Origin of the sequence: Cohnella thailandensis, from assembly GCF_014212135.1 — a bacterium.
Lineage (GTDB): Bacteria > Bacillota > Bacilli > Paenibacillales > Paenibacillaceae > Cohnella > Cohnella thailandensis.
The window spans coordinates 346029-402788 of the sequence record NZ_JACJVQ010000017.1; the positions used below are offsets into that span (position 1 = coordinate 346029).

General features: G+C 57.0%; 58 protein-coding genes and 2 tRNA genes (2 of these 60 running past the window's edge). 42 read left to right on the plus strand and 18 right to left on the minus strand.

What is annotated here, in order from left to right; genetic code table 11:
- On the minus strand, nt 1-968 hold the 5' portion of the coding sequence (locus tag H7B67_RS19770; RefSeq protein WP_185121575.1) for a sensor histidine kinase. 826 nt of this gene lie to the left of the window's left edge; 968 of the gene's 1794 nt are visible here — the first part of the coding sequence; the start codon lies at nt 966-968; its stop codon lies beyond the left edge, outside the window.
- 249 nt (nt 969-1217) lie between these two features.
- On the opposite strand from H7B67_RS19770, the gene H7B67_RS19775 reads away from it, so the two are divergent.
- From H7B67_RS19775 to H7B67_RS19795, 5 genes are all read left to right on the plus strand, one after another.
- Nucleotides 1218-2294, plus strand: a complete 1077-nt coding sequence (locus H7B67_RS19775; RefSeq protein WP_185121576.1) for an ABC transporter substrate-binding protein — start codon at nt 1218-1220, stop codon at nt 2292-2294.
- Between the two features lie 123 nt (nt 2295-2417).
- On the plus strand, nt 2418-3929 hold the full coding sequence (locus H7B67_RS19780) for a sugar ABC transporter ATP-binding protein (protein WP_185121577.1): 1512 nt from the start codon (nt 2418-2420) through the stop codon (nt 3927-3929).
- A 3-nt stretch (nt 3930-3932) separates the two neighbouring features.
- Nucleotides 3933-4976, plus strand: a complete 1044-nt coding sequence (locus H7B67_RS19785; protein ID WP_185121578.1) for an ABC transporter permease — start codon at nt 3933-3935, stop codon at nt 4974-4976.
- The gene (gene yjfF, locus H7B67_RS19790; protein ID WP_185121579.1) at nt 4966-5931 is read left to right on the plus strand and encodes a galactofuranose ABC transporter, permease protein YjfF; all 966 of its coding nucleotides are present in this window, start codon (nt 4966-4968) and stop codon (nt 5929-5931) included. The genes H7B67_RS19785 and yjfF overlap by 11 nt, the downstream gene beginning before the upstream one ends.
- Nucleotides 5932-6066: 135 nt before the next feature.
- Nucleotides 6067-7122, plus strand: a complete 1056-nt coding sequence (locus H7B67_RS19795; RefSeq protein WP_342592458.1) for an ABC transporter substrate-binding protein — start codon at nt 6067-6069, stop codon at nt 7120-7122.
- 9 nt (nt 7123-7131) lie between these two features.
- Here the strand turns inward: H7B67_RS19795 and H7B67_RS19800 are convergent, their stop codons facing one another.
- A complete protein-coding gene (locus tag H7B67_RS19800) occupies nt 7132-8484 on the minus strand; it encodes an MATE family efflux transporter (RefSeq protein ID WP_185121580.1) in 1353 nt (450 codons plus the stop codon).
- 128 nt (nt 8485-8612) lie between these two features.
- On the opposite strand from H7B67_RS19800, the gene H7B67_RS19805 reads away from it, so the two are divergent.
- On the plus strand, nt 8613-9299 hold the full coding sequence (locus tag H7B67_RS19805) for a TetR/AcrR family transcriptional regulator (RefSeq protein ID WP_185121581.1): 687 nt from the start codon (nt 8613-8615) through the stop codon (nt 9297-9299).
- 83 nt (nt 9300-9382) lie between these two features.
- Here the strand turns inward: H7B67_RS19805 and H7B67_RS19810 are convergent, their stop codons facing one another.
- A complete protein-coding gene (locus H7B67_RS19810; protein WP_185121582.1) occupies nt 9383-9952 on the minus strand; it encodes a GerMN domain-containing protein in 570 nt (189 codons plus the stop codon).
- 15 nt (nt 9953-9967) lie between these two features.
- Nucleotides 9968-11446: an N-acetylmuramoyl-L-alanine amidase family protein gene (locus tag H7B67_RS19815; RefSeq protein ID WP_185121583.1), complete on the minus strand. Its 1479-nt coding sequence runs from the start codon at nt 11444-11446 to the stop codon at nt 9968-9970.
- Between the two features lie 234 nt (nt 11447-11680).
- Between H7B67_RS19815 and H7B67_RS19820 the strand changes: the two genes are divergently transcribed.
- The 4 genes from H7B67_RS19820 (at nt 11681) to H7B67_RS19835 (ending at nt 15894) form a co-directional block, all read left to right on the plus strand.
- A complete protein-coding gene (locus H7B67_RS19820) occupies nt 11681-12982 on the plus strand; it encodes an SIR2 family protein (protein WP_185121584.1) in 1302 nt (433 codons plus the stop codon).
- Nucleotides 12979-15105, plus strand: a complete 2127-nt coding sequence (locus H7B67_RS19825) for an ATP-binding protein (protein ID WP_185121585.1) — start codon at nt 12979-12981, stop codon at nt 15103-15105. The genes H7B67_RS19820 and H7B67_RS19825 overlap by 4 nt, the downstream gene beginning before the upstream one ends.
- Before the next feature lie 78 nt (nt 15106-15183).
- Entirely contained in the window at nt 15184-15474 is a 291-nt protein-coding gene (locus tag H7B67_RS19830; RefSeq protein WP_185121586.1) for a MazG nucleotide pyrophosphohydrolase domain-containing protein, read from the plus strand.
- Nucleotides 15475-15723: 249 nt separating this feature from the next.
- On the plus strand, nt 15724-15894 hold the full coding sequence (locus tag H7B67_RS19835) for a hypothetical protein (protein WP_185121587.1): 171 nt from the start codon (nt 15724-15726) through the stop codon (nt 15892-15894).
- A gap of 74 nt (nt 15895-15968) precedes the next feature.
- Here the strand turns inward: H7B67_RS19835 and dat are convergent, their stop codons facing one another.
- Both dat and H7B67_RS19845 read right to left on the minus strand, forming a co-directional pair.
- Nucleotides 15969-16808 (minus strand): D-amino-acid transaminase, encoded by an 840-nt coding sequence (dat, locus tag H7B67_RS19840; protein ID WP_185121588.1) that lies wholly within the window; start codon nt 16806-16808, stop codon nt 15969-15971.
- A gap of 156 nt (nt 16809-16964) precedes the next feature.
- Nucleotides 16965-18089: a mandelate racemase/muconate lactonizing enzyme family protein gene (locus tag H7B67_RS19845; protein ID WP_185121589.1), complete on the minus strand. Its 1125-nt coding sequence runs from the start codon at nt 18087-18089 to the stop codon at nt 16965-16967.
- Nucleotides 18090-18406: 317 nt separating this feature from the next.
- Between H7B67_RS19845 and H7B67_RS19850 the strand changes: the two genes are divergently transcribed.
- The 11 genes from H7B67_RS19850 (at nt 18407) to H7B67_RS19900 (ending at nt 28675) form a co-directional block, all read left to right on the plus strand.
- A complete protein-coding gene (locus H7B67_RS19850) occupies nt 18407-19078 on the plus strand; it encodes an FCD domain-containing protein (RefSeq protein ID WP_185121590.1) in 672 nt (223 codons plus the stop codon).
- A gap of 15 nt (nt 19079-19093) precedes the next feature.
- The gene (locus H7B67_RS19855) at nt 19094-19990 is read left to right on the plus strand and encodes an ABC transporter substrate-binding protein (protein WP_209649184.1); all 897 of its coding nucleotides are present in this window, start codon (nt 19094-19096) and stop codon (nt 19988-19990) included.
- An 89-nt stretch (nt 19991-20079) separates the two neighbouring features.
- Nucleotides 20080-20814: an amino acid ABC transporter permease gene (locus H7B67_RS19860; protein ID WP_185121591.1), complete on the plus strand. Its 735-nt coding sequence runs from the start codon at nt 20080-20082 to the stop codon at nt 20812-20814.
- A 21-nt stretch (nt 20815-20835) separates the two neighbouring features.
- A complete protein-coding gene (locus H7B67_RS19865; protein ID WP_185121592.1) occupies nt 20836-21552 on the plus strand; it encodes an amino acid ABC transporter ATP-binding protein in 717 nt (238 codons plus the stop codon).
- Nucleotides 21553-21617: 65 nt separating this feature from the next.
- Nucleotides 21618-22427 carry a nitrilase-related carbon-nitrogen hydrolase gene (locus H7B67_RS19870; RefSeq protein ID WP_185121593.1) on the plus strand — a complete coding sequence of 270 codons (810 nt, stop codon included), beginning with the start codon at nt 21618-21620 and terminating at the stop codon, nt 22425-22427.
- Nucleotides 22428-22455: 28 nt separating this feature from the next.
- Nucleotides 22456-23628 (plus strand): M24 family metallopeptidase, encoded by a 1173-nt coding sequence (locus H7B67_RS19875; protein ID WP_185121594.1) that lies wholly within the window; start codon nt 22456-22458, stop codon nt 23626-23628.
- Nucleotides 23625-24416 carry an SDR family oxidoreductase gene (locus tag H7B67_RS19880; protein ID WP_185121595.1) on the plus strand — a complete coding sequence of 264 codons (792 nt, stop codon included), beginning with the start codon at nt 23625-23627 and terminating at the stop codon, nt 24414-24416. Before H7B67_RS19875 ends, H7B67_RS19880 begins: the two co-directional genes overlap by 4 nt.
- Nucleotides 24413-25630 (plus strand): M20 family metallopeptidase, encoded by a 1218-nt coding sequence (locus H7B67_RS19885; protein WP_185121596.1) that lies wholly within the window; start codon nt 24413-24415, stop codon nt 25628-25630. The genes H7B67_RS19880 and H7B67_RS19885 overlap by 4 nt, the downstream gene beginning before the upstream one ends.
- Before the next feature lie 34 nt (nt 25631-25664).
- On the plus strand, nt 25665-26879 hold the full coding sequence (locus tag H7B67_RS19890) for a pyridoxal phosphate-dependent aminotransferase (RefSeq protein ID WP_185121597.1): 1215 nt from the start codon (nt 25665-25667) through the stop codon (nt 26877-26879).
- A gap of 53 nt (nt 26880-26932) precedes the next feature.
- Nucleotides 26933-27832 (plus strand): dihydrodipicolinate synthase family protein, encoded by a 900-nt coding sequence (locus H7B67_RS19895; protein WP_185121598.1) that lies wholly within the window; start codon nt 26933-26935, stop codon nt 27830-27832.
- Between the two features lie 162 nt (nt 27833-27994).
- A complete protein-coding gene (locus tag H7B67_RS19900; RefSeq protein WP_185121599.1) occupies nt 27995-28675 on the plus strand; it encodes a uracil-DNA glycosylase in 681 nt (226 codons plus the stop codon).
- A 77-nt stretch (nt 28676-28752) separates the two neighbouring features.
- Here the strand turns inward: H7B67_RS19900 and H7B67_RS19905 are convergent, their stop codons facing one another.
- From H7B67_RS19905 to H7B67_RS19920, 4 genes are all read right to left on the minus strand, one after another.
- Entirely contained in the window at nt 28753-29751 is a 999-nt protein-coding gene (locus tag H7B67_RS19905; RefSeq protein ID WP_185121600.1) for an S-layer homology domain-containing protein, read from the minus strand.
- 141 nt (nt 29752-29892) lie between these two features.
- A tRNA-Val gene (locus H7B67_RS19910) sits at nt 29893-29968 on the minus strand.
- A 74-nt stretch (nt 29969-30042) separates the two neighbouring features.
- Complete coding sequence (locus H7B67_RS19915; RefSeq protein WP_185121601.1) at nt 30043-30762, minus strand: hypothetical protein; 720 nt, start codon at nt 30760-30762, stop codon at nt 30043-30045.
- A 111-nt stretch (nt 30763-30873) separates the two neighbouring features.
- Nucleotides 30874-30949 (minus strand) — tRNA-Val (locus H7B67_RS19920).
- A 148-nt stretch (nt 30950-31097) separates the two neighbouring features.
- Here H7B67_RS19920 and H7B67_RS19925 point away from each other — a divergent pair.
- Both H7B67_RS19925 and H7B67_RS19930 read left to right on the plus strand, forming a co-directional pair.
- Entirely contained in the window at nt 31098-31295 is a 198-nt protein-coding gene (locus H7B67_RS19925; protein WP_185121686.1) for a hypothetical protein, read from the plus strand.
- A gap of 92 nt (nt 31296-31387) precedes the next feature.
- On the plus strand, nt 31388-31609 hold the full coding sequence (locus tag H7B67_RS19930; RefSeq protein ID WP_185121602.1) for a hypothetical protein: 222 nt from the start codon (nt 31388-31390) through the stop codon (nt 31607-31609).
- A 244-nt stretch (nt 31610-31853) separates the two neighbouring features.
- Here H7B67_RS19930 and H7B67_RS19935 read toward each other — a convergent pair whose 3' ends face one another.
- Nucleotides 31854-32588, minus strand: a complete 735-nt coding sequence (locus H7B67_RS19935) for an MBL fold metallo-hydrolase (RefSeq protein ID WP_185121681.1) — start codon at nt 32586-32588, stop codon at nt 31854-31856.
- Nucleotides 32589-32782: 194 nt separating this feature from the next.
- Between H7B67_RS19935 and H7B67_RS19940 the strand changes: the two genes are divergently transcribed.
- The 3 genes from H7B67_RS19940 (at nt 32783) to H7B67_RS19950 (ending at nt 34107) form a co-directional block, all read left to right on the plus strand.
- On the plus strand, nt 32783-33028 hold the full coding sequence (locus tag H7B67_RS19940) for a hypothetical protein (protein WP_185121603.1): 246 nt from the start codon (nt 32783-32785) through the stop codon (nt 33026-33028).
- Between the two features lie 89 nt (nt 33029-33117).
- Nucleotides 33118-33699, plus strand: coding sequence for a copper amine oxidase (locus tag H7B67_RS19945; protein WP_185121604.1), 582 nt, complete (start codon nt 33118-33120; stop codon nt 33697-33699).
- Between the two features lie 114 nt (nt 33700-33813).
- The gene (locus H7B67_RS19950) at nt 33814-34107 is read left to right on the plus strand and encodes a DUF1292 domain-containing protein (protein ID WP_185121605.1); all 294 of its coding nucleotides are present in this window, start codon (nt 33814-33816) and stop codon (nt 34105-34107) included.
- An 81-nt stretch (nt 34108-34188) separates the two neighbouring features.
- On the opposite strand, the gene H7B67_RS19955 is transcribed toward H7B67_RS19950, so the two are convergent.
- Together H7B67_RS19955 and H7B67_RS19960 are read right to left on the minus strand one after the other, a co-directional pair.
- Entirely contained in the window at nt 34189-34617 is a 429-nt protein-coding gene (locus tag H7B67_RS19955; protein WP_185121606.1) for a DUF1885 family protein, read from the minus strand.
- Nucleotides 34618-34706: 89 nt separating this feature from the next.
- Nucleotides 34707-36176, minus strand: a complete 1470-nt coding sequence (locus H7B67_RS19960; protein WP_185121607.1) for an aminotransferase class I/II-fold pyridoxal phosphate-dependent enzyme — start codon at nt 36174-36176, stop codon at nt 34707-34709.
- Between the two features lie 202 nt (nt 36177-36378).
- Between H7B67_RS19960 and H7B67_RS19965 the strand changes: the two genes are divergently transcribed.
- A complete protein-coding gene (locus H7B67_RS19965) occupies nt 36379-37557 on the plus strand; it encodes an MFS transporter (RefSeq protein ID WP_185121608.1) in 1179 nt (392 codons plus the stop codon).
- 154 nt (nt 37558-37711) lie between these two features.
- Nucleotides 37712-40717 carry an efflux RND transporter permease subunit gene (locus tag H7B67_RS19970; RefSeq protein WP_185121609.1) on the plus strand — a complete coding sequence of 1002 codons (3006 nt, stop codon included), beginning with the start codon at nt 37712-37714 and terminating at the stop codon, nt 40715-40717.
- 44 nt (nt 40718-40761) lie between these two features.
- Here the strand turns inward: H7B67_RS19970 and H7B67_RS19975 are convergent, their stop codons facing one another.
- A complete protein-coding gene (locus H7B67_RS19975; protein ID WP_185121610.1) occupies nt 40762-41406 on the minus strand; it encodes a DUF1054 family protein in 645 nt (214 codons plus the stop codon).
- 179 nt (nt 41407-41585) lie between these two features.
- On the opposite strand from H7B67_RS19975, the gene H7B67_RS19980 reads away from it, so the two are divergent.
- Nucleotides 41586-42182: a hypothetical protein gene (locus tag H7B67_RS19980; RefSeq protein ID WP_185121682.1), complete on the plus strand. Its 597-nt coding sequence runs from the start codon at nt 41586-41588 to the stop codon at nt 42180-42182.
- Nucleotides 42183-42434: 252 nt separating this feature from the next.
- On the opposite strand, the gene H7B67_RS19985 is transcribed toward H7B67_RS19980, so the two are convergent.
- Nucleotides 42435-43367 (minus strand): transposase, encoded by a 933-nt coding sequence (locus tag H7B67_RS19985; protein WP_185121611.1) that lies wholly within the window; start codon nt 43365-43367, stop codon nt 42435-42437.
- Nucleotides 43368-43679: 312 nt separating this feature from the next.
- On the opposite strand from H7B67_RS19985, the gene H7B67_RS19990 reads away from it, so the two are divergent.
- A complete protein-coding gene (locus tag H7B67_RS19990) occupies nt 43680-44339 on the plus strand; it encodes an SGNH/GDSL hydrolase family protein (protein ID WP_185121612.1) in 660 nt (219 codons plus the stop codon).
- Between the two features lie 165 nt (nt 44340-44504).
- Nucleotides 44505-45920 carry an NADP-dependent phosphogluconate dehydrogenase gene (gene gndA, locus H7B67_RS19995; protein ID WP_185121613.1) on the plus strand — a complete coding sequence of 472 codons (1416 nt, stop codon included), beginning with the start codon at nt 44505-44507 and terminating at the stop codon, nt 45918-45920.
- Between the two features lies 1 nt (nt 45921).
- On the opposite strand, the gene H7B67_RS20000 is transcribed toward gndA, so the two are convergent.
- A complete protein-coding gene (locus H7B67_RS20000; protein ID WP_185121614.1) occupies nt 45922-46218 on the minus strand; it encodes a hypothetical protein in 297 nt (98 codons plus the stop codon).
- 124 nt (nt 46219-46342) lie between these two features.
- On the opposite strand from H7B67_RS20000, the gene H7B67_RS20005 reads away from it, so the two are divergent.
- Nucleotides 46343-46867, plus strand: coding sequence for a shikimate kinase (locus H7B67_RS20005; protein ID WP_245363451.1), 525 nt, complete (start codon nt 46343-46345; stop codon nt 46865-46867).
- On the opposite strand, the gene H7B67_RS20010 is transcribed toward H7B67_RS20005, so the two are convergent.
- The gene (locus H7B67_RS20010; protein ID WP_185121616.1) at nt 46862-47164 is read right to left on the minus strand and encodes a rhodanese-like domain-containing protein; all 303 of its coding nucleotides are present in this window, start codon (nt 47162-47164) and stop codon (nt 46862-46864) included. The two genes, H7B67_RS20005 and H7B67_RS20010, sit on opposite strands and share 6 nt — an antisense overlap.
- Nucleotides 47165-47259: 95 nt before the next feature.
- On the opposite strand from H7B67_RS20010, the gene H7B67_RS20015 reads away from it, so the two are divergent.
- The 6 genes from H7B67_RS20015 to ptsP all read left to right on the plus strand — a co-directional run bounded on the left by H7B67_RS20015 (nt 47260) and on the right by ptsP (nt 53694).
- Nucleotides 47260-47637, plus strand: coding sequence for a CrcB family protein (locus H7B67_RS20015; RefSeq protein WP_185121617.1), 378 nt, complete (start codon nt 47260-47262; stop codon nt 47635-47637).
- Nucleotides 47634-48014 carry a fluoride efflux transporter FluC gene (locus H7B67_RS20020; protein ID WP_185121618.1) on the plus strand — a complete coding sequence of 127 codons (381 nt, stop codon included), beginning with the start codon at nt 47634-47636 and terminating at the stop codon, nt 48012-48014. Before H7B67_RS20015 ends, H7B67_RS20020 begins: the two co-directional genes overlap by 4 nt.
- 47 nt (nt 48015-48061) lie before the next feature.
- Nucleotides 48062-49354 (plus strand): 3-phosphoshikimate 1-carboxyvinyltransferase, encoded by a 1293-nt coding sequence (gene aroA / locus H7B67_RS20025; RefSeq protein ID WP_185121619.1) that lies wholly within the window; start codon nt 48062-48064, stop codon nt 49352-49354.
- Between the two features lie 41 nt (nt 49355-49395).
- Nucleotides 49396-49821 carry a CoA-binding protein gene (locus tag H7B67_RS20030; protein ID WP_185121620.1) on the plus strand — a complete coding sequence of 142 codons (426 nt, stop codon included), beginning with the start codon at nt 49396-49398 and terminating at the stop codon, nt 49819-49821.
- A gap of 238 nt (nt 49822-50059) precedes the next feature.
- On the plus strand, nt 50060-51943 hold the full coding sequence (locus tag H7B67_RS20035; RefSeq protein WP_185121621.1) for a glucose PTS transporter subunit IIA: 1884 nt from the start codon (nt 50060-50062) through the stop codon (nt 51941-51943).
- Nucleotides 51940-53694: a phosphoenolpyruvate--protein phosphotransferase gene (ptsP, locus tag H7B67_RS20040; protein ID WP_185121622.1), complete on the plus strand. Its 1755-nt coding sequence runs from the start codon at nt 51940-51942 to the stop codon at nt 53692-53694. Before H7B67_RS20035 ends, ptsP begins: the two co-directional genes overlap by 4 nt.
- A gap of 53 nt (nt 53695-53747) precedes the next feature.
- On the opposite strand, the gene H7B67_RS20045 is transcribed toward ptsP, so the two are convergent.
- Nucleotides 53748-54272 carry a type 1 glutamine amidotransferase domain-containing protein gene (locus H7B67_RS20045; protein WP_185121623.1) on the minus strand — a complete coding sequence of 175 codons (525 nt, stop codon included), beginning with the start codon at nt 54270-54272 and terminating at the stop codon, nt 53748-53750.
- Nucleotides 54273-54543: 271 nt separating this feature from the next.
- Between H7B67_RS20045 and H7B67_RS20050 the strand changes: the two genes are divergently transcribed.
- The 4 genes from H7B67_RS20050 to H7B67_RS20065 form a co-directional block, all read left to right on the plus strand.
- Complete coding sequence (locus H7B67_RS20050; protein ID WP_245363449.1) at nt 54544-54924, plus strand: hypothetical protein; 381 nt, start codon at nt 54544-54546, stop codon at nt 54922-54924.
- 100 nt (nt 54925-55024) lie between these two features.
- Nucleotides 55025-55372 (plus strand): bacillithiol system redox-active protein YtxJ, encoded by a 348-nt coding sequence (gene ytxJ, locus H7B67_RS20055; RefSeq protein WP_185121625.1) that lies wholly within the window; start codon nt 55025-55027, stop codon nt 55370-55372.
- A 155-nt stretch (nt 55373-55527) separates the two neighbouring features.
- A complete protein-coding gene (ccpA, locus tag H7B67_RS20060; RefSeq protein ID WP_185121626.1) occupies nt 55528-56532 on the plus strand; it encodes a catabolite control protein A in 1005 nt (334 codons plus the stop codon).
- Between the two features lie 94 nt (nt 56533-56626).
- Nucleotides 56627-56760, plus strand: the 5' portion of a protein-coding gene (locus H7B67_RS20065; RefSeq protein WP_185121627.1) for a 5'-methylthioadenosine/adenosylhomocysteine nucleosidase. The gene runs 556 nt beyond the window's last position; the window shows 134 of its 690 coding nt (coding positions 1-134); the start codon lies at nt 56627-56629; its stop codon lies beyond the right edge, outside the window.

The following is a 56760-nucleotide window of genomic DNA, read 5'->3' on the forward strand; positions in this document are numbered from 1 at the left end:
TTGGTCAGGAAGAAATAAAGGGTCAGGGCAAAGACGGCGCTTAGCAGAACGCTTAGGATGATCAACTGCCGGATACCGTAGGCTTCCGCGACAATCTCTTTAAGTGGGGCAACCCCGATAATGGTCCAGCCGGTCTGCTTCGATGCCCCGTAGACGACGAACTGCTTGGAAGGGGCTTTCAGGACGAAGCTGTCGCTCTCCGCCCGAAGGGGCTGGGCGGCAGCGATTTGATTCATCGCTTCCGGGTTCGCGCGCGACGCCGGAGGCTGGAAGATCGTCGATCCGTATCCGTCCATGATATAGAAGAAGCCCGTTTTCCCTATGCTAGCCTCGGAAAGAGTCCGTTCGATCAACGAATCGTCCAGATCGACGATAATGAAGCCGATGACTTCATGAGTGATCCTCTGGGTGACGGCGGCAATGATCGAAAGCGCATTCTTATTCGAATAGTCGAAGCCGTCCAACCGATCGGAAGCCGTGGTCTCCGAATAGGGAAGCCTTAGGACGACATCCGGATACTGTGTCAGATATTGAAAGTGAGGATTGCGAAGCGGGTTGCGATCCAGCTGGAAGACGCCTTTCCGTTCGCTGATCCCTTTGCCATAGAAGTTGACCATGGAGATATTCAGCACGTTGTCGAACTTGTTCGTGTCCCGGTAGAGCTGGAACGTCTGAAGTATGGATTTGGCTTCCTCGTAGGTCTCGGATTGAGAATAGAGGAACTGCAGCACCTGCGGGTTGTTGCCGAGCTCCAGCAGCTTCTCCGCGTCTTCGAACAGAGTGTCGATGCTGCGCGCCAATTGCTCCGCCGCCAGCTGAGCGGAGGCCTTGCTATGATTCGAGACGGCGGAATACGACTTCTGATAGGAGATAAGGCCGACGACGAGAAGCGGCACGGCCGTAAGGATAATAAACATGCTAAGGAGCTTGGCACGCAGGCTTGACGTCATCCACTTGAATAGCTTCATAAGCCCTTCCTCTCGACAGGGAAGATTTGCGATTTGAGGGTAATTATAGCTCATTTTTAGAGGGGATAGAGAGAGTGCTTAGAATAATACACGTTTTGCGTAAAAAATTATACCTTTGCCCCGGACAAGCCGCGAACTCCCAAAAATCTCCCAGCAAACTCGAAACGGACTCCGTATAAGGGCTTTCGGAAACGGTCCTATAATGAGGTCACACCGACTCCGGTGAACTTATGGGGAGGATAAAGCCTAATGAAGAGCAAGAAAAAGTGGGGAAGCGGCCTAGCGCTCGCGGCGCTGATCGCGCTTACGGCCGCGTGCGGCAATAACGGCAACAATGCAAGCAATTCCGGAGGCGATGCGTCTTCCGCGCCGCCGGCCAGCGAATCAAGCAGCGCAAGCCCGAGCGCCAGTCCAAGCGCCGGCGCAAGCTCGGAGGCGCCGGCGGGCAAGACTATCACGCTTGGCTTCGCTCAGGTAGGAGCGGAGAGCGGCTGGCGGACGGCCAACACGAAGTCCATTCAAGACTCGGCGAAGAATGCCGGTTTCGAGCTGAAGTTCTCCGATGCGCAACAGAAGCAAGAGAACCAGATCAAAGCCATTCGTTCCTTCATTCAGCAGAAGGTGGACGTCATCGCCTTCTCGCCGGTCGTGGAATCCGGCTGGGATACGGTGCTGAAGGAAGCGAAGGATGCGGGCATCCCGGTTATTCTGACGGACCGCGCGGTCGATTCCAAGGACACGACGCTATACAAGACGTTCATCGGCTCCGACTTCGTCGAGGAAGGCAAGAAGGCCGGACAATGGCTGGTCGACAAGTATAAGGATGCTTCCGAAGACGTCAACATTGTCGAGCTTCAGGGCACGACGGGATCCGCTCCCGCGAACGACCGCAAGGCCGGCTTCCAAGAGGTGATCGCCTCGAATCCCCATCTGAAGATCATCGCTTCCCAGACGGGCGACTTCACCCGCGCGAAGGGCAAGGAAGTCATGCAAGCCTTCCTGAAGGCGCATAAGGACATCGACGTTCTGTATGCTCACAACGACGATATGGCGCTGGGCGCCATTCAAGCCATCGAGGCTGCCGGGCTCAAGCCGGGCGAAGATATCGTGATCATCTCGGTCGACGCCGTCAAGGACGGCATGACCGCCGCTTCGGAAGGCAAGATCAACTTCATCGTCGAGTGCAATCCGCTGCTCGGGCCGCAACTGATGGAGGCCGTCCAAGCCGTTGTCGACGGGAAGGAGATTGAGCCTCGCATCGTCACGAAAGAGACGACCTTCACTTCCGAACAAGCGAAGGAAGCTCTGCCGTCCCGCGAATATTGAGCGAGTCATAAGCACGAGAGCATTTGAATGGCGAGGAAAGTCACTCCATCGGGCCGATCGCCTCCGGGTGGCTTTTCTCGTTTCATGCTAGAGGGAGATAGATAGAAAGAAAGGAAGGATACCATGACCGTCCCATCGCCGATTCTGCAGATGACGGGCATTACCAAGGCTTTTCCGGGCGTCAAGGCGCTATCGAACGTGGACTTTCGGTTGTTCCCCGGCGAGGTTCATGCCCTGATGGGAGAGAACGGAGCGGGCAAGTCGACCCTCATCAAGGTTCTGACGGGCGTTTATTCCATCGATGAGGGCAAGGTGACGATGGAGGACAAGACGATCTCCGTCTCCGGACCGCTGGAGGCGCAGAAGGTCGGAATCAGCACGGTTTATCAAGAGGTCAACCTGTGCCCGAACCTGACCGTTGCCGAGAACATCTTCATCGGGCGCGAGCCTTGCAAGCTCGGGCGGATTCAGTGGCGGAGAATGAATGCCGAAGCCGAGGAGCTGTTAAAGGAAAGGCTGAATCTCTCGATCGATGTCGCGCATCCGCTGCAGAGCTATTCGGTGGCCATTCAACAATTGGTGGCCATAGCCCGGGCCTTAAGCATCTCCGCCAAGGTGCTTATTCTGGACGAACCGACGTCCAGCCTGGATCAGAACGAAGTGAAGCAGATGTTCGCGATCATGCGCAAGCTGAAGAGCGAAGGGCTCGCGATTCTGTTCGTCACGCACTTCCTAGATCAGGTCTACGAGATGTCGGACCGGCTGACGGTTCTTCGCAACGGGGAGCTGGAGGGGGAATACCTGGCCGCGGAACTGCCCCGATTCGAATTGGTTCTGAAGATGATCGGCAAGGAGCTTAAGCTGCTGGAGGAGCTGCCCAAGCTGTCTACGGAATTCAAAGAGGAAGCGGGCAACAAGATGATCACCGCTTCCGGTCTGGGAAGGAAGGGCGCGATCGCTCCCTTCGATCTGGCTATTCGCAAAGGAGAAGTCGTCGGACTTGCCGGGCTGCTCGGTTCCGGAAGGACGGAGCTCGCACGTCTGCTGTTCGGGGCGGATCGTCCGGACGAAGGGACCTTAACCGTCGAGACGACGGGGCAGACGGTGAAGTCGCCGCGCCACGCGATCGATCAGCGGATCGCCTTCTGCTCGGAGAATCGGAAGACGGAAGGCATCATCGACGATCTGACCGTACGGGAAAATATCATTCTTGCGCTTCAGGCGACGAAGGGATGGTTCAGGCCTATTCCCAGAAAGAAGCAGGACGAAATCGCGGAGCGGTACATTCGGATGCTCAACATCCATCCGGGGAATTCGGAGCATCTGATCAAGAACCTGAGCGGAGGCAATCAACAGAAGGTTCTGCTCGCCAGATGGCTGCTGACCGAGCCGGAATTGCTCATCCTCGACGAACCGACGAGAGGGATCGACGTGGGGGCCAAGGCGGAGATTCAGAAGCTCGTCCTCTCTCTTGCCAAGCAGGGGATGGCGGTTCTCTTCATCTCCTCGGAGATGGAAGAGGTCATTCGGGTGAGCGACCGTGTCGCCGTGTTAAGGGATCGCCGCAAGGTCAAGGAGCTCGGCGGCGGTCAGCTCACCCAGCAGCATATCATGGAAGCGATGGCGGGAGGATAACCCATGGCTAGCAGACTCGTTCGGCACCACCTGTTCTGGCCCTTATGCGTATTGGCCGCTTTATTGCTCTTTAACCTGCTCTATTCGCCGGATTTCTTTTCGATTGTCGTGCGCAACGGGAACTTGTACGGAAGCTTGATCGATATTCTGAACTTCGGCGCTCCCTTGATGATGGTCTCGATCGGAATGACTCTCGTGATCGCTACCGGCGGCATCGACCTCTCCGTCGGTTCCATCGTGGCGATCTCCGGCGCAATGGCTTGCTTGACCATTAGCAAGAGCTCGGATCAAAGCTCGCTTCCGCTCGTCTTCGGAGCCGTATTGGCTTCCATCGCGCTCTCTCTCGTTCTCGGTTTATGGAATGGTGCGCTGGTCGCGGCCGCGCGGATTCAGCCGATTATCGCTACGCTGATTCTAATGGTCGCGGGTCGGGGGATCGCGCAACTGATTACGAGCGGACAGATCATTACGGTGTCCAGCGATCTCTATGAATATATCGGAGCCGGATCTCTGGCTTCCTTGCCTTTCTCTATCTTCCTCGTAGCCGCCGTCCTGATCGCCGCGTCCTTGCTGACGCGCAAGACGGCTCTCGGCCTGTTCATCGAATCGGTCGGCAGCAACGCGAGGGCAAGCCGGCTGGCCGGGCTCCGTTCCAATACGGTTATCCTGTCGGTCTACGTCTTCTGCGGGTTATGCGCGGGAATCGCCGGGCTCATTCTCAGCTCGAACGTCTCTAGCGCGGACGGCAACAACGCAGGCTTATGGTACGAACTGGACGCCATTCTGGCCGTCGTCATCGGAGGAACCTCGCTGAGCGGCGGGCGGTTCTACCTGATGGGGACGGTCATCGGCGCTCTCATTATTCAGACGTTGACGACCACGATCTATATGATCGGCGTTCCTCCGGAGATCACGCTGGTCGTGAAGGCGTTCGTCGTGCTGGCCGTCTGCTTGATCCAATCCGAGTCCTTCCGCAAGTCCATCGCCTTCCGTTGGGCGAAGAGGAAATATCCCGCCGAACAGGAGGCTGCCCGTCATGTTTCTTAATCGCAAGTATGTTCCTGTTCTCGTGACATTGGGCCTGTTGGCCGCGATGTTCGCCGCAGGGTCGTTGCGCTATACGGGATTCTTCTCGATGCAGGTTCTGTACAATCTGTTGATCGATAATTCCTTTCTGCTTATCACCGCGGTCGGGATGACGTTCGTCATTCTATCCGGCGGCATCGACCTGTCGGTAGGCTCCGTCATTGCCCTGACTACCATGGTGTGCGCGAGCTTGGTCGAACAGAACGGCTGGCCTCCGGCCGTCGTTATTCCGATGGTGCTCGCGATGGGTTCTCTGTTCGGAGCGCTTATGGGAGCGATCATTCATTACTTCCGCATTCAACCGTTTATCGTCACGCTTGCCGGAATGTTTCTGGCCAGGGGATTGTGCTATGTCATCAGCATCGATACGATCACGATCGCGGATCCGTTCTACACCAGGGTCGCCCAGACGAAAATCTCTCTCCCCGGGGGATTCGTCTCGATTAATGTGCTCATCGCGCTCGTTGTCGTGCTGTTGGCCGTCTATTTGGCGCATTACACCCGGTTCGGGCGCAAGGTGTACGCCATCGGGGGAAGCGAGCATTCCTCGCTCCTGATGGGATTGCCGGTCGCCCGCACGAAGATTCTGGTTTATACGTTAAGCGGCTTCTGCTCGTCGCTCGCGGGCGTCGTATTCACCTTCTATATGCTCTCCGGTTACGGGCTTCACGCGATGGGGCTGGAGCTGGACACGATCGCCGCGGTCGTGATCGGAGGAACCCTTCTCACCGGAGGAGTGGGGTTCATCGCGGGTACCTTCCTCGGCGTGTTGATCCAGGGGGTTATCCAAACTATAATCAGCTTTGAAGGAACGCTCAGCTCGTGGTGGACCAAGATCGTTATCGGCCTGCTGCTATTCGTGTTTATCCTGTTCCAACGCGTCTTAAGCGAAAGAAGAATATCTATTAAATCTTAGAATATCTATTAAATCTTAGAATATCTATTAAATCTTAGAATATTTATTAAATCTTAGAATATCTATTAAAACTTGGAATATCGATCCAATCCTAGCTTCGAGATTCTGCGATTCCGAACGGACAGGGGGGAGAACGTGAAACGCAGTTTAAGCCGTGTGTATATCTTGTCCTTCCTTATGGTTCTTCTGCTTCTGCAGGGCTGCAACGCGACTCCTTCCGTCTCTCCCGCGGCTTCGGCGGATCCCGATCGGCCCCCGTCCATCCAAGAATGGAGGAGAACGTCGGGGGAGGACGTTCGAGCGGAGAAGCCGCTCGTTATCGGATTCTCCCAGCTGGGAAGCGAGAGCGCCTGGCGAATGGCGAATACGGCTTCCGTACGGGAAGCCGCGAAAGAATCGGGAATCTCGCTTCTCCTGGAGAATGCCGAGCAGTCTCAGCCGAAGCAATTCGAAGCGGTCCGGGAATTCATCCGCCGGAAGGTTGATGTCATCGCCATCGCGCCGGTCGTCGAGTCCGGGTGGAGCGGCATTCTTCAGGAAGCGAAGCTTGCCGGCATCCCGGTCGTCATCCTGGATCGTTCCGTTAATGTCGAGGATACTTCCCTGTTCGTAACGACGATCGGCTCGGATTTCTACGAAGAAGGAGTCAAAGCCGGCAAATACCTTCTGGATAGGATGCAGAATCAGGCCGGTCCGATCCGGATAGCGGAATTGCAAGGAACGGCCGGCTCGTCTCCTTCCATTCAGCGCGGCGAAGGGTTCCGAAGCGTCGTCAAGGCGAGGACGGATATGGTCATTACCCAGAGCGCTCCGGCCGACTTCACCGAGAACAAAGGCAAAGAGGTCATGCAAGAGCTTCTCCAAGTGCCGGTCGAGGAGAGACCGCAAGTGTTGTTCGCGCATAACGACGATATGGCCATCGGAGCTATCGAAGCGATCAAGGAAGCGGGGCTAAGGCCAGGCAAGGATATCGTCATCTTATCCGTGGACGGCTCGCGGAGCGCGCTTCAGCTTCTGAATGACGGCGAATTGAACGCCGTGGTCGAATGCAATCCGCTGCTTGGACCGCTGCTCATGCAAGCTGCCAAGGAGATCATGGCCGGACGCTCGCTTCCTAAGCGGATGATTCCTCCCGAGGATATCTTTACTCAAGAGAGAGCGGAGCACGCGATCCAAAATAGAAAGTTCTAGTTCCGTTGTCTATTGAACCAAAGCATCCATGTCCGGCTGAAGCTTGTTCCGCAGAACATACAGCATGATGGCTCCGACGAGGAACGCGACGGCATCCGCGATGACGAGCGACCAGACGACCCCGTGGAAGCCGTTCGTATGATTGGCGATAAACAGGACCGGGATCAGAGTAATTCCCTGAATGACTGACATAATAAACGCGGCAGTTCCTTGAGACGTTGCTTGGAAGATCCCCGTAAACAGCGTCGTCATTCCCGTAATGAACAAGGATAAGAACGTCACATGCAGAATGTAGCTGCCCATCTCGATTAATTGCGGGTCATTCGTGAATAAGCCGATCAAGTGGTCGGAGACCAGGTAGACAATGACGCCGAACGCGACGGCTAGCGACAAGATCGCTTTGATCGTGAATCCGATGGTTTGCTTCATCCGTATTTTATTGGCCGTAAAAGTGAAGGCAATGAGCGGCACGACCCCCTCGCACAAGCCCATCAGAATGAATTCCGGAAACTGCAGCAGACGCGATGATATTCCGTAAGCCGCAACGGCCTGATCCCCATAATCCACCAGAAAATGATTAAAGATGAGCGACATGGCACCCAAGAAGATGCTCATGATAAAGACGGGAACGCCGATTTTGAATACATTGCCCAGAATGTCCTTCGTAGCCTTGAACCACTTGGCGGAGAGGGTCAAGAATCGGCTCTTGTATCCCATATAGAAAGCGAAGAATAAGCTCGCAGCCAAGTTGGAAATCACCGTAGCCGACGCAACGCCGATAACGCCCCAATGAAAAACGAAAATCGCCAGCGCATCGAGAATAATATTGACGACTACGCTGAGAATCATCCCGATCATCGAAGTGATCGCGGCTCCCTCCGAGCGAACGATATTCTCGAGCGTGAAGAACAACACGACGATGGGGGAGCCGATCAGCATAACCGTGACATAGTCCTTCGTGAATCCGTACGATTCCGGCGTCGCCCCCAGGCCGTGAACGATCGGATCGATCGACGGGAGGCCGACGGCTATCACGATCAGACCGAGAACCAAACTACTGTAAAAGGCGAAAGACGACACGTGCTTTACGCTCTCGTATTTTTTCTCTCCCAGCAATCTGGAGATGAAGGTGCCGCTGCCTATGCCTATTAAGTTGCCTAGCGCCATAATGATCGCGAATAACGGCAAAGTAAGGGCGAGGGCGGTTAACATGGCCGTATTGTGGAGAGTTCCAAGGAAATAGGCGTTCAAAATGGAATAAATGACGCTCATCGACGTCCCCAGCATCATCGGTACGGCGAAGTGAGCGACGGCTTTGGCGATCGAAGCTTTCTCGAAGTAATGAAGGTTTTCTGCATCCATGCGGATCCCTACTTTCTGTTTGTATTTATCTAACGGTGTTAGATTGAACCTTACAGTGTTAGATGATATCATGAGCTTAGGAACCTGTAAAGCGAAATCTTACACTGTTAGATAAAGGGCGGATATCGATGAAAAAGCAACAGCCTCAGATATCGGAGGATAAGATTCTGGAAGCCTCGTGGGAGCTGCTGGGGGAGGAGGGCATCGAGAAATTCAGCTTGAGGCGATTGGCCGACCGGCTGGGAATCCAGGCGCCCTCTCTATATTGGTACTTCAAGAGCAAACAGAATCTCTATCAGAGTTTGGCCAATCAGGTGTCGAAAATCATTCTGGAGGAGTTTCATTCCGAGGGAGAGTGGAAGGAGCAGCTGACGGAGATTGCAGGAACGGTACGAAGCGTGCTCAGCCGGTATCCCTGTTCCACGCAGCTCATGATGATGACGCTGCCCCACGAGCCGGACATCATCCGGTTCAACAACCGATTGCTGCTCTGCGTAGAATCAACGCCTCTTAAGCGAGACCAGAAAATGCAAGCGGCGACGACGCTCGTGAACTATGTCTACTACTTCGTTCTGGACGCTTATCAGCATGAGCGCAACGTCGCCGCTATTCTTAAGGAGCAGGGAGAGGGCGCGCTTCCGGGCGAGGAGATGATTCGTCTTCTGGATTCCATGAGCGAAGCGGATGCGGGATTGTTCCGGAGGATGTTTACCAGCGGGCTGTTCGAGCTGATGGGGACCGACTCGTCGTTCGAGTTCGGCTTGAAGCTGATCCTGCTGGGAATTGAACAGGTGATAAAGGAACAGGAGCAGTAGGACGTAAAAAGACTGTCGAGACTTTCTCGACAGTCTGAGCCGCGGTTATGCGGATTCCTACACTGCTACGCTAGTAGGATTCATTATGGCCGGAGCATCGGATGCTCCAATTCGACGTGTCCCATCAAGGAATCGACCTGCTGGCCGTCTAACGTCAGTTCGATCTCCTTCACCTCGTCGAACTGGAACATCGTTTGCTTCAGCGCATCGATGGCGAGAGCTTCGCCCCCGGACCCTAGTCTCGCTTCATCCGGAAGGCTGATATCGATGGCGAGCCGACCGTTCTCTTCGGAGAAAGAAAGGCTGTTCAGTACAACCCTCTCCCATAGAGCGATTAGTCCGTCTTTCTCGGTCTGCAGGGCTTTGAACGCGCCTTCGTATTTGGACTGACCGGCCGTTACCTCAATCTCTTGGGATTCCTGCTTAAGGTCCAAGATATTATCATCCGTATAATAGGTTTGGATGGTCAACGTGTCCGTCGCCGAAGGAGATGGCGTTTCTTCTTCCGCGGGCTCCGCAACCTCTCCGGAGCTGCTGTTCGCAACCGATTCACTGCCGCCCGAACTCCCTGGCGCGGCAATCGGTTTATCCCCGCAGCCTGCCAGAAGACTGATTAGAGCTATCAACAACATGAAGCAGCCGATTTTTCTCATCTCGCGTCCCCCTCCTTATAGAGCCTTCTCCGTCAGCCCCAAATATTCCTCTATTCCGGCAACGATGCTTTGCGCGACGCGTTGTTGGAATTCTTCGGTAAACATGACGGCTTCGTCCTTGGCATTGCTGAGATAACCGGCTTCGAGAAGAACGGCCGGCATCGTCGTCTCCCGGGTGACGTAGAGGCTTTGTTTTCTTATTTTCCGGTCGGGCAGTCCCGTTCCTTCCAACAAATGACGATGCATCGTTTCGGCAAGAGCCAGGCTCTCCTCCCGGCTATAGTGCGTCTCATACCCGCTCGGATTCGCCGGCGGATCGATACTGTTGCCGTGGATGGAGATGAAGAGGTCGGCGTTCGCCTCGTTGGCGATCTTCGCCCGATCCTCCAGCGACAGCGTGGAGTCGTCCGTCCGGGTCATAATGAGTTCGAGGTTCGGATTCTGTCTGAGCAAAGCTTCCACCTTCAAGGACACCGCCAGATTAAAGTCCTTCTCCAGCTTCTTCGTCACGCTCACGGATCCCGGAGCTTTGCCCCCGTGTCCCGCGTCTATGACGACGATTCGTTTCCCGCCCGAGTCGGTTCCTTGATTAGGTTCCGATCCGTTGCCGGAAGCCGGAGCGTCTGGAAGAAGATCGAGCGTGACGAGACCATCTCCGCTATTGTTCAAAGTATACGAGAGGCTGCGGTTCATATCGATGACGATTCTCACGGCTGAAGGCGCGGCGTTGAATAAAGAGTATCTTACCTTCGATACATCCGGATGGTTCGGCACTTCGAACGAGCCGCTCTGGTTGCTGCCCAGAATGAGCCCGTCTCCCGCCGTATCGGTAAACTTCGATAAAGGAATGTCGACGACAAGCCGGTCCGGTCCGCTCATCGTATAAACATTCGGCTCGACGCTCCTATCGGCCGCAATCGTTAACCGGTTCTCGTTGAATCCGATTCCGGTGATTTTAGCCAAATCGTTGTCGGCCGGCGGAGCAGACGGTTCTGCCGGAGGAACTTCTCCGGAATCCGTCTCTTCGTTGCCGCCGGTGTTGCTGCCGCCGCTCAGGATGGGCGACAATAAATATGCCGACTTGGTTGCGTTATCCCAAGCTACATTTAACCCCATCTGTTCGCTAATGAAACGCATCGGCACATACGTCGTGTTCTTTACCGCTTTAGGTGCCGCTATTAAACTGACTTTGTTTCCGTTTACAAGAGCCGTCGGATCGTCGATGGCTAAAGTAAGCGAAGTAGCCTCTTGTTCGATGGTCACCTTGTTCGTCTGCTTCTCCCAATTCACGCGAAACCCTAGGCCCTCCGCAACGACGCGAATGGGCAGCAGCACGCTTTCGTTTACGATTTGGATCTGTCCGTCCCCAGGTATAGCAAGCGCCGCTCCATCCAAATAAATGCTTGTCCCTTTTGTCTCCGCTTGTCCCGTTTTGGCAAAAAGGAACACGAGAATCAACGCAAATACGAATGCGGCCACGCTCTTTTTGTTCATTCGCTACCTCTGCCCTATGTAAGATTTGCCCTACGCTACGATGCTAACTCTATCGTTTCGACAAGGCCAGACGTCATATTAGACGTTCCGGAAGCGTTATAGTTGCGAAATTTTGCCAAATAACCTAATTGACGCGAAGACCATAGCGGAGAACGGATACGACGCGAGCAGGAAAGCGACTATAAATAGTCGAAATGGGTAAAAGCTGATCCGTAACCAAAGGAGGGTATCCGAATGACGGAATGGGCATCGAATATTTATCGCGCCGGTCCTGAAGAGAGGACGTTCGGCAAGGACTTATCGAAGGAAGAAATCAAAGAAGCTCGGTCTCAAATCGAACCTTGGTTGTCCGCTTTGTTTCAGAGCGAGCATCTCTCCCTGCTTTTGGGAAGCGGCTTCACGACCTCGATCGGATACTTAACGAAATCGGCTGCGACCGGAATGGGCAGAGTCGATTCGTTCGGCTGCAAGTACGAAGACCGGCTGAACGCTTATGCGGAGAAGTCGGCTAAGGCTTGCGGGCGAGGCGAGCCGAATATCGAAGACCAAATCCGTGCCGCCCTTGCTTTAATGGAAGGCTTGGAGATTATTCAGGATCCCGAGTGGCTTAATTGGAAGCAAGCTTTAACCAGAATCCTTAACGGCTTTATTACGAGCTTGTTAGAGACGGAGCAGGGGATAAACGAGAAAATATCGGAAGGCTCAGCCGACGGGGAACTGGCCCGAAGCGTGCTTATTTCGTTCTTAGTGAGCTTTGCGAGCCGAACGGCGACTAGAGAACGATTGAATATTTTTACGACGAACTACGATAGGCTGATCGAATATGCTTGCGATCTCATCGGCCTAAGGGTGATCGATCGTTTCGTGGGGACGCTTACCCCTATCTTTCGTTCTTCGAGAATAGACATCGACATGCATTACAATCCTCCGGGGATTAGAGGCGAGCCGCGATACCTCGAGGGCGTGGTGAAGCTGACCAAGCTGCACGGTTCGCTGGATTGGCACTACGCGGATAAAGCGCTGCGGAAGTGGCCGGTCCCCTTCGGAGCTCCTTCCAAATACTTTTATCACGTGGACGATCCGGTCAACAAAGTGATGATTTATCCGAATCCGGCTAAAGACGTCGAAACCCTGCAATATCCCTATGCGGAGCTGTTCCGGGACTTCTCGGCCGCGCTATGCCGTCCCAATTCGGCTATCGTTACATACGGGTACGGGTTCGGCGACGATCATATCAACCGCGTGCTCGAGGATATGCTGACGATTCCGTCCACGCACCTCGTCATTATCTCGTTCGATACCGCGGGAGGACGAATCCCGAGGTTCGTTGAGAAGGTAGGACGGGATGCCCAAATCTCTTTGTTGATCGGGAATCATTTTGGGGACATCGGCAACCTGGTGAACCATTACCTGCCTAAATCCGCTATCGATACGATTACGATCCGCAAATCGGAATTGCTCGCGAAGAGAGCGGAGCCCCAGCTGCCTTCCGGGCAAAGCGGATTAAAAACGGACGAAAGGGAGACCAGCTTATGACCACGCCGATCGAAGGGCTGTCGTCATTAGTCGTCGGAACCGTCGAATCCGTCTCGCCGCGCGAGGTCAGGGTGGTATTGGAGGCGGACGCTCCCCAATCCACGGCTTTGAATGCCGGGATACCCAGGGGTTTTCCGAGAATTAACGGCTATATTCTCATCCCGAACGAGCAAGGGGCAGTCGTCGGACTGATCTCCTGGATGGGCATCGAGAGCTCCTTGTACCCAAGTAGAACGGGGTCGAAGGACATCGGCCTGATCGACTTGCCTTTTCCCATGAGGAAGCTTGCGGTGGTGCCTCTCGGAACTCTCTGCAGATCGAACGACCATATGGAGTCCTACGAGCTTCGCCGCGGCATCTCCATTTTTCCCTCCGTCGGCGATAAGGTATGTATCCCAACGATAAAGCAGCTTCGGTCCATCGTGGAGGCTAGCGGCAGCGACAAACGGGTCGTCATCGGCAAAGCTCCCTTGGCGGAGAACGCTCCGGTCAGCATCGATCCCGACAAAATGTTCGGCAGGCACCTTGCCATTCTCGGGAACACGGGGAGCGGCAAGTCTTGTTCGGTCGCGGGAATGATTCGTTGGTCGTTGGAAGAAGCGAAGAAAGAGAGGATAAAGTCGATAGAAAACGGCATTCTCTCCGGTGACGGCGAGGATTCGGAAGCCGACCGTGTCAATGCGCGCTTTATTATCCTTGATCCGAACGGCGAGTATTCCAGAACCTTTGCCGACCTGGGAACGCGCGTGTTCAAGGTTCAGCCGGATTCGGATTCGGAGCAGCTTACGGTGCCCGCTTGGCTGTGGAACAGTCATGAATGGGGGGCTTTTGCGAGAGCGCAGACTCAAGTCCAGAGACCCGTTCTGGTTCAAGCGCTAAAAGGGATTAAAGAAGGACGCGCGCTTCAAGATCCTCTCCGACGTCGAATGGTACGGTTCGTTAAAGGAAGAGGGATGCAATTAGGCGGAGTTATCGGACAAGGCGTGCCCGGATATTCGGACTATCCAGGCTGCCATAAATGCGGGCATCTGCTGAGGGACATCGCCATTGAAGCCGGGGACTATTGGAATCGTTCTCAACAAGAACCGTCCATAACGGAAGAAATTAAGGCTGCCTTATCCGAGATAAAAAGCATTTGCGAAGCGACCGCAGACAGAAGACTCTATACGACGCGTAACGGCGCAACGGGATACAACGGTTTTAATGAGCCGGAGCTTCGCGAGATTTACGAAAGGCTCGAAAGCGTTCTTGCGCAGCTTAACTCGGATCGGGAAGAAAATAGCTCTGTCGATGCGGATTCGCCCATCTCGTTCAGCATCAGGGATTTTCCGGATTATTTGGAGGCTTTATCCGATGAGGCGGGAGGGAGCGTCGCGAATAATCTTCAATTTCTTATCATGAGGATAAGGACCATGCTGGGGGATAAGAAGTTCAACCAAGTGGTTGCTCCGCTAATCGATTCTACCTTTGAGGAGTGGTTGGAAGCCTATATCGGCAATAACCGGGCTAGAAACGGTCCGGTGGCCGTCGTGGATCTGTCCTTGGTGCCCTCGGATTTGCTTCATGTCATTGCGGCGGTCATTTCCAGAATCGTTTTCGAGGCGGTACAGAGATACAAAAAGCGGAATGGCGGCAAAGATCTTCCGACCGTTCTTGTCCTGGAAGAAGCCCATACGTTTATCAAGCGGGACATTCCGGACGATCTGTCGTCGGCGGCCAGCTTCGAGTGCAGGAGCATTTTCGAGAGGATCGCAAGAGAGGGGCGCAAGTTCGGCTTGGGACTTGTTCTTTCCTCTCAGAGACCGTCCGAGCTATCGCCGACCGTCCTATCCCAATGCAATACCTTTCTTCTGCATCGGATCGTTAACGACAGGGATCAAGAGCTCGTGAGCAGGCTCGTGCCGGATAATCTTGGAGGATTGCTCTCCGAGCTTCCGAGTTTGCCCGCCGGAGAGGCCGTGCTGATGGGGTGGGCTTCGCCGATCCCGGTACTCGTGAAAATCAAAGAGCTCCCGGCGGAGCAGAGACCCGAGTCCTCCGACCCCGACTATTGGAAGGTTTGGGTAGGGCACGAGGAGCGAGAGCTTGATTGGCCCGCTATCGCCCGGGATTGGAGACAGTAGCGGCTGCTTTGTCGGCACGCTTCCGCCCATGTACAATGTAGAGAGAGATTTATAGAAAAAAGGGCAAGGAGCGGGAAAATGAACGCAGCGGAGTTCCAACAATACGTCCGTCAATTCAGCGAGGAGAAAGGGTTCGACACCAGCACGATCGAGCAGAGAACGTTGTACTTGATGACGGAGGTCGGCGAGCTGGCCAAGGAGGTTCTGTCCGTATCCTTCCATCCGGATCGAGAGAAGCGGGAGAATTTGGGCTACGAGATGTATGACGTCGTCTGGAACATCTTCGATCTGGCGAATAAGCTGGGAATCGATTTGGAACAGGCGTTTCGTCGGAAGTTGGAGATTAACGAGCGGAGAACTTGGGAGTGATTGTTTTTTCCTATCTTAGGCGGTCCTCATTCGCGGAAGTCCCCAACCTCCCACTATCCCCCTCGCTCAGCAAACAAGGTTCGGAGCCGGCTGCTGAGCGAAGGGGATAGTGGACGTAATGGGCGAATTGGGATGTTGTCTCTCGAGTAATTTGGGACAAATTGGAATTTATCGGCCGACAGGATTTTTCTCCCTCCACGTGGAATTACATAGGCGGGAAAATAATCCTGAGCATGGTGGGGGAGTACGATGACGAAGCAGTATGCGATCGACTTGGCCAAGAAACTGTACCGCGACAATGAACGTTCTTACTTCGTAGTGAACGATCAATCGCCGGAAGATTACCGCGTCGTCGACAAAGAAGAGAAGAATCGGGACAATCTGAACCGTTACGTGGTGTTCAGCATCGAAGTAGACTAAAACCGAGACAACGAAGAGAAAATCCCCCTGACGGTTCGGCTCGATGAGCCATATCCGACAGGGGGATTCGTGCGTTATTGACCGATAGAGGCTGCGAAGTCTCTTTGGAGCCTTCGGGTGACGGGGCCGGCGGAGCCGCTGCCGATCGTCCGGCCGTCTACGGAAACGACGGGGGTGATCTCCACCGTCGTGCCCGTAATGAACGCTTCGTCCGCTTCACGCAGTTCTTCCACCGTAAACGGTCGCTCCTCGACGGACAGCTCGGCGGCCCGCGCGAGGCGGAGCACGACGGCGCGAGTGACGCCGTGAAGGATGAGATTATCGGCCGGATGGGTGACGATAATGCCGTCCTTGACGATCATGACGTTCGAGGCGCTGCATTCCGTCACCGATCCGCTGCGATGCAGAATGGCCTCCTCCGCTCCGGCGTCGAGCGCTTGTTGCTTGGCCAGAACGTTGCCGAGCAAATTCAGCGTCTTGTAATCGCAGCGGAGCCAACGGATATCTTCCACGGTGGCGGCACGGATGCCGGCTTCCATGGCGGCCAAAGGCCGTTCGAGCGGCTTCGTATAGGCGTGAAGGAACGGTCTGGCGGGCGCGGGGAAGGGTTGGGCCCTGGGAGCCGAGCCTCGAGTGATCTGCAGGTAGACGGTTCCTTCGCTTAAGGAATTGAGCGCGATAAGTTCCTTCAGCTTGGCGTGCAGTTCCTCGATGCCGTAGGGAAGCGGGATGCGAATACCTTCCGACGTTCTCGTAAGTCTAGCGAAATGAGCTTCGGGCTCGTACAATTTGCCATTGTAGACACGAAACACCTCGTAAAAACCATCTCCGAAGTAATAGCCCCGATCGTCGGGCGAGATCCTGACTTCCTCCTTGGGGAGGAACCGTTCGTCTTGTAAATAATAAGAACTCATTCGAATGATCTCCTTTGTCGGGTTAATAGCTTCTACCTCCTCATCTTAAAACACGAATAGGGACAAATCAAAAAATAACGCTGCCGATTTTTTAGCGGCAGCGTTCGGTTATGGGTATGGTTATGGCCTATCGTATGGCGATTCCGCTATATGCTTCTATAAGCTTTGCTCGTAAACGCGTTCCAAGCGTCCCTCGTCGACGGTGACGCCCAGTCCATAGCCTTCCGGTACTTGCACGGAACCGTTGGCGAGGATAAGGCCCGAAGCGGGATCGTCCTCGGGCTTTACCCGTTGGAACCCCCATACCTCGAAGTGGCTGGCTTTCGAAGCGGCGGCGATCTGCACGAGGGCGGAGGTCGCGAGCCGTCCTTCGTCCATCTGCCCCAGCATGTACGGAAGGTGGTATGCTTCCGCCACGGCCGTCATTTTGAGCAGATTGGCGACGGAACCGGCTTTGACCAGCTTGAGGTGGACGGCGTCTGCCGCGCCTTCGGCCGCGATTCGGGCCACGTCGGCGGTCGTCCGGCAGCTCTCGTCGGCTACGATTGTCGGAGCCGTCATCCCTTTGACGTGCTTCATTCCCGCGAAGTCGTCGGCATGTACCGGCTGTTCGGCCCATTCGACTCCGAGCGCTTCGAATTCCCGAAGGCGGATAATCGCCTGTTTAGCCGTCCAGCCTTGGTTTGCGTCGACGCCAAGCAGTACGCTTCCGGTCAAGCCGGCGCGGTCGATGGCGGAACGGGCGCGGCGAACGCGCTCCAGGTCGCCTTCGCGGTCCGGTCCGACGCGGAGCTTAATCGTGCGGAAGCCGGATTCCAGGTAACGGCGAGCTTCGTCTTCGGCACCGTCGGCCGTTCCGAACGCGATCGTCGCGTCGCTGGGAAGTTCGGAGCGTAACCGTCCGCCCAGCAGCTCGGCTGCCGATACGCGCAGGGCGCGTCCCGCCAGATCGAGGAGGGCGATATCCACGGCTGCCCTTGCCGCGCTATTGCCCGTAATCAGCCGGTCGAGCGCAGCGTTGATCGCGTTGCGGTTAAGCGCCGGCATGCCGAGCAGAGCGGGCGCGAACGTATGTCGCAAGATCGCGACAATGCGTTCCGGCGTGTCTCCCGTTACGTATTCGCAGTTGCCCCGCACCTCGCTCCATCCGCTGATCCCGTTATCCGCCGTCAGCTTTAGATAAACTTCCTTAAGATGGGTCACCGTTCCGGACGAGGAATGGGTGAAGGGCGGAGAAAGCGGAAGATCCTTGCGGAAAATTTCGATTTTCGATAGACGCATAGAAGAGTCCTCTTTTCTTGTTTATGTCACAAAACATTACGCAACTTCGAGAGGAGAGACATGGAATTCGTGATATTTGATATTTGATCAAATCTATTAGCCATTATAAAAGCAGAAAAAGAAAGATTGCAACAGATAAAGTGACATATAACGGGGGATTTAGCCAAAAAGACAAAAAATAAATCATTTTATGATAACTATATTGACACGAATATAGAAATGACTCTACAATGTGAGACATCCTCACAAGGTGATCAATGATATTTGATCAAATCTTGCAGCCGGATAGGAGACAACCATCAAGGAGGGTCGAGAAAGTGAGCAAGATACCCGTCATCGTAACCGCGGCCGAGCACGTTCACGCCGTTCTGAAGCAATGGGTACTGAACGGCGAGCTGGCTCCGGGAGAGAAGATCGACCAGGATGCGGTCGCCGCGAAGCTCGGCGTCAGCAAGATGCCCGTCCGCAGCGCGCTGGACAAGCTCGCCGCGCAGGATCTGGTCGTCCTGCATTCTCATCGCGGCGTGACCGTCAAGCCGTTGTCGGAGGATCATCTGGACGACATCTACCTCGTCCGCTGCAACCTGGAAGGGCTGGCGGTGAAGCTGGCGACCGAGCGATTGAATTCCGATTACCTCGCGATGCTGCGGGAGATGCTTCGCGAGCAGGACGCGCTGGCGCATCAGCCGAACGCGGATACCGATCGGATTCTGGCGACGAACCGCGAGTTCCACATGTTTATTTACCGTCTCGCGGAAAGGCCGGTGCTGCTCGGGACGATCGAGCGGCTGTGGGAGCAAAGCGAACGCTATCGCCGAATCCTGCTCGTGCAGCCCGGCATGGTCGACGGATCGCTCAACGAGCACCGTCAACTGGTGGAGCTCATGGAGAGAGGGGAAGCCGAAGAGGCCAGCCGGTTCTTGATGGAGCATAACCGGAAAACCCAAAGGGTCGTTCTTGAAGTCATGCGTGGTCAAACCAACAACTGAGGGGGATTCATCATCATGAAGAAGAACAAACGTGCACTTATCGGAATGGCAACGGCGGCGGCGATCCTGCTGCTGAGCGCCTGCGGTTCGAACAACAACAATAACGCCGGCAGCGGCGCAGTCGCTTCGCCTTCGGCGAGCGCGCCGGCTTCCCAAGCGGCGGCGGTCGCGCCTCCGGCGAATCTCGTCACCTCCGGCGTGCTGACTTACGGAACGGCGGCGACGTTCCCTCCTTACGAATACATGAAGGACGAGAAGTACACCGGCTTCGACATCGAGCTTGGCGAAGCGATCGCCGCGCAGATGGGGCTTCAAGTGAAGATCGAAGCGATGAACTTCGAAGGCCTGATTCCCGCGCTTCAAGGCAAGCGCATCGATATTATCAACTCGGCGATGTACATCAAGCCGGAGCGGGAAGAACAAGTCGACTTCGTTCCTTACATGCACATCGGACGCTCGATCGTCGTCAAAGCGGGCAATGCGAAGAACATTCACTCCATCGACGACCTGTCCGGGAAGACCGTCGCGGTGACGAGAGGAGCGGTCGAAGAGATTTACGCGAACGAGCAGAACGAACTTTTCAAGAGCCAGAACAAAGACCTGATCAAGATTCTTGCGCTGCCGACCGCCAACGACGCGGTGCTCGCGACGCAGCAAGGCCGGGCCGACGCCGTTCTGCACTCCACTCCGGGGGCGGCGTACCTGCTGGAGGAAATGCCGGGCGAGTTCGAGATCGTGAATTCGATCAACTCCGACACGCAGATCGGAATCGCGATCCAGAAGGGCGACGTCAACGCCGAGTTGAAGGCAGCCATCGAAGAGGCGCTGAACAACCTCGTGGCCGACGGCACTTACGATAAGTTGATGGAGAAATACAACCTTCCTGCAGAGATGAGTTTATTCAACGAGTGATCGGCACCCCAGATTAGCGCGGCCGCCGGTTCGTCAATGGGCGCGGAAGCGTCGGACGAGCCCGGCGGAATCGGCGAAGGAGGTTTATTATGAGCGGTTTTCAAGAGTTGATCACCAACGTCGGACACTATCTCGCCTCCCATTCTTTCCTGGTCGGAGCTCTCAATACGATCAAGCTGACGTTGGCGGCGCAGGCCGTCGCCGTCGTGCTCGGATTTGTCGTCGCTCTGGCCAAGATGTCGCGCTGGAAGGCGCTGAGCGGTTTGGCGAGCTCTTATATCTGGGTATTCCGGGGCATTCCCGTTCTCGTGCAGCTGATCTTCGTGTTTAACGCCCTTCCCCAATTCGGCATCAAGCTGACGGGCTTCCAGTCTGCATTGGTTGCCTTGGCCTTGAACGAAGCGGCCTACATGGCGGAGATCGTCCGCTCGGGCCTCGCTTCCGTCGGCAAAGGACAGCATCGCGCCGGACGGGCGCTCGGGATGAACAGCTGGCAGCGAATGCGCCACATCGTGCTGCCGCAGGCGTTCCGGGTCATCCTTCCCCCGACGGCCAACCAATTCATCGGGATGCTCAAGACGTCCGCCATGGCTTCCGTCGTCGGCTACACCGATCTGCTCATGACGGCTCAGCAGACGGCAAGCGCCAACTTCAACTACGTAGACACGCTGGTCGCCGCCGTTATCTACTACCTGGCGTTCACGGCGATCTTCACCCTTTTGCAAACCTATCTGGAGAGGAAACTGGACATCAGCCGCAAAGCAAAGCGTTCGCCAATCCGTCTTTGGAAGCGGCGCAGCCGAGAAACCCACAACGCCGCCTGAGGGCGAAGGAGCTGACAACGAATGCTGCGAGTCGAACAAGTATCCAAATCGTATCATGGCGAAAAGATTTTGAAGGACGTGTCGCTGGAGATCCGGGAAGGAGAACGGGTCGTCATCATCGGGCCGTCGGGCTCTGGCAAGTCGACGCTGCTGCGCTGCATGGCGGGTCTTGAGACGATCGAAGGGGGGCACATCCTCTTCGAGGATCACGACATCTACGAATCGAAGCAAGCCCGCTCCGAGATCGGGATGGTGTTCCAGTCGTTCGATCTTTTCCAACACTTGAGCGCGATCGACAACATCATGCTGGCTCCGAAAGTCGTTCGACGCGTAAGCGACCAGGAGGCGAGGGCCAAAGCCGTCTCTTTGCTCGATCGGGTCCGGCTGCGTGAACGCGCCAACCATTACCCCGAGCAGCTGTCCGGCGGCCAGCAGCAGCGGATCGCGATCGCCCGGGCGCTGGCGATGAATCCGAAGCTCATGCTGTTCGACGAGCCGACCTCGGCGCTTGATCCGGAGATGACGGGCGAGGTGCTGGACGTTATCGTCGATTTGGTTCAGGACGGAATGACCGTCGTCATCGTAACGCACGAGATGGAATTCGCCCGCCGGGTCGGCGACCGCATCATCTTCATGGATCAAGGCAAGGTCGTCGAGGACCTGCCGTCTTCCCAACTCTCGGAAGCGGCCAAGCACCCGAGGCTTAAGCAATTCTTGAATCAAATCACCCATTATTAAGGCAAGTTCGCCGATCGCGAGAGCTTCCGGCAGCCAACATTCCACCGAAGCGGAGGCGAAGAACCGTGCGCAAGACCAACCTGGCGCTCGTGCAGTTCGCGAGCGATCCGATGAACATCGAGGGCAACGCGGACAGGGCGATCGCCTTCATCGAAGAAGCGGGCGGGCAAGGAGCCGATCTCGTCGTGTTCCCCGAGCTGTTCCTTACCGGCTACGATACGGACCTCATCGGAGAGAAGTATGCAGAGCTGGCGCAGAGCGCGGAGGGGGCAATCGTCCGCTCTTTGCGGGAAGCCGCCAGGCGGGCGAGGGTCAACGTCGTGGCGCCAATGCCCTTGAAGCTGAAGGGCGGGGCGGGCGTCGGCAACGGCGCGGTCATCCTCGCGCGGGACGGCTCCGTGGCGGGGACTTTCAACAAAGTCCATCTCTGGGAGGACGAGCGCAAGCACTTCGTGCCGGGGAACGGATTCGCCGCGATCGCTCTGGACTTCGGCAAGCTGGGCGTGCAAATCTGCTACGACGCCGGCTTCCCGGAATCGTCTCGCACGCTGGCGCTTCAAGGCGCCGAGCTGCTCGTCGTTCCCTCCGCTTTCTCTTTGCCGGACAAGCATCGCTGGGACCTCTATTTTCCCGCGAGAGCTCTCGAGAATACGTGCTTCGTCGCGGCGGTCAACGGCGTCGGCGGGCAAGGGGCGTTCGAGCTGTACGGCAACAACAAGGTCGCGGGTCCGCGAGGCGAGCTGCTTCTCGACGGCGTCATGCACGAGGAAGCGATGCAGCTCGTCGAGATCGATCTGGAAGAAAACCATAACGCAGCCAAGTCGATCCCTTATTTAAGGGACATCCGAATAGACGCCTATGCCTATCGGGCTTGAAATTCAATCCAGGAAAGAGGGACTTAACATGCAGACAACGTTGGTATTTTCACGGGATGAGTTTCGGAGCCGCCTTGAGCGGCTTCAAGCCGAGCTGGCCAAGCAGGATCTGAGCGGGATGCTCATCCACACGCCGGAGAACATTTTCTACCTGACCGGTTATCAAAGCCCCGGCTACTATATGTACCAATGCCTCGTCGTCCCTGCTTCCGGCAACCCGGTGCTCGTGCTGCGCCGCGGCGAGCTGTCCAACGTGGAGACGTACAGCTGGCTGCCGAGCGATCAGGTCCGCACGTACGACGACACGAACGATCCGGTCGCGCTGACGGCCGACACGGTGCGGGAGGTGGGGATCGCCGCGAGCGGCCTGGGCTTGGAGACGGGCTCGTGGTTCCTTCCGGTCCGCCATTACAAGAAGCTGGAGGTCATGCTCGGCGACTATCGGCTGACCGACGCTCAAGGAACGGTCGAGAGCCTGCGGGTCGTGAAGTCCGCGGCGGAGATCGGCTACATTCGCGAGGCGTGCGCCGTCGCCGACAAGTCGATGCAAGCGGGACTCGACGCTATCCGGGCGGGAGTGAACGAAGACGAGGCGGCCGCCGCGATGTTCTCGGCGATGATTCTCGCCGGCGGGGAGTACCTCGGCATGGAGCCGTTCATCTCCTCCGGCTACCGATCGGGCAACATGCACTCCGCCTGGGGGCACAAAGTAATCGGCGAAGGCGAGACTCTGCTTCTGGAAGTGGCGGGCTCGCGCAACCGGTACCACGGCGCTCTGATGCGCGCCGCGTATACGGGAACTCCGACCGACGAGATCAAGCGCGCGACGGAGGTGTGCATCGCTTCGCTGAACGCGGCCTTGGACGCGATCAAGCCGGGCGTCACGGCCGGAGAGGTGGACGAGGCGTGCCGCGGCACGATCGAGCGAGCCGGCATGTACGAGCAGTTCCGCAAGCGCACGGGCTACTCGATCGGCGCCGCATTCGCTCCGGACTGGGGCGAAGGGCACATCATGAGCCTGCAGCGCGACGATGAGCGCGTGCTGCTGCCGGGCATGGTGTTCCACATCCCGCCGGCGCTGCGCGTGCCGAACCGCTACGGAGTCGGCTTCAGCGAGACGATTCTGGTCACCGAGACGGGCTGCGAAGTGCTGACGACGCTGCCACGGGAACTGACGATCGCGAAGGGGGTAACGGCATGAGCGGAGTTTTCGATTTCGCGGGGAAGACGGCGCTGGTCGCCGCGGCGAGCAAAGGCTTGGGACGGGCGGTCGCGCTGGAGCTGGCGAAGGGCGGCGCGAACGTTGCGATATTCAGCAGGGATGCGGAAGCGGCTAGGGCCGCGGCCGAGGAAATTGCCGGCGAGACGGGGGCCAAGGTGCTCGGCTTGGGGGCGGACGTCACTTCCGCCGAGGATTTGAAGCGCTGCGTCGAACGGGCGGTCGCCGAGTTCGGCGGGCTGCAGATCGTCGTGACGAATGCCGGAGGTCCTCCGGCGGGCACGTTCGAGACGTTGAGCGAGGCGGATTGGCAGTTCGCCTTCGAGCTGAACCTGATGAGCATCGTGAGGCTCGCGGGTTACGCCCTGCCGCACTTGAAGGAGCGGGGAGGCGTCATCATCAACCTCGCCTCATCATCGGTAAAGCAGCCGATCCCGGGCCTCACGCTCTCCAACGTCATGAGGACGGGCGTCGCTGGGCTGAGCAAGACGCTGGCGGAGGAACTGGCCGGGTACGGCATTCGCGTGAATACCGTCGCTCCGGGCCGGATCGATACCGATCGCGTCCGTTCCCTCGACCGGATGAGAGCGGAGAAAGCCGGCGTCACGACCGAAGAATACAAATCGAAGACGGAAGCGGTCATTCCGCTCGGGCGCTACGGCCGTCCCGACGAGCTCGGCCAAGCGGTCGCGTTCCTCTGCTCCGAGGGAGCCAGCTATGTGACGGGACAGACGCTTCTCGTCGACGGGGGAATGGTGAAGTCGCTATGAACGAAACCGCGAAGCCATCGACGCCGCCGGAGGCGGAGCGCGACTCCGTCCTTCGCCTCCTTCAACGATCGATCCGTCCCGAGAGGACGCTGGAGATTCTCGCAGACCTCATCCGCTTCAAGAGCGTCAACCCGGGCGGTACGGAAGGGGAGGCGGCAGCCTATATCGCGAAGACGATGGAATCGGCCGGCTGCGTCGTCGAGCTGCAGGAGATCGAGCCGGGCCGACCGAACGTTCTGGCGAGGCTCAAGGGCACCGGCGGCGGCCGCACCGTCATTCTGAACACGCATATGGACGTCGTTCCCGCAGGGGCCGGTTGGAGCGAGGATCCGTTCGAGATGGTCGTCAAAGGCGATCGCGCTTACGGCCGCGGCGTCATGGACGCCAAAGGGCCGCTCGCCGCGATGATGGCGGCCGTCGAGGCTATCGCCGCCTCCGGCATCGAGCTGCCGGGCGACGTCGTGCTGGCCGCGGTCGTCGACGAGGAAGCGGCGAGCATCGGCGCGCGCCGGCTGCCCGAAGGACTGACGGGCGATCTGGCGGTCGTCGGCGAAGCGACGAACGGTCAGCTCGCGATCGCCCACCGCGGCAGCGTCCGGCCGGTGCTGGTCGCCGACGGCGTCTCCGCGCATTCGTCCACGCCGCATCTGGGCGTGAACGCCGTCATGCTGATGGCCCGCGCGCTGGTCGCCTTGGACGACTTCGCGGGGAAGACGCTGCCGGGCCGGCTTCATCCGCTGACGGGCCAGTCGACGCTGTCCGTCACCGTCATGCGCGGCGGCATCAAGGAATCGATGATCCCGGACCGCTGCGAGGCGCTCATCGACCGCCGGCTTATTCCGGGCGAGGACGAAGAGGCCGCTCTGCGCGAGATCGAACAGGTGATCTCGGGCGTTCCGGAGCTGGACGGGAGGGTCCGCATCGACCGTCTCGTCCCGACGACCGGCGTCGCTTCGGAGACGGCTCCCGATCATCCGATGGTCGGCCTTGCCTCCCGCGCGATCGAGGAGGTTTACGGCCGACGCCCCGAGCTGGTGGGGCTGACGGCCAACTGCGACATGACCCACTTCGTCGCCCGCGGCATTCCGTCGGTCATCTACGGCCCCGGCGATTTCAGCGTGGCGCACACGGCGGACGAATGGGTGCCTCTCTCCGAATTGGAGAAGGCGACGAGAGTTTACGCAACGATCGCGTTGGATGTAGCAAGCTCCTGACGATCACACGACAAACGACAACGAGGGGATGGCCATGACGAAATCCAATATTCAACTTAGAACCCGTCTCGCGGAATGGACGGATCGCGTGCTGCCTTCTCCGACCGCCTTGCTTGAATCCACCGTGGCGAGATACCAGAGGGAGGGGCGGCCGCTCTTCCGGCTCGGCCTCGGGCAGCCGGACTTCCCGACACCCGACCGAGCGAAGCAATCCGCGATTCAAGCCATTCACGACGACTTCACCGGCTATACCGACACGGCCGGCATTCTGCCGCTTCGCCAAGCGATCTCGAAGGCGCTTAGCCGCGATATGGGGCTAAGCTACGCCTCTGACGAGATCGTCGTCACCGTCGGCGGCAAGCACGCCCTGTTCAACACGATCAATACGCTCTGCCGGCCGGGCGACGAGGTGCTCATTCCGGTGCCCTATTGGGTGTCGTTCCCCGAGCAGGTCAAGTTCGCAGGAGCGAAGCCGGTTTTCGTGCAGACGGACGCGGCGGACGGCTACAAGGTAACGCCGAAGTCGCTCGCCCCGTACGTGAACGGCTCTACGCGCCTGCTCATTCTGAACCAGCCGAACAATCCGTCCGGCGCCGTCTATTCCAAGCGTGAGCTGGCGGAACTCGCCGAGTTCGTTCGCGAGCGCGATCTGTGGGTCATCAGCGACGAGGTGTACTCTTCCTTCGTGTTCCGGCCGGAAGGCTTTACGAGCATCGCGTCCTTCCCCGGGATGCGGGAGCGCGCCGTCGTCATCAACGCGGTGTCCAAGGCTTACGGAATGACGGGCTGGCGCATCGGCTATTCCGCGGCTCCCGCGGAAGTGTCGGAAGCGATGCTGCGCCTGCAATCGCATACGACGAGCAATCCTTCTTCCGTCGCACAGAAGGCGGCGCTGGCGGCCATCGAAGGCCCTCAGGACGACCAGGCCGTCATCCGAGAGCAATACATGGCGCGGCGCGATCTTCTCGTCGAAGGCGTCCGCCGCATCCGCGGGCTCGAATGCCTCGTGCCCGAAGGAGCGTTCTACGTCTGGGTAGACGCTTCCGAGTGGTTGGGACGCACGATTGCCGGCCGATCGATCGAGTCGGCCGACGACCTGGCCGCCGTCCTGCTCGAGGAAGCGGGAGTGGCCGTCATGCCGGGAACCGGCTTCGGCAGCCCGCATCACCTAAGGCTGTCGTATTCGGTAGCGCTGCCCGAGATGCAAGGCGGCTTGGCGGCGATGGAAGCTCTGCTCGGACGCAAGTAATCCCGTTCTTCTAACCGAAACAAGAATCGCATTCATCCAAGGAGGCTATCATCATGACCCCATCCGAACTTAGAAGCCGGCTAAAAGGCATTTACGTGCTTGCCGTCACGCCGATGAACGAGGACCTGTCGTTTAATCCGTCCGCTCTCCAAAGCAACATCGACCGCTTCGTCGAGGCGGGCGTCCACGGAATCGTCGTCGGCGGTACTTACGCGGAGTACCCGAGTCTTACGATCGAAGAGCGCAAGGAATTGTTCTATGCCGCCGCCGAAGCGACGGCGGGACGCGTGCCGCTGCTCTGCTGCACGGCCGCGAGCGGCACCTATGAGGCGATCGAGCTGGGCAAAGCGGCGAAGGAGGCCGGCGCCGACGGAGTGATGGTGACGCCTCCGTACGTGTCGGAGGTCAAGCCGAAGGACATTGCCTACCACTTCCAGAAGCTGGACGAAGCGGCCGAGATCCCGATCCTGATCTATAACAGCGCAAGCATCGGCGTCCACTTGTCGCCGGAAGAGCTTGCGGAGCTCGGCAAGCTTCCGAACGTCGCGGGAGTGAAGCAGGGAGCGGTCGACCTTCACGCCCTCGTACGCACGGTAGCTTACGCTTCCCAGGACATCTCCGTCATGTGCGGCTCCGACGGTCTGGCGCTGGGCGCCTTGGCGAGCGGCTTGGACGGCGTCACCTCGACGAACTCGAACTTCATGGCGGCGGAATTCGTCGCCCTGTACGACGAATTCGGCCGCGGCGAGAACAAGAAGGCGCTCGAGCGCTACTACCGCTGGCAGCCGGTGCGCGAACTGGCGCGCAAGTACGGTCAGCCGGCCATGGTCAAAGCCGCGATGGAGCTGGTCGGCTTGTCGGCCGGCCCGGTGCGCGCTCCATTCCGCACGCTGGACGCGGAGGCGCGAGCCGACATCGAGCGTTCGCTTCGCCAAGCTGAAATTCTGCGGTAAACCGTTCTAACGAAAGCCCCGGCGCTTCCATGGCCCGGGGCTTTCGTTGCGCGTTCGGCAGCGTTCGTATTAAGATAAAGTTGAGGTCAAACTTGGACAGCCGTCTTTTTATCAAGTTTACATTCATCGGACTCATTCTTAATTAATCGCGGAGGACCAGCCATGACAGTCATATTTCGCAACGATTGGGAGCCGCTGCTTAAGCCGGAGCTGGAGAAGCCTTATTATCAGCAATTGCGAAGCCAGCTCGCCCAGGAGTACCGGGAACAGACGATTCATCCGGACATGCACCATATCTACCAGGCGCTGCATTTAACCTCCTATGAAGACACGAAGGTCGTCATTCTGGGACAGGATCCTTACCACGGACCTGGACAAGCCCACGGCCTCAGCTTTTCGGTCCTTCCCGGGGTGCGGGTTCCGCCGTCCCTACAGAACATCTATAAAGAGATTTATAGCGATCTAGGCCATCCCATTCCTAACCATGGATTCCTGGAGCACTGGGCGAAGCAGGGCGTTCTGCTGTTGAACGCGGTACTGACGGTCCGGGACGGGCTGCCGAATTCCCACAAAAAACTCGGCTGGGAGACGTTCACGACGGCCGTCATTGCGGCGCTTAACGAGAGGGAACGGCCGATCGTGTTCATTCTGTGGGGGCGAAACGCCCAGGAGAAGGCGGCGTTCATCGACCGCTCGCGCCATCTCGTCATCGCGTCGGCCCATCCGAGCCCGTTGTCGGCTCATAATGGATTTTTCGGGAGCAAGCCGTTTTCGAAAGCCAACGCGTTCCTGCGCGAAACGGGGCAGCAAGAGATCGACTGGAGCGTTCCGGAGCTCCCTTGACGCGCAACAGGCAGTCCCAAGCGGCGTTGAACGCCGTCGGGACTGCCTGTTTGCCTTCGATTCGATTATTTCCTTCCTTACTCGTAGATCGGGAAGCCGGTGGAGCCGCCTGCCGCGCCTTCGGACGAAGAGGAGACGGACGAGCCGAAGTCTTCCGAACCAAGCACCGGCTTATAGGCGGAGGGAATGTACGCGAACGTCTTCACATCCGTGATGACCTGAGGGTACAGCGCAGCCGGATCCGGCGGAGTCGAACGGTAGCGCACGATCGCGTTGCCGTCTTTAAACTCGATGCTCGAGACCTCTATGCCGTAACCCGGATGCGGAACGGTGGCGGTCACCGTCACTTTGGTTACGTCGCCCGAATAAGCCTCGGATGTCAGCTTCACGTCGCTCAGCACGGAAGTTTGAGGCTCCTCCACTTCGGGCAGCGGCGTTTTCTCCACGAATTCGATCGCCCTGTCGAGCAGAACGGCCGCTTCGCTTCTCGTAATCGCGTCCTGCGGACGGAAGTTTTGCTCCCTATCCAATTCGGCGATGCCGGAGACGAGCAGCTTCTGAATGCTGTTCGAGAACGCTTGGGTCACTTTGTCTTCGTCGTTCAGCATGACGTATTGCTCGGTGAAGGCGTAGTCGCCTTTGGTGGAGATCCCCTGGAACAGCCAATGGGCGAATTGCTCGCGGGTGATCTTCTTGCTAGGGTCGATGTCCTTCGGGATGTCGAGTCCGTTCAGCTGCGCGATAATAAACGTCATCGCATAGGAGGCGTTATCCTTCACGTTCGTGAAGTAGTCGCTGGCTTTCGGCTCCTTAATAAAGTTCATGGCGTCGATGTTCAGGTTCAATCCTTTGACGATCAGCGTAAGGGCCGTCGCTCCGTCCACCGGAGCTTGGGGCTTGAAGGCGTTGTTGCCGACGCCTTGGACGATTCCCCGGTCGCGCAGGTCTTGGATGGACTTGTAGCCCGGATCTTTCGGCGATATGTCGCTAAAGGCGAATGCGGACCCGCTCAGCAGGACGCAGGAGAGGGCGGCGGCGGCAAAGGCGATCGTCTTCTTCGGCTTGGATGGCATCATGAAATCCTCCCTGTAGGTGGTTTTGGGTTTGTTGCCAGCTGGTATCGATTCAGACGCAGGGATAGGGGAGAAGGTTGCAGGCGTGCCGGAAAAACAAAAAGAGCCTTCGGATCTCTCCGAGGCTCTCTGGCTTGTATAAGATGGTGATCTGGACAGGGATCGAACCTGTGACCCCTACCCTGTCAAGGTAGTGCTCTCCCAGCTGAGCTACCAGATCAAGTAATGTCGCGACTTGATCTATTATAGCGGCAACCGCGGAAGAAGTAAAGGACTTCTCGTAAAATAGTTGAATTACTTTTGTGGGGCTGGAGTCGTATCCTTGGCTTGGTTGGCTTTGCTCCATACACGGTGGATCCGCTCTTGAATTCGCGCTTTTTCCTTCTCGAGCAGCTTGGAGACGAGGGCATCCTCGGAGATTCCTTTCTCCTTGCCGATCTGAGCGATCGTCTTGCCGTTCTTCAGCTCTTGAAGCAAGACGTCCGAGCTGATTCCGAGCACCTGGGCGGTTTCGTCCAAACGCTTCGAGCGGTGGTGCCCGTTCCCGCCGTGCCGGTGCCAGGCGTTGCCGTTGCCTTCCACAAGCCGCGTCGTGTGCTCCACGAGGCGCTCGTTGATTTTTTTGGCCTGCTCGTCGGTGAGACGGCCGGCTTTGACCGCTTCCGTTATGCGTTCTTTCTGCATCTTGACGAGCAGGTCGATGACCTTCTGCTTCGATACGCCTTGGGACTTCGCGATATCGGCGAGCGATTCGCCGGCGCTGAGGCGGGAGCGCAAGGTCGACTCGTCAAGCTTAAGCAGCTTAAGCAGCGGGGCGTTCCCGTCCGATTGCATCGCCCCGAACACTTCGAGATCAAGCGGAGCGCGATGCTCGTGGAGCGAGGCGGGCGGAGCCGTCGGGTCGGCTGCGGAAGCGGCAGGTGCGGCGGTTAGTAAAGCGATGCCGGGCAGCGCGAGCGCGAAGGCGGCCGTCAGCAAAGGTCGCTTCAGAAAGTTGTTGTTCTTAGGTTTCATGTTGTTCTCACTCCTTCAACAACCATTGTGGGTCAAGTGAGCGAGAACTAAACCGTCTCCGGACAAAAAAATAAGAGCCCTTGTATTCAAGGGCCCGCGTAGTTTAAAGGATGGTGATCTGGACAGGGATCGAACCTGTGACCCCTACCCTGTCAAGGTAGTGCTCTCCCAGCTGAGCTACCAGATCGCGTCTCGTAAGGACAAATAGAATAATACCAAGCCGAGCGCTCGAAGTCAACGGGTTTGCACCTTTCTTTTTTTGCACAATAAACGCCAAATTTATTATGCCCGAACCTGTTGCGAAGAGGGATGAATGGCAAACGGGATGCGTACATATGAACTACGACAGGAACCGGGAGGCGGCGAGTATGGAAGAACCGGTGTATCTGCTGATCTGGCTGATCGGATTGTTCGGCTTGATCGGCTTCGTTCTGGCGGCGGTAACGAATCTCGTGCGCAAGGACACTACGGAATACGACAAGCGGTTCACATGGGAATGGAAGCGGGAATGGGAGGAGGACGGCAAGAATTGAAGGCGCTTTAATTCCAGTCGAAAAACGAATAAGAGAAGCGCTTCGAGGGCAACATGGTGCTGTATTCCAACTTGTCCAAGGAGCGCCAATTCATGCAGATGCGTAAAGGCAGCCACGGCCGTAAAATCATTCTCGTCACGCTCGCGCTCGCTTCGTTAGGCGGACTTAGCGCCTGCCAGCAACGGTTCGTCATTCCGGATGACAGGAACGTTATGGCCAGCGTATACGGGAACCGCTCTCAAAGCGTTATCGGCGACGTCTACTCGAGATCCTCCGCCGTAACGGATGCTCCTTCCTTCTCCGGCAGATGGTAGCCGACAGTCGGCTAATAAACGAACAAGCTCCGCAGCTCGGCTAATCGGCCGGCTGCGGAGCTTGTTCGTTTACTCTTCCCATTTGCGGGAATAGGCTTTCCCGGTTACCCAGATAATGCTTACGATCAGCAATACGGCGATAATGCCGGCGATAACGTAAGTCGCGACCAAGAGGCTTCAACACCTTTCCAGACACCTTTCCTCATTATAAACCCGTTTTGCGGAGAGGGCTATCTTAATGAGGTTACACCGAATAGATTCGGTGCTGCTCCACGAAGCTCATCCGGCCGGTTCGGCCTTCGAATTCGCTGCGATCGTCCCCGTAATGCATGAGCCGGATACGGGATTGAATATCGTCGGGCAGCGTCAACAGCTCGGAGAGCGAGGCATGGACGAGTCCCGGCTCGTGCAGCTGGCAATCGTGGAATAAAGTCCGGACGCCTCTCTCCCGAACGAGGTGCTCGAGCAGCTTGGGGCTGAAGACGATATCGGCGGAATAGAAGAACGAATCGTTGAACAGCATGGAGTAGCTCTTCTTGTTCGGCACGTGATCGGTTTGCATCAATTCGATCTTGAGGCCGGGGAAGATCTCCTGCGGCACGCCCGGAGCAAGAGGGCGCACTTCGAAATAGTCGGAGAGCTGACGGAAATCCTCTTGCTCGAGTCCTCCGCGCAACGAGTTGTTCCACAGCGGCTCCGCCAAATCCTCGGCGATGAAGAGAGGGACTTTGATCTTATATTTATAGAGATATTGGAAGGCTAGCTCCTCAAGACCCCCGATATGGTCCGCGTGAATATGGGAGATCAGGATGCCATGGATCCGATTGAGCGGAATTCCCATTTGGTGAAGCGCCGTCGGAGCGGTCAAGCCGCAATCGATCAGCAAGGTTTGGCTATCGCAATGGAGCAGGGCGTTATTGTTGTAGTAGGCTTTGGCGAATGCGCTGCCTGTCCCGATCATCTGAATGTCCATCTGCAGCCTCCCGGTTACGATAAGACGCACTGGTTAATATCCGACATGATTCCTCATAAATGTACCATAATTTGTATCGATGCAAAAGCTTTCCCGCGGAATCGAAAGTCCCGTCCCTTGATGGTAGCCGGAGCACCACCGGAAGTATAGCCGCATACCTTGTTGAAGATACGATTCGTTCAACTTAAGGGGAATGCGAAATGAACAAGCCAGCCGGCAAAAAAACGGTCAAGAAAAAAAGCAGCTCCGCGGACAGCCAGCGGCCGCAAATGAAAGTGGTGACTTCCGACGCATGCGCCGCATGCAAAACGCCCTGTCACCGAGGGTTGGATTACTTGGAGAGGATGTCGAAGCCGGGAGCGGTCGGCAACGGGGTTCCGTGCGTCCTTACGCTGCCGCCGGCGGCAAGGCCTTCCTCCGCTTTCGCTGCGCTAGCGAAAGGTTAAAATTTTTTTAAATTTTCTCCGCAACTTTTCCCTTTGCGATCGGTATAACCAATTGCATGCAAGGAATTGGATGACGGAGGGAATGACGGATGAAATTCCGCAAGCTTCTAATCTTGACCGCGGTGCTGACCTTGTCGTTCGGCACGGGCGTGTTCGCGGATACCCTGGGTCAGAAAGTCAAAGTGATCTTTAATAAACAAGACGTTTCCGATATCGATGCCACCCTGATCGGCAAGGACGCCTATGTCTCCGCGGGGGCGCTGGGGGACTTGGTGCAGGGCATGGTGTTCTGGGATGACAGCGCCAAGAAGGTTTCTATTTATAAGCCGAACGTGCACATGTTCCTGATGTCCGGCTCCACCTCGTTCGGAACGGTCGCGAAGCAGAAGACTCAAGAATTTCAGGTGTATGCGCAGATCGACAATCTGCAGACAAGCATCTCCAGCTTCAAGATAACGATAACCGACCCTTACGGGGACAGCACCTGGATCGACGGCCTCAGCAGCGGCGATGCCAACTTCCCGTCGGATAAGGACAGCTTCTGGTTCACCTCCAAGAAATTCTCCTACGAATTCAAATACACGGGCAAGTATACCGTTCGCTTCTGGATGAAGCCGACGGACGGTTCGACGATGCAGGTCGTATCGGAGAAGACCGTTATATCCAAGTGACGATCGTTAGGCGCCTTTCTCGAGCGGAGAAGGGCGCTTTCGTTTGACCGGTAAGCAAGGAAATGTTAGGATACCAAGGTAGGTAAATTCAATTGACTGAACGGGGGTTTCACCATGAGCGATCATGTTCATGACGAAAACTGCAACCACGATCACGACGAAGAAGCCGTATTTATCGTAACGGACGAAGACGGCAACGAACATGAGATGGTGCTTGTGTATACTTTCGAGACTGGCGATCAAGCGTATGCGGTCCTCCTCGACCGCAACGATCCGGAAGATGACGGCGTTATCTTCCGCATAGAAGAAGACGGGGAAGACGAGGTTCTCGTGAACATCGAGAGCGACGAGGAATGGGAACGCGTAATGAAGGTTTACGAGGAATTGGTCGCTCAAGAAGAGGGCTGATTCGCTCGTCTTATCCTTATAAGCATTCGAAGGGCTGATCGGCGTCCGGATGGACGAGGTCAGCCCTTCGTGCGTTTCGATCTAGCCTTTGCGCGGGTTGTAATAAATCGTGCGTCCGTTGAACAGCTTGACTTCCGCTTGAAGCTGTTTGCCGATCCACTTGCAGTATTCGTTCGCTTTGGACTTGTCCCCATGCGTGGCTTCCGCCGGCAGAACGACTTGGATGCAAGACGGCTCTTCCGCGCCCGCTTCTTCCGGCGGGGAGGCCGTTCCGAACAGGATAAACCGGTATTTCGGATTGTTGCCCTTCAGGTAGAACCAGCGATCTTCTTCTCCCGCTCTGCTCTCGAAGGTGTAGGGGAACGCTGCTTCCGCGTAATTCCAGCCGAGCTGACGGCCGGTCAATTCGGTTTGCTCCCGGTAATGCCGCAGGCTTGCCTTGATATCTTCGACGGTTACCGAGGAAGCGGCGGATCCTTGTACAAGCTTGATGAATGCGCTTTGACTCATCGGCTGCACCCCCTAAACCAAATGATAGCACCAGCATGCCGCGGCTGGCAATCGTTTCCTTATAGCTGCAAAATCCATAAAAAAGACCGCTACGAAATAGCGGTCTCTTCGACGATGACTTTGATGTTGCGGACGCTTCGGTCTTCCGGTCCTTTGACGGGCAGGCCGACTTCGAGGTGTTCGACGATGTAATCGATATTATCCTGCGAGATGACTTCCCCCGGCAGAAGGATCGGAATGCCCGGCGGATACACGTAGATGAACTCGGCGATGATCCGGCCGGCCGATTCGGTGAGCGGAAGGATCTCCGTCTCGCCGTAAAAGGCGTCCCTCGGAGTGAGGGAAAGGTGCGGGATCTCCGGAATCCGGACGATCAGCTCCTTCACTTCGCGGGTATGAAGGAACTCGTCTGCCATGCGGGCGAGCGCATCCACCAGAATGCCGATCGTCTCTTCGTTGTCTCCCGGCGTGATGAGGCAGAGGATGTTGTACATATCGCTCATCTCGACCTCGATATTGAACTTTTCCCGCAGCCAGTTCTCGGCATCGTAGCCGGTCATGCCGAGGTGACGGATGTGAACGGTGACCTTCGTCGGGTCGTAGTCGAAGGTAGCTTCGTCCCCAAGCAGATCTTCGCCGAAGCAGTACAAGCCTTCGATCTTGTTGATGGCCGCTCGGGCTTGCTGCGCCAACGCGACCGCGCGGCCGGCGAGCTCCCTGCCGTGCAGCGCCAGCTGCCTGCGGGCGGTATCGAGCGACGCGAGCAGCGGGTAGGACGTCGACGTCGACGTCAGCATGCTGAAGATCGTCTGGGCGCGCTGGATGTTGACGAGACCGGAGCGGATATTCAGGATGGAGCTCTGAGTCATCGATCCTCCCAGCTTATGCACGCTCGTCGCCGCCATGTCGGCACCCGCTTGCATGGCCGACAAGGGGAGCTCGTCGGAGAAGTGAATGAGAGCGCCGTGCGCTTCGTCCACGAGCACGGGAATGTCGTATTCGTGCACGAGATCGACGATCTCCTTCAGGTTCGCGCAGACTCCGTAATAGGTCGGGTTAATGACGAGTACGGCAGCCGCATCCGGATGGCGTTCGAGCGCCCGGCGCACCGAACGGGTCGTAATGCCGTGGTCGATGCCGAGATTACGGTCACGGACAGGCGATAGAAACACCGGGCGAGCCCCCGAGAAAATGATCGCGGACAGAACCGATTTGTGAACGTTGCGGGGGACGATGATTTTGTCGCCTTGGCCGCACACGCTCATGATCATCGTCATGATCGCGGTGCTCGTTCCTTGAACGGAGAAGAAGGTAGCGTCCGCTCCGAACGCATCGGCTGCCAGCTGCTGAGCCTCCAGGATGACGCTGACCGGCTGGTGGAGGTCGTCGAGCGGGGCGATGTTGATGAGATCGACATCGAGCACGTTCTGACCAACGAATTCGCGGAACTCCGGATCCATGCCTGAGCCTTTCTTATGGCCGGGGATGTGGAATTGTATCGGATTATGCTCCGCATGGCGACGCAGGGCGTCGAATAAGGGAGTGCGGGAATGATTCAAGGATAGCTCCTACCTTTCCATGCCGTAACATACGGTAAACTGAACAACAAGCATGAGTATAGCAAAAATAGGGGGGAATGCAACAAGTCGCGATAGAGCTTTTCGGATTTATTCGACATCCCATTTGGAACAGGCTAATGATTATGCTACCATATTTTATTGAATACAATGTTAACTGGCCTACAATAAGGAGAGAATCTTTTTGCGCAGCAAACTCGCGATCGTATCCCTCATGTTGATCACGACCTTTATCGGCTTCGGAATCATCATTCCCGTTTTGCCTCAAGCGGTATCCGACATCGACCCCGAATCGGCGAATTGGCATACGGGATTGATGTTAGCGCTTTACTCGCTTGTGTCGTTCCTTTTATCCCCGGTATGGGGTAGCGTGTCTGGCCGAGTCGGGCGCAGGCCGGTCATCATGATCGGCATTCTCGGCTTCTGCATCAGCTTTCTTCTATTCGGCTTAGCCGGGGACAATCTCGTTCTCATGTACGTTTCCCGTCTTCTCGGAGGCTTGTTCTCGGGGGCCGTCACCGCCTGCATCGTCGCTTATGTCGCGGATATTACGACGGCGGAGGAGCGGACCAAGGGAATGGCCGTCGTGGGAATGAGCATCGGCCTCGGCTTTACCTTCGGCCCCTTCGTGGGAGGAGTGCTTAGCGAGATCTCGCTGTCGGCTCCGTTCTACGCCGCATCCGGACTCGCCTTTCTTACTTTCCTTGCCGCATGGGCGAAGCTGACGGAATCTCTTCCTCCGGAGAGACGGGCGGCGATCCGCGGCATGCCCAAGGCATCGCGTTGGACCGCGTTCCAAGGGCCGCTTAAGAATCTGTACGTGTTAGCGTTCTTCGTTACGTTCTCGCTTGCCATTCTGGAGTCGACGATGCAGCTCTACGGCATGAGCCGCTTCGACGTTACCCCGCGCCAAGTGGGAATGATGTTCTTCTTCTGCGGCTTGGCCGGAGCCCTCGTTCAAGGAGGAGTCGTCCGACGCCGGGTCAAGAAAGGGCAGGAGAGCCTCTATATCGCCGCCGGGCTCGTCATCTCGGCCGCCGGGTTCTTCCTGCTGCTGACCGCCAACGATTGGGCGATGGCTACCGTTTTCCTATGTATTTTCGGAATCGGCAACTCTTTGATTCGCCCGTGCGTTACTTCGTTGATCACTCAGAAAACGAAGGTCGAGCAAGGAGTCGCCTCCGGGCTGAGCTCCTCGATGGACAGCCTGGGACGGATCGTCGGCCCTCTGCTCGGCACGGCACTGCTCGACGTGACCGAATGGCTGCCGTTCGTGCTCTCGGGCGCTCTATCGCTGGCCGCGCTCGGCCTGTTGGCCAGGTTTCGAAGCGCGGATCGCGCCCAGACGCAGGTACAAGGATAATCGAATATCATTTACGGGACGTCTCCGGTCCGACTTCATCTCAGCCTTGAGTCTAGGTTGAAGTCCGGTCCGGAGACGTTTTTCACTTGGAAGACTCCCCCTTATGATAAGGATGACAAAAAAAAGAACACGGAGTGGAAGGGGAAATCGGAAGGTGAAATCGATTATTCAAGGAGCGTTCCGCAATAAGGCGGCGATTATTATTCTCGTCGTCATGACGCTTGGGCTTGGGGTCATGAGCTACTTCAAGCTGCCGATGGAATTGATGCCGGAGGCGGACAACCCTCAGGTAACGGTTAGCGTCATCGGTCAAGGCTATGACGCCGCCACGATGGAGAGCCAGGTGACCAACCCGTTAGAACAAGCTCTGGCGGGCATTAAAGGCAAAACGGGAATGTTCTCGAATTCGGGAGAGAATTTCTCGCAGATCAATCTGAACTTCGATTCGAAGACGAACATGAAGGACGCCAAAACGGAAGTGGAGAAGGCGGTCAACGCCGTTCCGCTGCCGGAGAGAGCTTCTCCGCCGTACGTCGTTCAGTTTAATACCTCGATGATCCCGATCTCGTTCGTATCCTTGACGTTCGCCGACGGCGTCGGCAACGCGGACAAGGAGAAGATCGAGCAGCAGGTAGTGGATCGATTCCGTTCGATCGACGGCGCGGGCGCCGTGCAGCTTTCCGGCAAGTCCCAGCCGTCCGTGCATGTCGTTCCGGATACGGTTAAGCTGGCGGAGAAGGGCGTGCCGCTTCAGGCTCTCTACGGAGTGCTTCAAGGGCGCAGCGAATCCTCTTCGGTCGGACAGACGACGCTGGACGGGACGATCGTCAATCTCGGCGTAGCTTCCAGCCTGTCGGATGTCGAGACGATGAAGAAGCTGCCGGTCGCGGCCGGAGTGACTTTAGGCGATGTGGCCGAGGTTACGTTGGTTAACGATAAAGAGAGCATCGCCCGAATCGACGGCAAGGATGCCCTGAGCGTCGTCATCTCCAAGGCGGCGAACGCCAATGCCGTGAGCGTGGGCAAGGACGTCCAGAAGGTCATCGACGAGTGGAACCGGGACAACAAGCAGGCTTCTCTGAAAATGCTCATGAACACCTCGGACGAGATCGTTCATTCCGTTAACAGCATGATGAGAGAAGTGTTGATGGGCGCGTTGTTCGCAACTCTGGTCATCCTGTTGTTCATGCGCAACGTTCGAGCCACGCTCGTCACGATCGTCTCGATTCCGTTGTCGCTCGGCTTGACGCTGTATCTGCTGGACCTGTCCGGAATCTCTTTGAACATCCTGACCCTTGGCGGGGTAGCCGTCGCGGTCGGACGTCTGGTGGACGACAGCATCGTCGTCATCGAGAACATCTTCCGCCGGCTTCAGAAGGAAACGTTCTCCGTCGGTCTGATCATCGACGCCACTCGCGAGGTATCCCGAGCGATTACGGCTTCCACGCTGACGACCGTCGCGGTCTTCCTGCCGATGGGACTGCTTCGCGGCTCGCTTCAAGATTTCTTGCTGCCGTTCGCGTTGACCGTAACGTACTCTCTCTTGTCATCTCTGATCGTCGCTCTTACGGTCATTCCGCTGATGAGCTCCGGGGTGCTGAAGGGCTCGCGCATCAAGGAACACAAGCCGTCCGAACGCTTCGTGAAGTTCCTGAACTGGAATCTGCGGCATAAGTGGGTGCCGCTGCTGATCGCTCTCGTTTTGCTCGTCGGTTCCGTCGGCACCTACTTCAGCATGCCGAAAGGCGCGATCGACAACTCGAGCGCAACGAGCTTGAACGTTACGCTCGAATACAAGCCGGATACTCCGGTCGACGAGGTGTTCGAGAACGGCAAGAAGCTGGAAGCGTTCCTGCTCGAGCAAGAAGGCCAGGAATGGGTCAGCATGGATATGGGGAACAGCGCCGACGGCGCCCAATACGGAAGCGTCAATTCGCCGACTCTGGTCACCTACATGATCAGTATGGAGAAAGGCGCGGACGCCGAGAAAATCATCGAAGCCGTGAATTCGCAGAAGAGCAACTATCCCGAAGCCGAATTGGCGGTAGGGGCAAGCTCCTTCTTCGGAGGGGGAAGCTCGACTCAGGTGTACGTCGACATTACCGGCAACAACGAGGAGGACCTCGCTGCAGCCGCGGACGAAGTCATCGCCAAGATCAAGCCGATCGAGGACGTCCTTAAAGTCGAGAGCAATCAAGACGAGAAGACGACCGTGTACACGCTCGAAGTCGATCCGGCTACGGCGAAGTCTTCCGATATCGCCGGTCAGCTTCAAGGAATGCTGAACCCGGTTCCGATCGGGTCCATTCAATCCGAAGGTCAATCCCTTAGCGTGCTGTTGCAGCCTGTTCTTAAGCTGAATTCCGCCGCGGACCTCGAGAACATGAGCGTCCTGACGGACGAAGGGCCGAAGCAAGTGTCCAGCGTGGCTAAGTGGGTGAAGGAAGAGAAGCCGACCAAGTTCTACCATAAGGATGGCTACACGTATATCCGCGTTACCGCGACCGTGGAACCGAGCCAATTGTCGACCGTCGGTTCGACCATCTCGAAGGAGATGGATAAGCTGACGGTACCGGAAGGGGTTAAGCTGAACGTCGGCGGCGCTTCCGCCGACCAATCCGAGGACTTCGCCAGCTTGTTCATGATGATGATCGTATCGATCGGAATCGTGTACCTGATCATGGTGTTCACGTTCAAGACGATCCGCGCGCCGATCGCGATTCTCGCTTCGATTCTGTTCGTGCCGATCGGAGCGGTGCTTGGCCTGATCGTAACGGGAATTACACCGGACTTTACCGCCATCTTCGGTGTCGTCATGCTGATCGGTATCGTCGTTACCAACGCGATCGTTCTCATCGACCGAGTGAAGCAGAACGAAGAGCGGATGACGATCCGCGAAGCGCTCCTGGAAGCGGCCGGCACCCGCATGCGTCCGATTCTGATGACGGCTATCGCGACGGTATGCGCGATGCTCCCGCTCGTCTTCGGCTCCTCGGAATCGGGCAGCATTGTCTCCCAGAGCCTCGCTATCGTCGTTATCGGCGGCTTGGTCGTCGCGACGCTGCTCACGCTCGTTATCGTGCCTTGTATCTATGAGCTGCTGTTCTTCCGCAAGTCCAAACGTCAACGCATCGAGGCGACTCGCTCCGCAGCCGCCTAACGCAATAAGCCCCCGTTCCGCGTATGCGGCCGGGGGCTTATCCTTTAAGCTTGCGCCATTCGGTAGAGCGGAAGCAAGGTGTCGAAGACGGACTCCGCTTTGCGCAGGAGCGCATCGCCGTCCTTCAGCAGCGGGTCACCCCGGCGGACGTGAATGCCGCACGTCAGCTCGGCCGCTTTGACGCTTCCCAGCCTGCGAAACAGCTCGGCAAGCTCCTCTTCCGACAGCTCCTCGTGAACCGAGCCGGTCGGAACCATGTGATCCTTCGACCAGATATAAGAAGGCGGGATCGACTTGCGGATGGAGTTCAGCTCTCTACTGGCTTTCTCGGCGAACGCGGTTTTGTTCGGGCATTCGTAAATGATGGCGAACTGCATGAACAGATGAGTGGACCATAACCCGATCTGGAAGTGGGGGAAGGCCTTGTACCCTCTTGCGCTTGGCGACCAAGCGACCCAAGTGTCGTCTGGAGGATTAACCGATCTTCTCGCGTGCTTGGCGACATGGGCGAACGCTTCTTCGCCTGTCAGCTTGGCTATTACGGGAGCAAGCGATTCGCCGATGGAATGAAGCTTCGGCCGTACCTGCGAAATAATGGCTTCCATTCGACCTTCTAATCCGGGAACCGACATCGCATCGAAGTCGGAATCCGTAAAGCCGCCGAAGCGGGTAGTTGCGACGTTTGCCACGATGGAATCACCTCAAACCATTTTTCTAAAAAAAGCTTTCCCTCACTATACTGGAAAATAGTCAAGAAACCAAGTTGCCAGATCATAAGATGGAGTATAAGATAAAGGTAAGAACAAATATTCTGAACATTCGGTCAACAACTCGAGCCATGCGCTTTCCGCAGGAGGGGGAGATGGCCGTGAATCGAAGCCATGAGGTGGAATACTGCAACCTGGAGCTTCGTTTCGATCGCAGGCAGCTGCAGAATTTGATACGAGAGCTGATTTCCGAAGGGTACTCCTTGTACTGGAACGAGAGCGACCATCAATTCCTGATTTCGGTCCGAACGGGACGCAAGCTGCTCAAGCTCAGGTTTCAACGATCTTCCAACCGCTACAAGATGGTCGGGGACTACGTGGTTAAGGATGAGAAGCTGGCGCAATGGATCGAGAAGCTGATCAACGATTCCCGCGGCCATGCCGTCGTCAAGAGGTTTCGCGACCGTCAGGTATTGATCGAGAACATCATGTTTGGAGAAATTATTCGTCTCGTGGAGGTGTCAGGCATGGAACATCGGATCATTTTTCAGAAGCGTCCTCAAATTACGGTAGAAGATATGGTTCAAGCTTTCAAGTCGAAGAGAGCCGAGCTGCGGGCTGGAGTTCTTCGTCTTGAGATCGATTATGAGCTCGCTGTTCTCCATGAGGCGTTGCAGCAAGGCCAGGCCGAAGAGATCGAGAGCAGCAAGCTTCGACTGGAAGGCATGCGCAAGGAAATGCTTCTACTGGAGCTATAACCGTTATCGGCAAAGTTATCGAATACGAATTTCTTCGGCGCCCTTCGGGGCGCTTTCTTCATTATCGCAACCGCTTTCTCTCCTCCAAGGGACCCCTCTTTTTTATCCCCTCACCGTCCACTATCCCCTTCGCTCAGCAAACGTCCAGAACGTCCAGAACGTCCAGAACGTCCAGAACGTCCCCCTATTTTCTTAGAGAACAAAACGTTGATCTAGAGGTTCCCTTTGTCTCTTAACGTACCGATCGCATATTTAATGACCCCACCTCGTCAGATGCCAACCGCGCCATTTGGACTTGCTGCTGAAGGCATGCCAGGGTCTTGGAAGAACAGGCCGAAAACGAGTGAGTTCCCTGTAAATAAGAACCGGAGTGGATGCGCAGGCCGCAAGAGCTCTTGAGAAGACGTCGCGAAGGCATAAACCTTGCTTGTTCCAGCGAAAGCAGTATTCGTGCAGATACGCCTGAAGATGCTTAGGACCAATCCCGCGGAAAGTGTCGTTAAGCCATGAAGTGACGTGCCTTTGAATTCGGTTAAAGCCGCTATTCTTCATTGCGTAGGGATTTTTTATGACGACTGATTTTCCGTTCGTGTGCTCCTCAATAAAGGAATTAATCTCGTGCTTATGGATGGAAAGGTAGCGCAGCTCTACATGATCGGGGTTGGGTTGATGAATCTTGATTTGAATCGGGTCGCCGCATTCGTCTTCCGCTCCTCCCAACAATAAGGGCTGCCTGGCATCGGAGTATAAAGGAGATCCGTAATAGAACGTCTCCACCCGGATATTGCCGGTCAACGGATAATCGGCTTCTTCGCGCTTCATGGCATGCCGGATCTTGTGGGTGATGAGCCAGGCGGTTTTGTAGGTTATTTTCAAAATATTAGAAAGGGCAAACGAGCTGATCCCGGATATTTGGCTAAGCAAAAATAAGGCGCGAAACCACAAAGTCAGCGGAGTTCGGCTTCCTTCCATGATAGTGCCGGCGGTGATGGAGGTCTGATGGCGGCAATACGGAGAAGCGCATTGGTAGAGGGGCAATCTTCGGGAAGAAACCGTATAGAAGTTGGAATGACCGCAAGCCGGGCAACGAAATCCATTCGGCCAACGCGCTTGAAAAAGAGCTTGAATGCAGGCTTCCTCCGTGGAGTAATCGCTGCAGAGCGAGTTGAAGGCGAGAGCGGTCAATCGAATCTCCTCCCACAAAATAGGAACTGATGTTCTTGTTTTGATTATAGCAAACATTTGTTCCCATTTCAATTGCTTTTTGGTGAAAATCCGACTTGAATCCTCCGTTATTTTTGCTGAGTGAAAGGGATAGCGAGCGGCGGCCGTTCAATGCGGTATGCTGAGCGAAGGGGATAGTGCGAGGAGAGCGCCGATTTTGGAGAGCAACCATCCAGACAAGCAGAAGAGCAAACGCATAACGACACGCTATTGAAGTCAAAAGCGTTTTCGCTATAATGTAAGCTGTCAAGATCAGAAAGGGGAGAGCTGGAGATGAGACTTGGGCAACGGGAAAAGCTGTTGTTTATCGGAGACTCCATCACGGATTGCGAACGGGCGAGGCCAGTCGGGGAAGGGCTGTTCAATCCCTATGGGAGAGGCTACGTATCCGTCGTCGACGGACTGCTTCAATCCGGGTACCCGGAGCTGGGGATTCGGGTGGTCAACATGGGGATCAGCGGCAACACGGTAAGGGATCTGGAAAAGCGCTGGGAGACGGATGTGCTGGAACAGAAGCCGGACTGGTTGTCGGTGATGATCGGCACGAACGACGTTTGGAGACAATTCGACCAGCCTTACATAACGGAATCCCATGTTTATTTGGATGAGTACGAGAGGAAGCTGGATGAGCTTGTCGTCCGTACGAAGAAGCAAGGGATCAATGGGATCGTCCTGATGACGCCATTCTATTTGGAGCCGAACAAGTCCGACGCGATGAGAGCGACGATGGATTTGTACGGAGAAGCCGTCAAGCGGGTTGCGGAAAAGCAGGGAACGGCGTTCGTGGACACTCAAGCGGAGTTCGATCGTTTGTTGGAGCACATCTATCCGGCTACGATCGCATGGGACCGCGTTCATCCGAGCATGATCGGACATGTCGCTCTCGCCAAGGCATTTCTGAAGGCGGTCGGTTTCGACAGATGGACCGTCTAAAGCCAGGCGGGCGGGGGAATAAGAAAGGAAGCGCTTCCGGATTTTTGTCGCGGTTTGACGGCATTCGGCGCGCGCGCTTATCGAAAAAGAAGGTTTTCTTATGTTGTCAAAATAGAGTACAATAGGCATATTGTAAAAAAATCGTTCCAAAGGATGAAGCGAAAAATGGCAAAAGCAAACATTGGTGTAGTCGGCATGGCCGTTATGGGACGCAACCTTGCCTTGAACATTGAAAGCCGCGGTTACACGGTGGCCGTGTACAACCGTTCCCGCGATAAGACGGACGATCTGATCAACACGGAAGGCAAGGGCAAGAACCTGGTTCCGACTTATTCCGTCGAGGAATTCGTTCAATCGCTCGAAGTGCCGCGCAAGATTCTGATCATGGTCCAAGCCGGCGCCGGAACGGACGCGACGATTCAATCGCTGATTCCGCACCTGGACAAGGGCGATATCATCATCGACGGTGGCAACGCGTACTTCCCGGATACCCAGCGCCGCAGCCGCGAGCTGACGGAGCAGGGCTTCAACTTCATCGGAACCGGCGTATCCGGCGGCGAAGAAGGAGCTCTTAAGGGACCTTCGATCATGCCGGGCGGCCCGGAAGAAGCGTATAAGCTCGTCGAGCCGATTCTGACGGGCATCTCCGCTAAGGTGAACGGCGACCCTTGCTGTACGTACATCGGTCCGGACGGCGCCGGACATTACGTCAAGATGGTCCACAACGGCATCGAGTACGGCGACATGCAGCTGATCTGCGAAGCCTACCAGTTGATGAAGGACGTTCTGGGCGTTTCGACGGACGAGCTTCATGAGATCTTCGGCGAATGGAACAAGGGCGAGCTCGACAGCTATCTGATCGAGATCACGACGGACATCTTCTCCAAGAAGGATCCGGAGACGGGCAAGGCGATGGTCGACGTTATCCTCGATTCCGCTGGCCAGAAGGGCACGGGCAAGTGGACGAGCCAAAGCGCGCTGGACCTGGGCGTTCCTCTGTCCATCATCACGGAATCCGTCTTCTCCCGCTTCCTGTCCGCGATGAAGGAAGAGCGCGTTGCGGCCAGCAAGGTGCTGAAGGGACCGAAAACTTCCGCGTTCACGGGCGACAAGGCCGAGTTCATCGAGAAGGTTCGCAAGGCGCTGTTCGCGAGCAAGATTTGCTCTTACGCGCAAGGCTTCGCGCAGATGCGTGCCGCTTCCGACGAATACAACTGGAACCTGCAATACGGCAACATCGCGATGATCTTCCGCGGCGGCTGCATCATCCGCGCCCGCTTCCTGCAGAACATCAAGGACGCCTACGACCGCGACCCGGGCCTGCGCAACCTGCTGCTGGACGAGTACTTCAAGGGCGTTGTCGAATCCTATCAAGACGCATGGCGCGACGTCGTCGCAACGGCGGTACGCTACGGCATTCCGGTTCCATCGTTCGCGAGCGCGCTGGCTTACTACGACAGCTATCGTTCCGAGCGCCTGCCGGCTAACCTGCTGCAAGCTCAGCGCGACTACTTCGGCGCCCATACGTTCAAGCGCCTGGATAAAGAAGGCACGTTCCACCACAACTGGATGGAAGCCTAATTCAGGGGAGCGTGTCCCGAAGCAGGGCGCGCAGATGCTCCGCGTCCTCGCTGCATAAGCTTTGCCGGTTCAGCAAATGCGTCGCCACTCCGGCGTAGGCAGCGAAAAGCGCAAGCAGCCGTGGCCGATCGAGCCCCGACCATTCGGGCGCTCCTTCGGCCACTTTTCTTTTAATGTAGTCCAGCGCCCAAACAAGGTCCTCCCTGCAAAGAGGATACGAAGGGTCGAGCAGGCGTCTAAGCGTGAGCGGAAGAGGACCGGCGATTCGATCGGGGGAGCCGGCGAGAGGCGTCTCCATCTTGTCCATCACCTACTTCGGGAGAGGTTCTGTTACCACCTTACGGAGATACGGCTGCATTTATACCAGCAATGCGATGTGCTATTATAATTGAAGCGTATGAAAGGAAATGGGGAAGCGAACGTTGAGCGGTCTCTTGAAGAGAAAAAACATCATTATCGTAGGATTCATGGGGACCGGGAAGTCGACTGTCAGCCGATTGCTGTCGGAGAAGCTCGGGTGGCCTCGCCTGGATACCGATGAGGAGATTGTAAGAATTGCGGGTAAGAAAATTCCCGATATTTTCGCCGACGAAGGAGAAGCCGGATTTCGCGATCGAGAGAGCCGGGTGCTGGAGGACATCCTCGCGGGGGACCGTCAGATCGTCGCCACCGGAGGAGGAGCGGTGCTTCGCGAAGAGAACCGTCGCCGAATGCTCGCCGGCGGTTGGGTCGTGTCTCTGACGGCAAGCCGTCAAAGCTTGCTGGAGCGCGTTACGGCGGCAGGAGCGGCCGGAACCCGTCCGTTGCTCGCGGGAGACGCGGAAGAGAGAATCGATTCGCTGCTGGCGACTCGCAAGCATGCTTACGACTTCGCTCATGCCGCGATCGATACCTCCCGCAAAAGCCCCGAGCAGATCGCGAATATGCTTGTCCGGTGGATCTTATAGATTATCCCAAGCGAGCATGCCGCCGAGCATGTTTACCGTCTTGCCGAATCCTTGGGCGGCCAAGTACTCGCACACTCTTCCGCTGCGGTTGCCGCTGCGGCAGATGAAGATCACTTCTTCGTCCTTGGGGATGTCGGCAAGACGCTCGGGGATTTGTCCCATCGGAATATGCACGGCTCCATCGATCATTCCGTAAGCGACTTCATCGTCTTCGCGGACGTCGATGAGATGAAGCTTCTCGCCGGCATCGAGGCGGGCTTTCAGTTGTTCTACCGTCGTCGTATCGTATGAACTCATAGCAAGTTACACTCCTTTGGTCTGCATTCTGGAATAATCATAAGAAACGCCGACAGCACTGTCAAATATGAGGCGAAGAGAGAGGCGGGACGACAGTGAACGAATGGCTGCTGATTGCCGTCTTCGGATTCCTCGGAGCCGCTTCGCGCTACGGTATCGCGCTATGGATTCCGGATGGGGGCGGAGCCGCGTTTCCTTATGCGACGATGGGAATCAATCTGGTCGGATCGTTCCTGCTCGGCGCTCTGTTCGGTTGGTGCGCGCGCAGAAGCATCGCCCCGTGGTGGCGCGAGGCGCTCGGCACCGGATTCTTGGGCGCCTTCACGACGTTCAGCGCGTTCAACGCCCAGTTATGGGAGCTCTGTCGCAACGAAGCGTACGGATTCGCCGCCGTCTATCTGCTCGCCAGCGGATTGGGCGGAGCGATGCTCGCCTCCGCCGGACTCTCCGCAGGGAGGCGAGCGAATCGATGAATGCGTGGGAAGCGCTTGGCCTGGCGGGGCTCGGAGGAAGCGCGGGAGCGCTGCTGCGTTACGGAACGGGCAAGTGGGCGGCGGCCCTCAAGGCGAAACCGTACGCGGCTACGCTGACGGTTAATCTGACCGGATCCCTTCTGATAGGAGTATTGGCTGGGATGGAATGGAAGGCGAGGCAGCCCGAGCTGTATGCCCTATTAGGGCCGGGAGTGATGGGCGGTCTGACAACCTACTCGACACTGAACGTGCAGAAGGCTACGATGAGAACAGAGAAACGTTATGCAGCGTTGGCGAAGTACGCGGCGGCGACCTACTTGGGCGGCTGGCTGGCGTTCGCCATCGGCTTCGGAATCGGCAAGGCGGCTAAAGGTTGAAGCTAATCCTCACCCCTATATATATTTTATAAGGAGCGTTAACAGCAATGGACATGATCGTTACTCCAACAGGCAAGCTGCAAGGCGAAATTCAGGCATTGTCTTCGAAAAATTACACGACCCGCTACTTGCTCGTGGCCGCGCTTGCGGAAGGCACGAGCACCATCCTCTATCCGGCTCACAGCGAAGACAGCGACGCGATTCGCCGTTGTATTCGAGATCTGGGCGCGATCATCGAAGAGGATGAAGAGAAGATCGTTATTACGGGCTTCGGCCGTCATCCTTTTCCGGCCAAGCAGCTCAACGTAGGCAATGCGGGCGCCGTGCTTCGATTCCTGATGTCCATTGCGTCGTTCCTGCCCGAGGTCACCTTCGTGAACACGTATCCGCAGTCGCTCGGCAAGCGACCGCACGACGACTTGATCGCCGCGCTCCAGAGCATGGGAGTCGAGGTGGACCACAACAACGGCCGCCTTCCGATTACGATTCGCGGCGGCAAGCCTCGCGGCGGCAAGATTCAGGTATCGGGCAGCGTCAGCTCGCAATTCTTGAGTTCATTGCTGTTCCTGGCTCCGCTGCTGGACGAGGACAGCGAGATCGAGGTGCTGAACGACCTGAAATCGAAGGTCGTGATCGGCCAGACTCTCGAGGTCATGCGCCAAGCGGGAATCGTCGTCGAGGCTTCCGACGACCTGATGCGTTACAAGGTTCCGGGCCGTCAGAAGTACCTGGCCCAGACGTATACCGTTCAAGGCGATTATCCGGGCTCGGCCGCCATTCTTGCCGCTGCCGCGGTAACCGAATCGGACGTGACCGTTCATCGGCTGTACGAGAACAGCAAGCAAGGCGAACGAGCCGTCGTCGACGTGCTTCGCGCCATGAACGTGAAGCTGACTCACGAGAACGCAATCGTTCATGTTCAAGGGAACGGCAAGCTCGCGGCGGGTGAATTCGACGGCGACGAGTTCACGGACGGCGTGCTCGCGATGGTCGCGGCGGCCGTCTTCGCGGAAGGAACCTCCCGTTTCTATAACGTCGAGAACTTGCGCTATAAGGAATGCGACCGCATTACGGATTACCTGGCTGAGCTCCGCAAAGCCGGCGCCAACGTGGAAGAGAAACGGGACGAAATCATCGTACACGGTCGTCCGGAAGGGGTCGAGGGCGGCGTCGAGATCGATGCCCACTTCGATCACCGGGTCATCATGGCGCTGACGATCGTCGGCCTTCGCTCGAAACAGCCGATCCGCATCAAGGAAGCCCACCACGTCGCGAAGTCTTACCCGAATTTCTTCGATCACCTGTCGTCGCTTGGCGCGAAAGTGGAATGGGTAAAATAAATCGATCCGAACCAACTATGACCTTAAGGAGGTTGAAGAGGATGGCATTCTCGAATCCTTCCCGGGATGAGATCAAGGGCATTCTTCAGCAGTCGAACAACATTGCAGTCGTCGGCTTGTCCGACGACCCCTCCAAGGTGTCGCACATGGTGTCGCAGGCCATGCAGCAGAAGGGATACCGGATCATTCCGGTCAATCCGAACGCGGCGAGCATTCTCGGCGAGAAGTGCTATGCCAGGCTGCAGGACATTCCGGACAAAGTCGACATCGTGAACGTCTTCCGCCGGCCCGAGCACACCCCGCCGATTGCCGCGGACGCGGTCGAGATCGGAGCGAAAGTGCTCTGGCTGCAGCTCGGCATCGCGAATGACGAAGCGGCTTCCATCGCGGAGCAAGGCGGCCTTCAAGTGATCATGGACCGCTGCATCAAGGTAGAAGACTCGATCCTGCTGCCTAACGGCAAATAAGCTTTGCGCGAAACGACGGAAACGCGGCCGCTCACCGCCGGTTAAGGGGAGGGCGCCGCGTTTCTTCGCGCGAGTCCCCGTTAATAGTTTATGACTATTATCGAAGATCAGCCAATCCGGCTGCATCCTTGGCGCAATCCCAAAAAGGAAGCGCTCTCGAATCTAGACATCGGGCAGGCGCGTTCCGGTTTTATCGAATCATAGACGTACCATCGAGAGAAAGGAGGGGGTCGGGCTCATGTTCGGTGTGGGCTATCTGCAAAGGCTAGGCCGGGCATTCATGCTGCCGATGACGGTGCTGCCCGCGGCCGCTATTTTTATCATGCTGTCCAGGCTGCCATGGGACTCGTTCGGGATGAGCGAGGTTCCCGACATGCTTCTGGCGGCGGGGACTCAGATTTTCCTATACGTCCCGTACGTGTTCGCGGTGGGTATTGCGCTCAGCATGTCGAACCAATCCGTGTTCGCGGGCATGGCCTCCTTGACGGGAATGATCATATTTGCGGCGATTACGAATACTTATGATCCGGACGGCGTTCAGCCTTCCATGTTCGCCGGAGCGGTGATCGGCATCGTGTCCGCCTGGGCGAACGAGAAATTCAAGGTGCTCAAGCTGCCCGAATCCCTGCAGTTTTTTGGCGGATCGCGCTTCGTTCCGATCTTCATGGGAGCTTTCTCGCTGCTGTTCGCCTGGATCATGATCCAGGCCGGTCATTCGATCATGGATCTGATCTCGGAGTCGGGCAACGTCGTCGGCTCCGCGGGCGGATTCGGCGTGTTCCTCTACGGCTTCCTACACCGGATCCTGGTGGCGTTCGGGCTTCATCATCTGCTCAATCACGTCTTCTGGTTCCAGGTCGGGGAGTACCGGTCTCCGGAAGGAGACGTCTTCTTCGGGGATCTCCCCCGATTCTTCGCCGGAGACCCGACGGCCGGCGCTTACATGGCGGGCTTGTATCCGATCATCATGTTCGCGCTGCCGGCGATCGCCTTCGCGATTATCCATGAGGCTCGCGAGGATCTGAAGCCGAAGACGAGCAAGCAATTCCGGGTTGCCGCGCTTACCGCGTTCCTGACGGGGGTCACGGAGCCGGTCGAGTTCGCCTTCCTGTTCGTCGCGCCGTATTTGTTCATCCTGCATTCCCTTATATCGGGCGGCGTCATGTGGCTGACCTACGAGCTCGGCATCCGGGACGGCTTCAGCTTCTCGGCCGGGGCGCTCGAATACGTGATCAACCTCCCTCTGTCGCAAAAAGGGTGGATGATCATTCCGCTCGGCATCGCGGTCGGCATCCTTTATTACGTATTGTTCCGCTGGTGCATCCGCAAGTTCCAGCTGTCTACGCCGGGCCGCGAAGATTCGACGAGGCTGGACGACTGGGCGGGCGACATTCCTTACCGCGCGCCTCTTATTCTCCAGGCTCTCGGCGGCAAGGAGAATATCGTTCACCTGGACGCGTGCATCACGAGGCTTCGGCTGACGCTGGCGGAGGATCGCCGCGTCGACGCGAAATCGCTTCGCCACCTCGGCGCGGCCGGCGTCATTCATCTGGGCGGCGGCAACGTGCAGGTCGTGTTCGGCACGTTCTCGGATCTTATCCGGGAAGAGATCTCCAAGCTCATGCAGCTGGACGTTCATCAGGTCCAATTCCATGCTCCGGTTCAAGGCCGGATGATTGCACTGGAGGATGTGGACGACCCGATTTTCGCGCAGAGACTTGTCGGCCGAGGCGTGGCCTTCCTCCCGGACAAAGGAGAGCTGGTCGCTCCCGTCGCGGGGAAGATCATCCACTTGTACCCAACCAAACATGCGATCGGCATTCTGACCAAGGAAGGACTGGAGGTCCTGCTCCATATCGGTATCGATACCTCCCAGCTTAAGGACACCTTTACGGCGCTGGTTCAAGAAGGGGACGAAGTCAGCCCGGGACAGCCGCTCATCCGCTTCCACCTCTCGACCCTCAAGAGCAAAGCCAAGTCCGTCGCGACTCCGATGGTGATCACCAACCCGGATATCGTGCGGTCGTGGCGATTCGCTCCGTTCACTGCGGTCAAGAAAGGGCAAGCTGCGGTCATGTCGGTCGTCGTTAAAGAGAGAGAAGATAAGGGGGGAGAAGAATGATTCAAGGATTGCCCGCATCGGACGGCATCGCCATCGGGAAAGCGTTCGTTCTTCCGAATTGGGAGTGGGAGCTTCCCGAGCAATTGATCGGCGTCGGCGATTTGGCTTTGGAATTCGAACGGCTTTATGAGGGAGTCAAACGTTCCAAGCAGGAGATCCATAAGCTAAAGATAGAGATGGACGAGACGGTCGGCGCGGAAGAATCGGGAATTTTCGAAGCGCATCTGGCCATTCTCGACGACCCGGTGTTCATGAACGAGATCAAAGGAATCATTCAGCGCCAATACAAAGCGGCTGAAGTGGCGGTCAAGGAAGCGATCGACCACTTCGTCACCATGTTCGATCTGCTGGATGACGAGTACATGAAGGAGCGGGCGCTCGATATCAAGGATGTCGGCAATCGGCTGCTGAAGCATCTGCTGGGCGTGCCGGAGATCGCGCTTCCGACGGACGCGCAGCCGTTTATCCTCGTCGCGCGGGAGCTGACGCCTTCGCAGCTCATTCATCTCAAGCCGGAGATGGTGCTCGGAATCGTTACGATGGTCGGAAGTCCGACTTCGCATTCCGCCATCATGTCCCGAGCCTTCGGAATTCCGCTCGTGATGGGGGTGGAAGGCAAGCTTCCCGAACCGATCGAGACGGGGGATCTGCTGATCGTGGACGGGCGTGCCGGATACGTGCATGTCAATCCGAACGCGGATACGGTGATCCGGTATTCCGAGCTTCGCCAGAGGGAGACGGAGACCCGGGAGAGGCTGCAGCAGCTGGCGCTGGTGCCGTCGGTCACGCCGGACGGCATGACGATCGAGCTCGCGGCCAATATCAGCTCGCTCAAAGAGCTGGACTCGGCCCTGCGGAACGGAGCTCAAGGGGTCGGCTTGTTCCGCACCGAGTTCCTCTACATGGACCGCAGCCGCTTCCCGACGGAGGAAGAGCAATTCGAGGTGTACCGCCAAGCGGCCGAGAAGCTTCAGGGCAAGCCTCTCATCATCCGTACGCTCGATATCGGCGGAGATAAGCAGCTCGATTACTTCGAACTGCCGGAAGAGGACAATCCGTTCCTCGGCTACCGGGCGATCCGCTTCAGCCTGAATCGCAAAGATCTGTTCAAGGTGCAGCTCAGAGCGATCCTAAGGGCGTCTGCCTACGGCAACGTCCAAGTCATGTATCCGCTCATCGCCTCCGTCGAAGAAGTCAGGGAAGCCAACGCCGTGCTGGAGGAAGCGAAGCGGGAGCTTGCGGCCGAAGGCATTCCGTTCCAGGAGAAGCTGAGGACGGGAATCATGATCGAGGTGCCGGCGGCGGTGGCAATCGCCGAGCTTCTGGCCGAAGAAGTATCGTTCTTCAGCATCGGAACGAACGATCTGATCCAATTCACGCTGGCGGTCGACCGGATGAACGAGCATATCGGGCATATGTACGAACCGTTCCACCCGGCCGTGCTCCGCATGCTGAAGACCGTCGTCGCCGCGGCCAAAAGGCATGGCGTTCAAGTGAACATCTGCGGAGAGATGGCGGGCGACGTTCGCTCCATGCCGATCTGGCTCGGGCTCGGCATTCACGAGCTGAGCATCTCCGCGCAGTCGATCCTCTCCGTCAAAGAAACGATGCTCCGCACGAACGCCCAGGAGAGCCGCTTCCTGATGGAAGAGATTTTCCGGTACCGCACGGCGAAGGAGATCCGGGAGCGGCTGGAGCGATTCCATGCCGAAGAGGCTATCGCGCAAGGGAACATACGGCCAGGCCCCTAACGGGAATCAAAAAGGAACGGCTGACCTTCGTCCGCCGTTCCTTTTTTTAGAGATCACAGCCTGCCGTACAGCACGTCGCAGAACGCCTTCGCGTACTCGGGAAGATCCGGCGGCCTGCGGGCGGAGATCAGATTGCCGTCGATGACGACGGCCTCGTCGCGCCATTCCGCTCCCGCGTTCTCCATGTCGTCCCGGATGCCGGGCGTCGAGGTTACCTTGCGTCCGCTCAGGATCTTCGCGGAGACGAGCACCCATCCGGCATGGCAGATCTGCCCGATCGGCTTGCCGGCTTCGTTCATGCGGCGAACGAACTCCTGAACGCGGACGTCGCGCCGGATCTTGTCGGGAGCCCAGCCTCCCGGAACGAGAAGCCCGTCGAAAGCGGACTCGTCCAATTCCGCGTATGAAATATCGGCTACCGCGGGCACTCCGTACTTGCCGATGTGCTTGCGTCCTTTTTCCGGACCGGCGTAGACGACCTCGGCCCCTTCTTCGCGAGCGCGGTAAACGGGGTACCATAGCTCCAAATCCTCGAATTCATCGTCCACCAGGCAGACGACTCGCTTCGTTTGTCCCATCGCAGCTCCTCCTTTTCCTCCACACGGCCTTCTGCGGCCTATCCCATTTTACCAAAACATCCGGCCGGGCAACACCGCGAGCGCAAGTAAATCCTTGTGTGCGCTTAGAGGCGATTCCATAATTTACAGTCGCTTCTAAAGAAGGAATCGGCGGCGGGGGAGTCGAATACAATGGTCGAAGCGGCGCCGACTGTCGGCGTCTTCGCGTCTTCCATTTCTGTTGATTGAGGAGAGAGCCCAGTTGCACAAACGTTGTTCTTGCGGTCATTCCATGAAGTTGATACTGCGCACCGTGATTTACGTCCACAAGGTCAGCATCGCCAATGTCCCCGTCTACTCCTGCGATCGCTGCTCTCGCAACGAAGTGTTCCCGGGCGTGAAGCAGGATCTGGGGGAGCTCGTCGGACGAATGGGAGCGAAGCCGGAGCCTCAGACGATCGCTTTCGAAGAGAAACACGAATGGGCCGGCGTCCTGAAGGACATGATCGCTCGGGAGCAGCCGCTTCAGGCGGAATCGGTAGCGCGGAGGCTGGAAGAAAGAACGAACGAGCTTCTGGACCTGCTGCTCGTGGCCGATTCCCTGAAAGACGAAACCTGGAAAACGGAGTTAAGAAGCCGTTTGTCTCAGCTTAGCGCACAATACATATCGTGAAATGACGAAACGGGGCGAATGCCCCGTTATTTCTTTTGCGCTTCGTTCTTATTTCTGCTACCATGAAAATAAAGAAAACATTTTCATGGAGGCGAAGACCTTGGCTGCTATTACGCAATTAACCAGCATCGAGCAATGGAAGGCAGCTCTCGATCGGTCCCGTTCCAAGCCGGTGCTTATCTTTAAGCACAGCACGCAGTGCCCGGTAAGCGCGGGAGCGCACGAGGAACTGATGAACTTCGTCGCGGACGCGGAGCAAGGTCCCGTCGATTTCGCGATCGTTCACGTGATCGAGGATCGTCCCGTCAGCAACGACATCGCGGAGGCGCTAGGCGTGACCCACAAGTCGCCGCAAGCGATTCTGGTGAAGGACGGCCGGCCCGTTTGGGATGAATCCCATTGGAGAATTACGTACGATTTCTTGAGCGAGCGTCTCAAAGAAGCCTGAAGGACCCCGTTCGGCGCTCTAAATCGGACTTAACGTCGATATTTCGGTTCTAAAGCGCTCTAAACGTTGCGGAATCAACAGATTTGTCGTATCATTACCTTATTATCCCATGGACAAGCCGGGCAATGGTTGTTCATAGCATTGGAGCGAGTAACGTGACGGTAACCATATATGATGTGGCTCGCGAAGCCGGCGTGTCGATGGCAACGGTATCCCGTGTCGTCAACAACAACCCGAACGTGAAGCCTCAAACGCGGAAGAAAGTATTCGAAGCCATTGAGCGATTAGGGTACCGGCCGAATGCCGTAGCGCGCGGCCTGGCCAGCAAGAAGACGACGACGGTAGGCGTCGTGATTCCCGATATCTCCAACGCCATTTTCGCGGAAGTGGCCAGAGGGATCGAAGATATCGCCAACATGTACCATTACAATATTATTCTTTGCAACGCGGACAAGCGCAAGGATAAGGAGATTCGCGTCATCAACACGCTTCTCGAGAAGCAAGTGGACGGGCTCCTGTTCATGGGCGGCGCGGTGACCGACGAGCACATTCAAGCGTTCAATACGTCGAATGTACCGATCGTTCTGTGCGCGACCACCGACGAGAAGGGCACGATTCCATCCGTCGACATCGACCATGAATCCGCCGCCTACGACGCGGTGAAGCGGTTGCTCGGCGAAGGCCATCGCCGGATCGCCATGATCAGCGGCACGCTTCAAGACCCTGCTAACGGCTATGCCCGTTACCAAGGCTACAAGCGGGCGCTGGAGCAAGCCGGGCTGACGGTCGACGAAGATCTCGTTCGCATCGGCAATTACAAGTACGAATCCGGGATGGAAGCGGCCCAGCACTTCATCGGGCTGCCGGAACGCCCGACGGCCGTCTTCGCGGCGAACGACGAGATGGCGATCGGCGCCATCCACGCGATTCAGGATGCGGGTCTCAAGGTTCCGAGCGACATCTCGGTCATCTCCGTAGACAACATTCGAATGGCTTCGATGGTGCGTCCGCAGCTGACGACCGTCGCTCAGCCGATGTACGACATCGGAGCGGTGGCCATGCGTTTGCTGACGAAGCTGATGAAGAAGGAAGCCGTGGAGAATGCCCGAGTCGTTCTCCCGCACGAGTTGATCGTTCGTCAATCCGTCGCATCGGTTTAACGATCGGACAACCCAACCATAGTCGAAGGATGCCCTGCGCGAGGCCAGACGGCCTGCGTCTGGGCATTTTCTTCCCTTTAGAGGAGGAATAAGCATGATTGGCATCATCGGCGCCATGCAGGAAGAGATCGACCTGCTGCACGCTCAAATGAACGACCGGGTCGAGATGAACCGATCCGGCATCGTCTTCTATTCGGGTTCCTTGAACGAGAAGCCCGTCGTCCTGTG

Coding starts and splice junctions, on each gene's coding strand:
- H7B67_RS19775 (WP_185121576.1), top strand. CDS start 1,218: ATGAAGAGCAAGAAAAAGTGGGGAAGCGGCCTAGCGCTCGCGGCGCTG.
- H7B67_RS19780 (WP_185121577.1), top strand. CDS start 2,418: ATGACCGTCCCATCGCCGATTCTGCAGATGACGGGCATTACCAAGGCT.
- H7B67_RS19785 (WP_185121578.1), top strand. CDS start 3,933: ATGGCTAGCAGACTCGTTCGGCACCACCTGTTCTGGCCCTTATGCGTA.
- yjfF (WP_185121579.1), top strand. CDS start 4,966: ATGTTTCTTAATCGCAAGTATGTTCCTGTTCTCGTGACATTGGGCCTG.
- H7B67_RS19800 (WP_185121580.1), bottom strand. CDS start 8,484: ATGGATGCAGAAAACCTTCATTACTTCGAGAAAGCTTCGATCGCCAAA.
- H7B67_RS19805 (WP_185121581.1), top strand. CDS start 8,613: ATGAAAAAGCAACAGCCTCAGATATCGGAGGATAAGATTCTGGAAGCC.
- H7B67_RS19810 (WP_185121582.1), bottom strand. CDS start 9,952: ATGAGAAAAATCGGCTGCTTCATGTTGTTGATAGCTCTAATCAGTCTT.
- H7B67_RS19815 (WP_185121583.1), bottom strand. CDS start 11,446: ATGAACAAAAAGAGCGTGGCCGCATTCGTATTTGCGTTGATTCTCGTG.
- H7B67_RS19820 (WP_185121584.1), top strand. CDS start 11,681: ATGACGGAATGGGCATCGAATATTTATCGCGCCGGTCCTGAAGAGAGG.
- H7B67_RS19825 (WP_185121585.1), top strand. CDS start 12,979: ATGACCACGCCGATCGAAGGGCTGTCGTCATTAGTCGTCGGAACCGTC.
- H7B67_RS19830 (WP_185121586.1), top strand. CDS start 15,184: ATGAACGCAGCGGAGTTCCAACAATACGTCCGTCAATTCAGCGAGGAG.
- H7B67_RS19835 (WP_185121587.1), top strand. CDS start 15,724: ATGACGAAGCAGTATGCGATCGACTTGGCCAAGAAACTGTACCGCGAC.
- dat (WP_185121588.1), bottom strand. CDS start 16,808: ATGAGTTCTTATTATTTACAAGACGAACGGTTCCTCCCCAAGGAGGAA.
- H7B67_RS19845 (WP_185121589.1), bottom strand. CDS start 18,089: ATGCGTCTATCGAAAATCGAAATTTTCCGCAAGGATCTTCCGCTTTCT.
- H7B67_RS19855 (WP_209649184.1), top strand. CDS start 19,094: ATGAAGAAGAACAAACGTGCACTTATCGGAATGGCAACGGCGGCGGCG.
- H7B67_RS19860 (WP_185121591.1), top strand. CDS start 20,080: ATGAGCGGTTTTCAAGAGTTGATCACCAACGTCGGACACTATCTCGCC.
- H7B67_RS19865 (WP_185121592.1), top strand. CDS start 20,836: ATGCTGCGAGTCGAACAAGTATCCAAATCGTATCATGGCGAAAAGATT.
- H7B67_RS19875 (WP_185121594.1), top strand. CDS start 22,456: ATGCAGACAACGTTGGTATTTTCACGGGATGAGTTTCGGAGCCGCCTT.
- H7B67_RS19880 (WP_185121595.1), top strand. CDS start 23,625: ATGAGCGGAGTTTTCGATTTCGCGGGGAAGACGGCGCTGGTCGCCGCG.
- H7B67_RS19885 (WP_185121596.1), top strand. CDS start 24,413: ATGAACGAAACCGCGAAGCCATCGACGCCGCCGGAGGCGGAGCGCGAC.
- H7B67_RS19890 (WP_185121597.1), top strand. CDS start 25,665: ATGACGAAATCCAATATTCAACTTAGAACCCGTCTCGCGGAATGGACG.
- H7B67_RS19895 (WP_185121598.1), top strand. CDS start 26,933: ATGACCCCATCCGAACTTAGAAGCCGGCTAAAAGGCATTTACGTGCTT.
- H7B67_RS19900 (WP_185121599.1), top strand. CDS start 27,995: ATGACAGTCATATTTCGCAACGATTGGGAGCCGCTGCTTAAGCCGGAG.
- H7B67_RS19905 (WP_185121600.1), bottom strand. CDS start 29,751: ATGATGCCATCCAAGCCGAAGAAGACGATCGCCTTTGCCGCCGCCGCC.
- H7B67_RS19915 (WP_185121601.1), bottom strand. CDS start 30,762: ATGAAACCTAAGAACAACAACTTTCTGAAGCGACCTTTGCTGACGGCC.
- H7B67_RS19925 (WP_185121686.1), top strand. CDS start 31,098: ATGAACTACGACAGGAACCGGGAGGCGGCGAGTATGGAAGAACCGGTG.
- H7B67_RS19930 (WP_185121602.1), top strand. CDS start 31,388: ATGCAGATGCGTAAAGGCAGCCACGGCCGTAAAATCATTCTCGTCACG.
- H7B67_RS19940 (WP_185121603.1), top strand. CDS start 32,783: ATGAACAAGCCAGCCGGCAAAAAAACGGTCAAGAAAAAAAGCAGCTCC.
- H7B67_RS19945 (WP_185121604.1), top strand. CDS start 33,118: ATGAAATTCCGCAAGCTTCTAATCTTGACCGCGGTGCTGACCTTGTCG.
- H7B67_RS19950 (WP_185121605.1), top strand. CDS start 33,814: ATGAGCGATCATGTTCATGACGAAAACTGCAACCACGATCACGACGAA.
- H7B67_RS19955 (WP_185121606.1), bottom strand. CDS start 34,617: ATGAGTCAAAGCGCATTCATCAAGCTTGTACAAGGATCCGCCGCTTCC.
- H7B67_RS19990 (WP_185121612.1), top strand. CDS start 43,680: ATGAGACTTGGGCAACGGGAAAAGCTGTTGTTTATCGGAGACTCCATC.
- gndA (WP_185121613.1), top strand. CDS start 44,505: ATGGCAAAAGCAAACATTGGTGTAGTCGGCATGGCCGTTATGGGACGC.
- H7B67_RS20000 (WP_185121614.1), bottom strand. CDS start 46,218: ATGGAGACGCCTCTCGCCGGCTCCCCCGATCGAATCGCCGGTCCTCTT.
- H7B67_RS20010 (WP_185121616.1), bottom strand. CDS start 47,164: ATGAGTTCATACGATACGACGACGGTAGAACAACTGAAAGCCCGCCTC.
- H7B67_RS20020 (WP_185121618.1), top strand. CDS start 47,634: ATGAATGCGTGGGAAGCGCTTGGCCTGGCGGGGCTCGGAGGAAGCGCG.
- aroA (WP_185121619.1), top strand. CDS start 48,062: ATGGACATGATCGTTACTCCAACAGGCAAGCTGCAAGGCGAAATTCAG.
- H7B67_RS20030 (WP_185121620.1), top strand. CDS start 49,396: ATGGCATTCTCGAATCCTTCCCGGGATGAGATCAAGGGCATTCTTCAG.
- H7B67_RS20035 (WP_185121621.1), top strand. CDS start 50,060: ATGTTCGGTGTGGGCTATCTGCAAAGGCTAGGCCGGGCATTCATGCTG.
- ptsP (WP_185121622.1), top strand. CDS start 51,940: ATGATTCAAGGATTGCCCGCATCGGACGGCATCGCCATCGGGAAAGCG.
- H7B67_RS20045 (WP_185121623.1), bottom strand. CDS start 54,272: ATGGGACAAACGAAGCGAGTCGTCTGCCTGGTGGACGATGAATTCGAG.
- H7B67_RS20050 (WP_245363449.1), top strand. CDS start 54,544: ATGAAGTTGATACTGCGCACCGTGATTTACGTCCACAAGGTCAGCATC.